This window comes from Streptomyces sp. PL-25, assembly GCF_058344915.1.
The window spans coordinates 2,222,913-2,278,888 of the sequence record NZ_CP136997.1 but is presented as its reverse complement, the minus strand read 5'-3'; the positions used below and the strand labels follow the sequence as shown (position 1 = coordinate 2,278,888).

At 71.8% G+C, this 55,976-nt stretch carries 54 protein-coding genes and 1 pseudogene (2 of these 55 cut by a window edge); 27 read left to right on the top strand and 28 right to left on the bottom strand.

Annotated features, from left to right (window positions below; all coding sequences use genetic code 11):
* Positions 1–350: pseudogene (locus tag R4Z62_RS10170) on the bottom strand (helix-turn-helix transcriptional regulator); it reaches 473 nt to the left of the window's first position.
* Positions 351–498: 148 nt separating this feature from the next.
* Between R4Z62_RS10170 and R4Z62_RS10165 the strand changes: the two are divergent.
* Complete coding sequence (locus tag R4Z62_RS10165) at positions 499–1,974, top strand: MFS transporter (RefSeq protein ID WP_491519624.1); 1,476 nt, start codon at positions 499–501, stop codon at positions 1,972–1,974.
* 15 nt (positions 1,975–1,989) lie between these two features.
* On the opposite strand, the gene R4Z62_RS10160 is transcribed toward R4Z62_RS10165, so the two are convergent.
* The 8 genes from R4Z62_RS10160 to R4Z62_RS10125 form a co-directional block, all read right to left on the bottom strand.
* Complete coding sequence (locus tag R4Z62_RS10160; RefSeq protein WP_064533089.1) at positions 1,990–2,349, bottom strand: MmcQ/YjbR family DNA-binding protein; 360 nt, start codon at positions 2,347–2,349, stop codon at positions 1,990–1,992.
* Positions 2,346–3,644 carry a hemolysin family protein gene (locus tag R4Z62_RS10155; RefSeq protein ID WP_355482610.1) on the bottom strand — a complete coding sequence of 433 codons (1,299 nt, stop codon included), beginning with the start codon at positions 3,642–3,644 and terminating at the stop codon, positions 2,346–2,348. Before R4Z62_RS10155 ends, R4Z62_RS10160 begins: the two co-directional genes overlap by 4 nt.
* Before the next feature lie 6 nt (positions 3,645–3,650).
* Positions 3,651–4,148: an rRNA maturation RNase YbeY gene (gene ybeY, locus R4Z62_RS10150; protein ID WP_064533087.1), complete on the bottom strand. Its 498-nt coding sequence runs from the start codon at positions 4,146–4,148 to the stop codon at positions 3,651–3,653.
* A gap of 12 nt (positions 4,149–4,160) precedes the next feature.
* Positions 4,161–6,332 (bottom strand): PhoH family protein, encoded by a 2,172-nt coding sequence (locus tag R4Z62_RS10145; protein ID WP_491519623.1) that lies wholly within the window; start codon positions 6,330–6,332, stop codon positions 4,161–4,163.
* Between the two features lie 191 nt (positions 6,333–6,523).
* Positions 6,524–7,834, bottom strand: coding sequence for an MFS transporter (locus R4Z62_RS10140; RefSeq protein ID WP_491519622.1), 1,311 nt, complete (start codon positions 7,832–7,834; stop codon positions 6,524–6,526).
* On the bottom strand, positions 7,831–9,162 hold the full coding sequence (locus R4Z62_RS10135; protein ID WP_491519621.1) for a GH1 family beta-glucosidase: 1,332 nt from the start codon (positions 9,160–9,162) through the stop codon (positions 7,831–7,833). Before R4Z62_RS10135 ends, R4Z62_RS10140 begins: the two co-directional genes overlap by 4 nt.
* A gap of 70 nt (positions 9,163–9,232) precedes the next feature.
* A complete protein-coding gene (locus R4Z62_RS10130; RefSeq protein WP_064533085.1) occupies positions 9,233–9,499 on the bottom strand; it encodes a protealysin inhibitor emfourin in 267 nt (88 codons plus the stop codon).
* Positions 9,500–9,520: 21 nt separating this feature from the next.
* Positions 9,521–10,591, bottom strand: coding sequence for a M4 family metallopeptidase (locus R4Z62_RS10125; RefSeq protein ID WP_064533084.1), 1,071 nt, complete (start codon positions 10,589–10,591; stop codon positions 9,521–9,523).
* A 367-nt stretch (positions 10,592–10,958) separates the two neighbouring features.
* On the opposite strand from R4Z62_RS10125, the gene leuA reads away from it, so the two are divergent.
* Both leuA and R4Z62_RS10115 read left to right on the top strand, forming a co-directional pair.
* Positions 10,959–12,689, top strand: a complete 1,731-nt coding sequence (leuA, locus tag R4Z62_RS10120) for a 2-isopropylmalate synthase (protein WP_064533083.1) — start codon at positions 10,959–10,961, stop codon at positions 12,687–12,689.
* 182 nt (positions 12,690–12,871) lie between these two features.
* Positions 12,872–13,573, top strand: coding sequence for a TerB family tellurite resistance protein (locus tag R4Z62_RS10115; RefSeq protein WP_064533082.1), 702 nt, complete (start codon positions 12,872–12,874; stop codon positions 13,571–13,573).
* 212 nt (positions 13,574–13,785) lie between these two features.
* Here R4Z62_RS10115 and R4Z62_RS10110 read toward each other — a convergent pair whose 3' ends face one another.
* Positions 13,786–14,706, bottom strand: coding sequence for a dihydrodipicolinate synthase family protein (locus R4Z62_RS10110; RefSeq protein WP_491519620.1), 921 nt, complete (start codon positions 14,704–14,706; stop codon positions 13,786–13,788).
* Between the two features lie 97 nt (positions 14,707–14,803).
* The gene (locus tag R4Z62_RS10105) at positions 14,804–15,346 is read right to left on the bottom strand and encodes a GNAT family N-acetyltransferase (protein WP_064533079.1); all 543 of its coding nucleotides are present in this window, start codon (positions 15,344–15,346) and stop codon (positions 14,804–14,806) included.
* Between the two features lie 325 nt (positions 15,347–15,671).
* On the opposite strand from R4Z62_RS10105, the gene R4Z62_RS10100 reads away from it, so the two are divergent.
* The 6 genes from R4Z62_RS10100 (at position 15,672) to R4Z62_RS10075 (ending at position 22,584) form a co-directional block, all read left to right on the top strand.
* Positions 15,672–16,421 carry an SCO2525 family SAM-dependent methyltransferase gene (locus tag R4Z62_RS10100; protein WP_237305334.1) on the top strand — a complete coding sequence of 250 codons (750 nt, stop codon included), beginning with the start codon at positions 15,672–15,674 and terminating at the stop codon, positions 16,419–16,421.
* Between the two features lie 82 nt (positions 16,422–16,503).
* Positions 16,504–18,348: an SCO2524 family protein gene (locus R4Z62_RS10095; protein ID WP_064533077.1), complete on the top strand. Its 1,845-nt coding sequence runs from the start codon at positions 16,504–16,506 to the stop codon at positions 18,346–18,348.
* A gap of 3 nt (positions 18,349–18,351) precedes the next feature.
* Positions 18,352–19,269 carry an SCO2523 family variant P-loop protein gene (locus R4Z62_RS10090; protein WP_064533076.1) on the top strand — a complete coding sequence of 306 codons (918 nt, stop codon included), beginning with the start codon at positions 18,352–18,354 and terminating at the stop codon, positions 19,267–19,269.
* Complete coding sequence (locus R4Z62_RS10085) at positions 19,266–20,231, top strand: SCO2522 family protein (RefSeq protein ID WP_491519619.1); 966 nt, start codon at positions 19,266–19,268, stop codon at positions 20,229–20,231. Before R4Z62_RS10090 ends, R4Z62_RS10085 begins: the two co-directional genes overlap by 4 nt.
* Before the next feature lies 1 nt (position 20,232).
* Positions 20,233–21,240, top strand: coding sequence for an SCO2521 family protein (locus tag R4Z62_RS10080; protein WP_491519618.1), 1,008 nt, complete (start codon positions 20,233–20,235; stop codon positions 21,238–21,240).
* A 78-nt stretch (positions 21,241–21,318) separates the two neighbouring features.
* Positions 21,319–22,584 (top strand): hypothetical protein, encoded by a 1,266-nt coding sequence (locus R4Z62_RS10075; protein ID WP_491519617.1) that lies wholly within the window; start codon positions 21,319–21,321, stop codon positions 22,582–22,584.
* A 16-nt stretch (positions 22,585–22,600) separates the two neighbouring features.
* On the opposite strand, the gene R4Z62_RS10070 is transcribed toward R4Z62_RS10075, so the two are convergent.
* The 4 genes from R4Z62_RS10070 to R4Z62_RS10055 form a co-directional block, all read right to left on the bottom strand.
* On the bottom strand, positions 22,601–24,136 hold the full coding sequence (locus tag R4Z62_RS10070) for an alpha/beta hydrolase (RefSeq protein WP_491519616.1): 1,536 nt from the start codon (positions 24,134–24,136) through the stop codon (positions 22,601–22,603).
* A 90-nt stretch (positions 24,137–24,226) separates the two neighbouring features.
* Positions 24,227–24,589: a DUF1304 domain-containing protein gene (locus tag R4Z62_RS10065; protein ID WP_381743255.1), complete on the bottom strand. Its 363-nt coding sequence runs from the start codon at positions 24,587–24,589 to the stop codon at positions 24,227–24,229.
* Positions 24,590–24,729: 140 nt separating this feature from the next.
* Positions 24,730–25,008 (bottom strand): DUF397 domain-containing protein, encoded by a 279-nt coding sequence (locus tag R4Z62_RS10060; protein WP_491519615.1) that lies wholly within the window; start codon positions 25,006–25,008, stop codon positions 24,730–24,732.
* Positions 24,990–25,823, bottom strand: a complete 834-nt coding sequence (locus R4Z62_RS10055; protein ID WP_355482585.1) for a helix-turn-helix domain-containing protein — start codon at positions 25,821–25,823, stop codon at positions 24,990–24,992. Before R4Z62_RS10055 ends, R4Z62_RS10060 begins: the two co-directional genes overlap by 19 nt.
* A gap of 140 nt (positions 25,824–25,963) precedes the next feature.
* Here R4Z62_RS10055 and R4Z62_RS10050 point away from each other — a divergent pair, with 140 nt between their 5' ends.
* The 6 genes from R4Z62_RS10050 (at position 25,964) to R4Z62_RS10025 (ending at position 30,109) form a co-directional block, all read left to right on the top strand.
* Positions 25,964–26,182: a hypothetical protein gene (locus tag R4Z62_RS10050; RefSeq protein ID WP_064533069.1), complete on the top strand. Its 219-nt coding sequence runs from the start codon at positions 25,964–25,966 to the stop codon at positions 26,180–26,182.
* Between the two features lie 17 nt (positions 26,183–26,199).
* Positions 26,200–26,403: a hypothetical protein gene (locus R4Z62_RS10045; RefSeq protein WP_491521967.1), complete on the top strand. Its 204-nt coding sequence runs from the start codon at positions 26,200–26,202 to the stop codon at positions 26,401–26,403.
* A gap of 88 nt (positions 26,404–26,491) precedes the next feature.
* The gene (locus tag R4Z62_RS10040) at positions 26,492–27,733 is read left to right on the top strand and encodes a sensor histidine kinase (protein ID WP_491519614.1); all 1,242 of its coding nucleotides are present in this window, start codon (positions 26,492–26,494) and stop codon (positions 27,731–27,733) included.
* On the top strand, positions 27,730–28,392 hold the full coding sequence (locus R4Z62_RS10035; RefSeq protein WP_491519613.1) for a response regulator: 663 nt from the start codon (positions 27,730–27,732) through the stop codon (positions 28,390–28,392). Before R4Z62_RS10040 ends, R4Z62_RS10035 begins: the two co-directional genes overlap by 4 nt.
* Before the next feature lie 84 nt (positions 28,393–28,476).
* A complete protein-coding gene (recO, locus tag R4Z62_RS10030; RefSeq protein WP_064537388.1) occupies positions 28,477–29,223 on the top strand; it encodes a DNA repair protein RecO in 747 nt (248 codons plus the stop codon).
* A 40-nt stretch (positions 29,224–29,263) separates the two neighbouring features.
* Positions 29,264–30,109 carry an isoprenyl transferase gene (locus R4Z62_RS10025; protein ID WP_382848783.1) on the top strand — a complete coding sequence of 282 codons (846 nt, stop codon included), beginning with the start codon at positions 29,264–29,266 and terminating at the stop codon, positions 30,107–30,109.
* A gap of 44 nt (positions 30,110–30,153) precedes the next feature.
* Here the strand turns inward: R4Z62_RS10025 and R4Z62_RS10020 are convergent, their stop codons facing one another.
* From R4Z62_RS10020 to R4Z62_RS10005, 4 genes are read right to left on the bottom strand one after another with little or no spacing between them, the layout of a single operon-like run.
* Positions 30,154–30,582 carry a Fur family transcriptional regulator gene (locus R4Z62_RS10020; RefSeq protein ID WP_382848784.1) on the bottom strand — a complete coding sequence of 143 codons (429 nt, stop codon included), beginning with the start codon at positions 30,580–30,582 and terminating at the stop codon, positions 30,154–30,156.
* Between the two features lie 60 nt (positions 30,583–30,642).
* Positions 30,643–31,545, bottom strand: coding sequence for a metal ABC transporter permease (locus tag R4Z62_RS10015; RefSeq protein ID WP_491519612.1), 903 nt, complete (start codon positions 31,543–31,545; stop codon positions 30,643–30,645).
* A complete protein-coding gene (locus R4Z62_RS10010) occupies positions 31,545–32,312 on the bottom strand; it encodes a metal ABC transporter ATP-binding protein (RefSeq protein WP_491519611.1) in 768 nt (255 codons plus the stop codon). The genes R4Z62_RS10015 and R4Z62_RS10010 overlap by 1 nt, the downstream gene beginning before the upstream one ends.
* Positions 32,313–32,341: 29 nt before the next feature.
* Complete coding sequence (locus R4Z62_RS10005; protein WP_491519610.1) at positions 32,342–33,325, bottom strand: metal ABC transporter substrate-binding protein; 984 nt, start codon at positions 33,323–33,325, stop codon at positions 32,342–32,344.
* Positions 33,326–33,509: 184 nt separating this feature from the next.
* On the opposite strand from R4Z62_RS10005, the gene R4Z62_RS10000 reads away from it, so the two are divergent.
* From R4Z62_RS10000 to R4Z62_RS09990, 3 genes are all read left to right on the top strand, one after another.
* On the top strand, positions 33,510–34,892 hold the full coding sequence (locus R4Z62_RS10000; protein ID WP_018570719.1) for a glycine--tRNA ligase: 1,383 nt from the start codon (positions 33,510–33,512) through the stop codon (positions 34,890–34,892).
* A 171-nt stretch (positions 34,893–35,063) separates the two neighbouring features.
* Positions 35,064–36,074: an aldo/keto reductase gene (locus R4Z62_RS09995; protein ID WP_491519609.1), complete on the top strand. Its 1,011-nt coding sequence runs from the start codon at positions 35,064–35,066 to the stop codon at positions 36,072–36,074.
* Between the two features lie 37 nt (positions 36,075–36,111).
* Positions 36,112–36,702 (top strand): TetR/AcrR family transcriptional regulator, encoded by a 591-nt coding sequence (locus R4Z62_RS09990; RefSeq protein WP_491519608.1) that lies wholly within the window; start codon positions 36,112–36,114, stop codon positions 36,700–36,702.
* A gap of 17 nt (positions 36,703–36,719) precedes the next feature.
* Here R4Z62_RS09990 and R4Z62_RS09985 read toward each other — a convergent pair whose 3' ends face one another.
* Complete coding sequence (locus R4Z62_RS09985; RefSeq protein WP_064533059.1) at positions 36,720–37,154, bottom strand: hypothetical protein; 435 nt, start codon at positions 37,152–37,154, stop codon at positions 36,720–36,722.
* 220 nt (positions 37,155–37,374) lie between these two features.
* Positions 37,375–38,853: an MFS transporter gene (locus R4Z62_RS09980; protein ID WP_491519607.1), complete on the bottom strand. Its 1,479-nt coding sequence runs from the start codon at positions 38,851–38,853 to the stop codon at positions 37,375–37,377.
* 107 nt (positions 38,854–38,960) lie between these two features.
* Here R4Z62_RS09980 and R4Z62_RS09975 point away from each other — a divergent pair, with 107 nt between their 5' ends.
* The gene (locus tag R4Z62_RS09975; protein ID WP_491521856.1) at positions 38,961–39,854 is read left to right on the top strand and encodes a helix-turn-helix transcriptional regulator; all 894 of its coding nucleotides are present in this window, start codon (positions 38,961–38,963) and stop codon (positions 39,852–39,854) included.
* 144 nt (positions 39,855–39,998) lie between these two features.
* Here the strand turns inward: R4Z62_RS09975 and R4Z62_RS09970 are convergent, their stop codons facing one another.
* The gene (locus tag R4Z62_RS09970; protein ID WP_491519606.1) at positions 39,999–40,604 is read right to left on the bottom strand and encodes a DinB family protein; all 606 of its coding nucleotides are present in this window, start codon (positions 40,602–40,604) and stop codon (positions 39,999–40,001) included.
* Positions 40,605–40,886: 282 nt separating this feature from the next.
* Positions 40,887–41,759: an aldo/keto reductase family oxidoreductase gene (locus tag R4Z62_RS09965; RefSeq protein ID WP_491519605.1), complete on the bottom strand. Its 873-nt coding sequence runs from the start codon at positions 41,757–41,759 to the stop codon at positions 40,887–40,889.
* Between the two features lie 130 nt (positions 41,760–41,889).
* Here R4Z62_RS09965 and R4Z62_RS09960 point away from each other — a divergent pair, with 130 nt between their 5' ends.
* Together R4Z62_RS09960 and R4Z62_RS09955 are read left to right on the top strand one after the other, a co-directional pair.
* The gene (locus R4Z62_RS09960; RefSeq protein WP_382851963.1) at positions 41,890–42,321 is read left to right on the top strand and encodes a winged helix-turn-helix transcriptional regulator; all 432 of its coding nucleotides are present in this window, start codon (positions 41,890–41,892) and stop codon (positions 42,319–42,321) included.
* A gap of 25 nt (positions 42,322–42,346) precedes the next feature.
* A complete protein-coding gene (locus R4Z62_RS09955; RefSeq protein ID WP_491519604.1) occupies positions 42,347–42,592 on the top strand; it encodes a hypothetical protein in 246 nt (81 codons plus the stop codon).
* A 40-nt stretch (positions 42,593–42,632) separates the two neighbouring features.
* Here the strand turns inward: R4Z62_RS09955 and R4Z62_RS09950 are convergent, their stop codons facing one another.
* The 3 genes from R4Z62_RS09950 to R4Z62_RS09940 are packed head-to-tail and all read right to left on the bottom strand — an operon-like array spanning position 42,633 to position 43,908.
* Positions 42,633–42,845: a DUF397 domain-containing protein gene (locus tag R4Z62_RS09950; protein WP_491519603.1), complete on the bottom strand. Its 213-nt coding sequence runs from the start codon at positions 42,843–42,845 to the stop codon at positions 42,633–42,635.
* Between the two features lie 23 nt (positions 42,846–42,868).
* Positions 42,869–43,081, bottom strand: a complete 213-nt coding sequence (locus R4Z62_RS09945; RefSeq protein ID WP_491519602.1) for a DUF397 domain-containing protein — start codon at positions 43,079–43,081, stop codon at positions 42,869–42,871.
* Positions 43,078–43,908: a helix-turn-helix domain-containing protein gene (locus tag R4Z62_RS09940; protein ID WP_389597903.1), complete on the bottom strand. Its 831-nt coding sequence runs from the start codon at positions 43,906–43,908 to the stop codon at positions 43,078–43,080. Before R4Z62_RS09940 ends, R4Z62_RS09945 begins: the two co-directional genes overlap by 4 nt.
* 103 nt (positions 43,909–44,011) lie before the next feature.
* Between R4Z62_RS09940 and R4Z62_RS09935 the strand changes: the two genes are divergently transcribed.
* The 3 genes from R4Z62_RS09935 (at position 44,012) to R4Z62_RS09925 (ending at position 47,154) form a co-directional block, all read left to right on the top strand.
* Positions 44,012–44,272, top strand: coding sequence for a hypothetical protein (locus tag R4Z62_RS09935; RefSeq protein WP_382851955.1), 261 nt, complete (start codon positions 44,012–44,014; stop codon positions 44,270–44,272).
* Between the two features lie 26 nt (positions 44,273–44,298).
* Positions 44,299–45,435: an NAD-binding protein gene (locus R4Z62_RS09930; protein ID WP_491519601.1), complete on the top strand. Its 1,137-nt coding sequence runs from the start codon at positions 44,299–44,301 to the stop codon at positions 45,433–45,435.
* Between the two features lie 456 nt (positions 45,436–45,891).
* Positions 45,892–47,154, top strand: coding sequence for a glycine cleavage T C-terminal barrel domain-containing protein (locus R4Z62_RS09925; protein WP_491519600.1), 1,263 nt, complete (start codon positions 45,892–45,894; stop codon positions 47,152–47,154).
* A gap of 101 nt (positions 47,155–47,255) precedes the next feature.
* On the opposite strand, the gene R4Z62_RS09920 is transcribed toward R4Z62_RS09925, so the two are convergent.
* Positions 47,256–48,704 carry an MFS transporter gene (locus R4Z62_RS09920; RefSeq protein ID WP_064533049.1) on the bottom strand — a complete coding sequence of 483 codons (1,449 nt, stop codon included), beginning with the start codon at positions 48,702–48,704 and terminating at the stop codon, positions 47,256–47,258.
* A gap of 81 nt (positions 48,705–48,785) precedes the next feature.
* On the opposite strand from R4Z62_RS09920, the gene dusB reads away from it, so the two are divergent.
* Together dusB and ppdK are read left to right on the top strand one after the other, a co-directional pair.
* The gene (gene dusB / locus R4Z62_RS09915) at positions 48,786–49,931 is read left to right on the top strand and encodes a tRNA dihydrouridine synthase DusB (RefSeq protein WP_355483883.1); all 1,146 of its coding nucleotides are present in this window, start codon (positions 48,786–48,788) and stop codon (positions 49,929–49,931) included.
* Between the two features lie 761 nt (positions 49,932–50,692).
* Complete coding sequence (gene ppdK / locus R4Z62_RS09910) at positions 50,693–53,440, top strand: pyruvate, phosphate dikinase (RefSeq protein WP_491519599.1); 2,748 nt, start codon at positions 50,693–50,695, stop codon at positions 53,438–53,440.
* A gap of 212 nt (positions 53,441–53,652) precedes the next feature.
* On the opposite strand, the gene R4Z62_RS09905 is transcribed toward ppdK, so the two are convergent.
* Complete coding sequence (locus tag R4Z62_RS09905; RefSeq protein WP_382851418.1) at positions 53,653–54,456, bottom strand: PepSY domain-containing protein; 804 nt, start codon at positions 54,454–54,456, stop codon at positions 53,653–53,655.
* A 299-nt stretch (positions 54,457–54,755) separates the two neighbouring features.
* On the opposite strand from R4Z62_RS09905, the gene R4Z62_RS09900 reads away from it, so the two are divergent.
* On the top strand, positions 54,756–55,976 hold the 5' portion of the coding sequence (locus R4Z62_RS09900; protein WP_491519598.1) for an ABC transporter substrate-binding protein. 36 nt of this gene lie beyond the right edge of the window; only the first 1,221 of its 1,257 coding nucleotides appear in the window; its start codon is at positions 54,756–54,758; its stop codon lies off the right edge, out of view.

Here is a 55,976-nt window from a genome sequence, read left to right as displayed (position 1 = left end):
AGAGGTCCATGATGTGCGCCGGATACGGCATCCAGGTGTCGATCAGCCGCCGCAGCCCCCTCGCACATGTCCCGCTTGTCCGGCGCCACCTCGGGCGCGGGCGGGTTCAGCCCGGCGAGCACGTACAGATGGCGCCGCTCGGTGCCGCCGAGCCGCAGCACCCGCGCCACCGCGTCCAGGACCTGCGCGGAGACGGAGATGTCCCGGCCCTGTTCCAGCCACTGGTACCAGGAGGCGCCCACCCCGGCGAGCACGGCGACCTCCTCCCGCCGCAGTCCGGGCGTACGCCGGCGCGCCCGGCCGTCCGGCAGCCCCGCCTCGGCCGGGGACACCCGGGCCCGCCTGCTCATCAGGAACTCGCGCAGCTCATGCCGCCGCTGACTCTTCGACACGTCCGTCTCCGGCACGTACGGATCCCCCTCGCGCTGTCTGGTGGTGCCACCACCACCATAAGTTCCGACTCCCCACATCTGTTCCGGCCGCAAGAAGCTCTGTGCCATGGCGATCGACACCACCCCGACGGCCACCCCGGCCACCGCGACGGCCACCCCGGCCACCCCGACAACCGTCCCCGACCCCCAGCCCACCTCCTCGGCATCGGCGGCCTCCCGGCTGTCGACGCGCGACAAGCTCGTCCTGTTCGTCCTGTGCGCGGCCCAGTTCATGGTCGCCCTGGACTTCTCCGTCCTGAACGTGGCCCTGCCGGAACTCGGCACCGACCTCGGCATGAGCCGCTCCGCGCTCCAGTGGGCCGTCACCGCGTTCGCCCTGCCCTCCGGCGGCTTCCTGCTGCTGTTCGGCCGGGTCGGCGACCTGTTCGGCCGCCGCAGGCTGTTCCTCGCCGGGCTCGCCCTGTTCGGCGCGGCCTCCCTGCTGGCCACCCTCGCCTGGGACCCGGCGTCCTTCCTGGCCGGACGGGTGCTCCAGGGCCTGGGCGCCGCGGCCATCGTGCCCACCGGCATGTCCCTGCTGACCACCACCTTCCCGGAGGGCCCGGCCCGCGACCGCGCCCTCGGCATCTCCGGCACCCTGCTCTCGCTGGGCTTCACCGTCGGCATGGTCGCCGGCGGCGTCCTCACCGACGCCCTCGGCTGGCGCTCCACGATGGCGCTGCTCACCGTCTTCGCGCTGATCGTGCTGCCCCTGGCCCCCGGCCTGCTCCCCGAGTCCCGTACCCCCCACCGCCCCCGCCTCGACGTGCCCGGCGCGGTCACCGTCACCACCGGTCTGCTCTCGCTGATCTACGCCCTGTCGACCGCCGCCGACCACGGCTTCGGCCGCGCCGACGTGATCGCCGCGCTGCTCGCCGGACTCGCCCTGCTGGCCGCGTTCGCGGCCGTGGAGTCCCGCTCCGCCGCCCCGCTGGTCTCGCTGCCCATGCTGCGCCGCCGCACGGTGGCCTTCGGCAACCTGGGCGGTCTGGTCACCTTCTCGATGATGTCGACGGTCGTCTTCGTCCTGACCCTCTACCTCCAGGAGACCCTGCGCCTGTCCGCCTTCGAGACCGGCCTCGTCTTCGGGGTGCAGGGCGTGCTGTCGGTCGTCGCCGGCTCGTACGCGGCGAAGGTCATCGGCCGCTTCGGCGCCCGCCGTACGCTGGCCGGCTCGCTGGCCGGGCAGGGCGCGCTGATCGCCGCGCTGCTCGGGCTGGGCACCGGCTCCTGGTCGGTGTGGCTGGCCACCGCCGCCGTCGCCCTGGCCAGCATGTTCCACCTGGGCGCGATCGTCTCCTACGGTCTGACCGTCACCTCGGGCGTGCCCGACGAGGAGCAGGGCCTGGCCACCGGCCTGGTCACCTCCACCCAGCAGGTGGGCATCACCGTCGGCATCCCGCTGCTGGGCGTGCTCGCCACCACCTCCGACGACCTGCTGGCCGGGGTGCACACCGTGCTCGCCCTGGACGCGCTGATCGTGCTGGCGGCGGCGCTGCTGGTGGGACTCGGCCTGCGTACCGGCCGGGGAGCCCGCCCCTGAGGGGCCTCAGGGGCCTCAGGGCCGGTCGAGGCGGAGCCGCTCGGCACGCGGCAGACCGGCCACCACCAGGTCGTAGGAGTCCTCGACCAGCTCCCGGACCAGCCGGTCCGGGAGCCGTCCGTCGGCCGTGACCGTGTTCCAGTGCCGCTTGTTCATGTGCCAGCCCGGGACGACCAGCCCCGGATGCTCGCCGCGCAGCCGCACCGCGTCCTCGGGGTCGCACTTGAGGTTGACGGTCAGGGGCCGCGCGTCCAGCGCCGTCAGCGCGAAGAGCTTGCCCCGCACCTTGAAGACCGAGGTCTCCGGGTTGAAGGGGAAGTCCTCGACGGTGGCGTTGAAGGACAGGCACAGGGCGCGCAGCTCCTGGGGCGTCATCCGCTCTCCGCTCCGTCCCCGGGCCCGTCCACCGGCTCCACCAGCACCGTCACGATCTTGTTCCGGCGGCCCGCCGCGGACTCCGCGGTCAGCCGCAGCGTCCGCCCGTCGGGCAGCTCGACCGGCGCCGAGGCGCCCGCGATGGGAACCCGGCCCAGCGCCTTGGCGAGCAGCCCGCCGACCGTCTCCACGTCCTCGTCGTCGTACTCCTCCAGGCCGTACAGCTCGCCCAGATCGGTGATGTCGAGGCGGGCGGTGACCCGGTGGCGGCCCTCGCCGAGGTCCTCCACCGGAGGCAGCTCCCGGTCGTACTCGTCGGTGATCTCGCCGACGATCTCCTCCAGGATGTCCTCGATGGTGACGATCCCGGCCGTGCCGCCGTACTCGTCGATGACGACCGCGACGTGGTTGCGCTCCTTCTGCATCTCGCGCAGCAGATCACCGGCGTTCTTGGTGTCCGGTACGAACACCGCCGGGCGCATCGCCGTGGACACCAGCTCGTTCTCCGCCTCCCGGGTGATGTGGGTGCGGCGGACCAGGTCCTTCAGATAGACGATGCCGACGACGTCGTCCTCGCTCTCCCCGGTGACCGGGATGCGCGAGAAACCGGAGCGCAGCGCCAGCGTGAGGGCCTGGCGGATGGTCTTGTACCGCTCGATGACGACGAGGTCGGTGCGCGGCACCATCACCTCCCGCACCAGCGTGTCCCCCAGCTCGAAGACGGAGTGCACCATGCGGCGCTCGTCGTCCTCGATCAGGGACTCCTGCTCGGCCAGGTCGACCAGCGCCCGCAGCTCCGCCTCCGAGGCGAACGGGCCGCGCCGGAAGCCCTTGCCCGGCGTGAGCGCGTTGCCGATGAGGATCAGCAGCGAGGGGATCGGGCCCATGATCCGGGCGAGCGGGACCAGGACGTACGCCGCCACGGTGGCCGTGTTCAGCGGATGCTGCCGGCCGATGGTGCGCGGGGAGACCCCGACGGCGACGTAGGAGACCAGGACCATGACGGCGATCGCGACCACCAGCGCCTCGCCGGTCCCGGAGAACGCGTCCAGGCAGACATAGGTGACCAGGGCCGCCGCCGCCATCTCGCAGGCGACGCGGACCAGCAGGGCCACGTTCAGATAGCGGGTCGGGTCGGCGGCGACCTGGGCGAGCTTGGCGCCGCCCCGGCGGCCCGACTTCACGGCCTCGTCGGCGCGGAAGCTGGAGACGCGCGCGAGGCCCGCCTCCGCGCAGGCGGCGAGCCAGGCGACGACGACCAGGGCGACGGCGCCGAGGACGATCTGCGGACTCATCGGCGGTTACGAGACGGTCGGCGCCGGAGAGGGACCCTCCAGGCCCCGCTCGGCACGCCAGCCGTCCACGATCGCCGCCTGGAGGCCGAACATCTCGGCCTTCTCGTCCGGCTCCTCGTGGTCGTAGCCCAGCAGGTGCAGCACCCCGTGGACGGTGAGCAGCTGCAGCTCCTCGTCCATGGAGTGCTTCGTCTCCGCCTCGGCGCCCTGCCGGGCGGCGACCTCGGGGCACAGCACGATGTCACCGAGGAGGCCCTGCGGGGGCTCCTCGTCGTCCTTGCCCGGCGGACGCAGCTCGTCCATCGGGAAGGACATGACATCCGTCGGCCCCGGCAGGTCCATCCACTGGATGTGCAGCTGCTCCATGGCGTCGGCGTCCACGACGATCACCGACAGTTCGGAGAGCGGGTGGATGCGCATCCGTGCGAGCGCGTAGCGGGCGATGTCGAGGATCGCCTGCTCGTCGACCTCGGTTCCGGACTCGTTGTTGACGTCGATCGACATGGTCGTGCTGGTCTACTTCCCCTTGTGCCCGTGGCCGTGCCCGGCGGCGGACCGGGAACGGCCGCCCTTGGACACGCCCCCGTTCTCGGTGCCGTGCGTGCTGTCGTACTTCTCGTACGCGTCGACGATACGGCCCACCAGCTTGTGCCGTACGACGTCCTGCGACGACAGCCGGGAGAAGTGGACGTCCTCGACGCCCTCCAGGATGTCCTGCACCTGCCGCAGACCCGACTTGGTCCCGCTCGGCAGGTCCACCTGGGTGACGTCACCGGTGATCACGATCTTCGAGTCGAAGCCGAGCCGGGTGAGGAACATCTTCATCTGCTCGGGGCTGGTGTTCTGCGCCTCGTCCAGGATGATGAAGGCGTCGTTCAGGGTGTTGTGCGTCAGCAGGTACTCCTGTGTGACGTACAGGGAGTCCTCGGCCGCCACTTGGATGCAGACGCATTCCTCGCGGCCTGCCGGCTCGATGCTGTCGACGAACCGCATGGGCCGCCCGCCGCCCCCGGCCGCGTGGTACCTGTCGCGCTTGCGGGCGAGGCGGAAGGGCTCGATGCCTTCGGGTAGACGGATGTCCAGGATGTGGGTGTCACGGCGGTGGTGGACGTCCTGGCCACGCGCGCGGCCGGGTTTGCGGCCCTCAGCGGCTCGGCGGCGGCTGTAGGCGACACCTCCCAGCGACTGTACGAGCTGGACGACATCGTCCCGGAGCCGGATCGAGGCGGTCGTGTACTGGATGCGGCACGTGCGGTCGGACTGCGTGACCGGGCCACCGTCGGAATCGAGCAGTCCTTGGAGTACCGCCAGGCGGATTTCGGCCGAATTTTGGAGGTAGTCGTCCGGCACGAACTTCGAGAACGACCGGGTCCCCAGAAGTGCCAGCTTCCGCAGGACACCCGTGACCGGGTTCTCCAAGGTGATCACGTCGCCCGGAGCCTTGATCCGGTTGAGGACGTAGTCCGGTCCGCCCCGAGGCCGTACCGACACTCCCGGAAGGGCCGACTCCAGCGCCGCCACCAGCTCCGGGTCCTCCGTGGCGAACGAGGGCGTGGTGGAGCCGGTCAGGCAGCCGTCACCGAGGAGCAGACCCAGCGCGTACGGGTCCATCGGCACCTCACGCCCCGGGAAGCACACCGGCGCCGTGAGCATCGGCAGCTCGTAGCGGCGGGCGTGCGCTGCACGCAGATTGCCGATCATCTCGTGGGTCTCCAGGACCCGCCACGGCTTGTCCCGGCGCTTGTCGGAGGCTGTACGGACGGTCCAGAGGTGCTCGCCGCAGCACAGGGTCCAGGCGCCGTCCTGGGCCGTGACGCGGTAGATGTCCTTCTCGCCCTGCGGGTAGACGCCCAGGACAGGGGTCGGCTCACCGTTGGAACCGATGACCAGGTCACCGACTTGGAGGTCGCCGATGGGGTGCCAGCCGTCCGGCGTCAGGACGTTCGTGAAGATCGGTTGCGCCCTGCCGCGCATGTACGCCAGCGGGGCCACCTCGATCGTGCCCGCGGCCATCAGGCGGGGGATCGAGTCCGGGTCGATCATGTCGTGCAGCGCGTCGTAGAGCGGGCGCAGATAGGGGTCGATCTTCTCGTAGAGCGTGCCCGGCAGGAAGCCGAGGCGCTCGCCGGCCTCGACCGCGGGGCGGGTCAGGATGATGCGGTTGACCTGCTTGGACTGCAGGGCCTGCACCGCCTTGGCCATCGCCAGATAGGTCTTGCCGGTACCGGCGGGGCCGATGCCGAAGACGATGGTGTGCTTGTCGATGGCGTCGACGTAGCGCTTCTGGTTGAGCGTCTTGGGGCGGATGGTGCGCCCGCGCGAGGACAGGATGTTCTGCGTCAGCACCTCGGCCGGGGTCTCCTGGCCGTCCCCCTCGCCGTTCCCGCTCGCCTTGAGCATGGCGATCGAGCGTTCCACTGCGTCCTCCGTCATCGGCTGCCCGGTGCGGAGCACGAGCATCATCTCGTCGAACACGCGCTGTATCAGGGCCACGTCCGCCGTGTCGCCCACCGCGCTGATCTCATTGCCCCGGACGTGGATGTCGGCCCCCGGGAAGGCCTTCTCGATCACGCGCAGGAGGGAGTCGCCGGAACCCAGCACGGTCACCATGGGGTGCTGGGCGGGGACGGTGAACTGTGCTCTCGCCTGCCCCTGCGCGGGGGTCTTGGCTGCGGGTGTCTGAGTCATGGGCCGGCGCTCGACGCCTGCTTTTCCTCCTCGTCACGGCCGCACAGCTGACGGCGGCCTCGCGCTTCCCAGGGTACGACGCGGGAGCGGCAAGCCCGTAGGGCTTTTCCCGGCATCCGCACCGCCCGGGACCCCGGTCCCCTTCTTCTGCGGTCTCCTGCGGTCTCCCGCGGCGGCCCACCCCCCGCGCCTCACTCCACGCCCCGGATCCGCCCCACCAGCACCGCACCGGCCAGTCCGATCGCGGCCGCGATCAGGTAGAGCACGCGGTAGCCGCCGAGGTACGTCACGATCGGCGCGGCCAGTGCCGGGGCCGCCACCTGGGGGAGGGCGTTGGCGACATTGATGACGCCGAGGTCCTTGCCGCGGTCCAGGGCGGTGGGCAGTACGTCGGTCATCAGGGCGAAGTCGACCGAGGTGAAGACGCCGAAGCCGACGCCGAGGACGGCCGCCGCCACGAGCGCGCCCGGCCAGGTCTGCCACGCCGCCAGCGCGGCCGTGGCCACCGCCATGAGCACGCCCGACCAGACCACGAACGGCTTGCGGCGGCCGGCCCGGTCCGACCACACCCCGCCCGCCACCACCGTGGCCAGCAGGGTGGCCCCGTTCACCGCGGTGAGGACCAGGACGCCCCGCTCGGGGTCCGGGTACCCGACGCGGTCGCGCAGGTAGTAGAGGAGGTAGAGCAGCACCAGGGAGTTGCTGAGGTTGATCAGGAAGCGGGTCAGCCAGGCCCAGCCGAGGTCCGGGTGGCGGCGCGGGCTGAGCAGGAAGCCGCCCCAGAAGCCCCGCCAGGACCAGGGCGGGCGGCGCGCCGCCGGGAGCCGCAGGTCCCGGAAGCCGAGGAGGTACGGCAGCACGCCCGCCGCCGTGAACACCGCGCAGGCCGCGTACCCGGCCCCGGTGCCGCCGGTCAGCGTCGCGAGTCCCGTCCCGCCGACCACCCCGAGGATCTGTGCCGCCCCCAGCCGGCCGCCCACCGATCCGCGCTGCGCGCGCGGCACCCGGTCCGGCACGGCCGCCGTCACCGCGGCGAAGGCCGCGTTCAGGGTGAGCTGGACCAGGCACCAGCCAGCCGCCATCGCGGCCACGCCGTGCGCGCCCGCCAGGAGCAGCAGCGACAGCGCGCCGCCTGCCGTCCCGGCCGCGATCCACGGCGAGCGGCGGCCCCAGCGGGCCGTCGTCCGGTCCGACAGCGCCCCGAACAGCGGATTGGCCACCAGCGACACCACCGCCCCGGCGCCCGTCACCCAGGCCAGCAGCGCTTCCTTGGACAGGCCGGTGCCGGGCGCGAAGTCCCGCGCCTGGGCGGCGAGCAGGATCTGCAGCGGTCCGTACCAGCCCACCCAGATCGCGCCGTTGGCCAGCGAGAGCGCGGCCGTCCAGCCCCGCCCGACCGGCCGGACGGGTTCGGCGAGCGGGTCGGGCCCGGGGCGCGCGGGGGCTTTGCCCGGGGACGAGGCCGGACCCGGCGGGCGCGGCGGCCGGCGGGGGCGGGTCATCTCTGGGCGCGGAGCTGGCTGCGGTACCAGTGGTAGGAGGACTTCGGGGTGCGTTCCAGGGTCGCGTAGTCGACGTGGACGAGGCCGAAGCGCCGGGCGTAGCCCTCCGCCCACTCCCAGTTGTCCAGCAGGGACCACACGAAGTAGCCGCGTACGTCCACGCCCGCCGCCATCGCCCGGTGCAGCGCCCGCAGATGGGCGTCGAGGTAGGCGATGCGGTCCTGGTCGTCCAGGCCCTCGTAGGAGCAGCCGTTCTCGGTGATGACGAGCGGCGGGAGGCGGTCGCGGTAGCGCTCGCGGAAGCCGGTCAGCAGCTCGGTCAGGCCCTCGGGGACCACCGGCCAGCCGAAGTCGGTGACCGGGCGGTCCTCGATCTGTCGGACGGTGAACGGCAGTCCGGCGGGCAGCCTGATCCCGCCGACCTCCGCGTCGGTGCCCTGCGGGGCGCCCACCCGGGCCGGGGCGTAGTAGTTGACGCCGTACCAGTCCAGCGGCTCCGCGATCACCTTGAGGTCGGCCTCGACGTCGCCGGGCATCAGCTCGCCGACGCCCTCCGGGTAGCGGCCCAGCAGCAGCGGCTCGGCGAACAGGCGGTTGAGCAGCATGTCGTAGAAGTCCGCCGCCTCCACGTCCGCGGCCTCGCGCGAGGCGGGCCAGGTCGGGGCGTGCGAGTTGGCGATGCCGATGTCCGAGGCCCCGGCCGCGCGCAGCGCCCGTACGGCCAGGCCGTGGGCGAGGAGCTGGTGGTGGGCGGCGGGCAGCGCGTCGAACAGCAGGCGCCTGCCCGGCGCGTGGACGCCCAGCGCGTGGCCGAGGAGGGTGTGTTCGGCGGGTTCGTTGAGGGTGATCCACTTGCCGACGCGGTCGCCGAGGCGCCCGACGACCACCGACGCGTACTCCGCGAAGCGCTCCGCCGTGTCGCGCTCCAGCCAGTCGAGACCGGCCGGCAGGTCCCAGTGGAAGAGCGTCGGGACGGGGCGCACCCCGGCCGCGCACAGCTCGTCGACGAGCCGGTCGTAGAAGTCGAGGCCGCCGGGGGAGTTCACCCGGGGCCAGGACACGGAGAAGCGGTAGGCGCCGACGCCGAGCCCGGCCAGCAGGGCGACGTCCTCGGTGTGCCGGTGGTAGTGGTCGCAGGCCACCGCCGCCGTGGAGCCGTCCTTGATCCGGCCCGCCTCGGCGGAGAACGCGTCCCACACGGACGGCTCCCGGGTGTCCGCCGCTCCCTCGATCTGGTGCGCCGAGGTGGACACCCCCCACAGGAAACCGTCCGGGAACCGGGGGAGCGGTTCGGCCGAGGTGCCTGAGGTGCCTGCGTCAGTCGCCATGCGCGGATCATCCGTACCGGCGGTAACGGAAGTCAACGCCCGTGCACGGAAAGGGCTTGCGGGCCCCTGGCTACGCGCCTTCCTTCAGCACTCTGGTGATCAGCTCGCGCTGGTCGTCGGTGAGCCGGGGGTCGGCGGCGTGGACCGTGTGTCCGTCGACCGTGATCTCGTAGTGGAAGCCGTCCGGGACCCCGGCGGGCGGGGTGCCCTGGCCCGCGGCGAGGGCCTTCTCGGCCAGGGACCGCCACTCGGGGGCATCGGGCCGCTGCGAGGTGTCCACCTCGGCGTGCCGCTCGATGCCCGCGAAGCCGCCCGTGCGCCGTACCTGAATACGCATGGGTCAGTGTCTAGTACGGATTCAGAGCGTCCGCACCCCCACCTGCTCCCAGCCCTTCTGCACGGCCTGGAGCACGTCCCCCGCGCCGTACCGCTCGCGGGCGGCCTGCACGGTGAGGGTGGCGAAGGCCGCGAAGTCCGCGTCCTCCTTGAGCTTGCCGCCGGTCAGCGCGTCGTACCAGACCTGTCCGGCCTTCTCCCAGGCGTGCCCGCCGAGCGCGGTGGCGACCAGGTAGAAGGCGTGGTTGGGGATGCCGGAGTTGATGTGCACGCCGCCGTTGTCGCTGCCGGTGTGGACGTAGTCGTCCATGGTGGCGGGCTGCGGGTCCTTGCCGAGCACGTCGTCGTCGTAGGCGGTGCCGGGCGCCTTCATGGAGCGCAGCGCGGTGCCGGTGACGCGCGGGGCGAGCAGCCCGGCGCCGATCAGCCAGTCGGCCTCGCTCGCGCTCTGCCCGAGCGTGTACTGCTTGATCAGCGAGCCGAAGACGTCGGAGACCGACTCGTTGAGCGCGCCGGACTGGCCGAAGTAGGCCAGGTTGGCGGTGTGCTGGGTGACGCCGTGGGTCAGCTCGTGGCCGATGACGTCGACCGGGATGGTGAAGTCGAGGAAGACCTCGCCGTCGCCGTCGCCGAAGACCATCTGCTCGCCGTTCCAGAAGGCGTTGTTGTACTTCTCGTCGTAGTGCACGGTCGCGTCCAGCGGCAGGCCGCTGCCGTCGATGGAGTCGCGGCCGTACGCCTTCAGGTACAGCTCGAAGGTGGCGCCGAGGCCGGAGTAGGCGCGGTTGACGGTGGCGTCCTTGCCGGGCTGCTGGCCCTCGCTGCGGACCTTGGTGCCGGGCAGGTCGGTGCGGTGGTGGGCGTCGTAGATCGTGCGGTGCGGCTGCTCGGCCTGCTTGCCGGCGGGCGGGGCGACGGCGGTGGCGCCGACGACGGTGGTCAGGCGCCTGCGGGTGCGTTCCATGGCGTCGCGCTGGAGGCTGCGGCGGGCCGGGCCGGACAGCGCGGGGTCCTCGTTCCGGGCGAGCCGGTCGAGGACGTGGGGCGGGACGATGGTGCAGAAGACGGGCTCTTGGCCCCCGTGGCTGGTCATACGTCGACCATCGCACTGCGTGATGTCAAAGTCACTACCTGCAACCTTGATTGGTGAAAAATCGGGGCAAGGCGTTCCTTCGGCGGTCGCGAAGGGTAGGGGTGGCTGCGCGGTGTGACGACGCGCACTCTTTGTACCTTTTGCTCCCTTTCGCGGGTCTCGTTTCGCATACTGGACGGGTCCACGCGTCCGACGCGGCTCGGCTAGGCTGCACAGCACCATGCGTTTCGGGCTGCTTCTCCTTAGCTGCCGCGGCGAGGGCCTGTAGTCGAGGCCGACCCCCTCCCCGCGGAGTCTGGCGTTGCGCCGTCGGCCGCCCCACCGGCCTCCGCGTCACCCGCGGACCTCCCGAGGAGCCCACGCCACCATGGTCAACCGTCAGCAGCCCAGTTCCATGCCGGTCCGCAAGTACGGCCAGTACGAGCAGGTCGACATCCCCGACCGCACCTGGCCCGAGCAGCGCATCACCGCCGCCCCCCGCTGGCTCTCCACCGATCTGCGCGACGGCAACCAGGCCCTGATCGACCCGATGTCGCCCGCCCGCAAGCGCGCCATGTTCGACCTGCTGGTCAAGCTGGGCTACAAGGAGATCGAGGTCGGCTTCCCGGCCTCCGGCCAGACCGACTTCGACTTCGTGCGCTCCATCATCGAGGAGGAGGGCGCGATCCCGGACGACGTCACGATCTCCGTACTGACCCAGGCCCGCGAGGACCTGATCGAGCGGACCGTGGAGTCCCTGAAGGGCGCCAGGCGCGCCACCGTCCACCTGTACAACGCCACCGCGCCGGTCTTCCGCCGGGTCGTCTTCCGCGGTTCCAGGGACGACATCAAGCAGATCGCCGTCGACGGCACCCGCCTGGTGATGGAGTACGCCGAGAAGCTGCTGGGCCCGGAGGCTGATGGCACGACGTTCGGGTACCAGTACAGCCCCGAGATCTTCACCGACACCGAGCTGGACTTCGCGCTGGAGGTCTGCGAAGCGGTGATGGACGTCTACCAGCCGGGACCGGGCCGCGAGATCATCCTCAACCTGCCGGCCACCGTGGAGCGTTCGGCACCCTCCACGCACGCGGACCGCTTCGAGTGGATGCACCGCAACCTCTCCCGGCGCGAGTACGTCTGCCTGTCCGTCCACCCGCACAACGACCGCGGCACGGCGGTGGCCGCGGCCGAGCTGGCGGTCATGGCCGGCGCCGACCGCGTCGAGGGCTGCCTGTTCGGCCAGGGCGAGCGCACCGGCAACGTCGACCTGGTCACCCTGGGCATGAACCTGTTCTCGCAGGGCGTCGACCCGCAGATCGACTTCTCCGACATCGACGAGATCCGCCGTACGTGGGAGTACTGCAACCAGATGGAGGTCCACCCGCGCCACCCGTACGTGGGCGACCTGGTCTACACGTCCTTCTCCGGCTCCCACCAGGACGCCATCAAGAAGGGCTTCGACGCCATGGAGGCCGACGCGCGGGCCAAGGGCGTCACGGTCGACGACATCGAGTGGGCGGTGCCCTATCTGCCGATCGACCCGAAGGACGTCGGCCGCTCCTACGAGGCGGTCATCCGCGTCAACTCGCAGTCCGGCAAGGGCGGCATCGCGTACGTCCTGAAGAACGACCACAAGCTGGACCTGCCCCGCCGGATGCAGATCGAGTTCTCGAAGATCATCCAGGCGAAGACCGACGCGGAGGGCGGCGAGGTCACGCCGAAGGAGATCTGGTCCGTCTTCCAGGACGAGTACCTGCCCAACCCGGACAACCCCTGGGGCCGCATCCAGGTCAAGACGGGCCAGTCGACCACCGACACCGACGGCGTGGACAGCCTGACGGTGGAGGCCCAGGTGGACGGCGAGGACACCGTGCTGACCGGCTCCGGCAACGGCCCGATCTCCGCGTTCTTCGACGCCCTCCAGTCCATCGGCATCGACGTGCGCCTGCTGGACTACCAGGAGCACACGATGAGCGAGGGCGCCTCCGCGCAGGCCGCCTCCTACATCGAGTGCGCGATCGAGGACAAGGTCCTGTGGGGGATCGGCATCGACGCGAACACGACACGTGCGTCGCTGAAGGCGGTCGTCTCCGCCGTCAACCGGGCCGCCCGCTGACCACCCTGACCGGCGTTTTCCCGGCCCCGGCCGCCCATCGAGGCAGCCGGGGCCGGGAATTTTGCCGTCGTTTACCGGCCAGGTCACGGAAAGGTCTCGTCCCGGGTACTGACTCAGCCTCACCGATGTGGCTAACATCACGCCCACGTGGCGATGTTGCCGCGTGGTTACGGAGGTGCGACGTGCTGCCAGTACGGGGACGAAACGGCCGTGCCGTCAGGCTTGCCCGCATACTGGGCACCCGTACCGCCTGGACACCCGTGGGCGACGGCGAGTTCTTCTGCCCCGGCTGCGGCGGTGACCGCAACTACCAGCGGCTCACCGGCCGGCGCCGGTTCACCGTCCTCGGGGTGCCGCTGCTGCCGCGCGGCGCGGCGGGTCCGGTCGTGGAGTGCGCCGCCTGCACCGGCCGCTTCGGCACCGACGCCCTGGACCACCCGACCACCATCCGCTTCTCGGCGATGCTGCGCGACGCCGTGCACACCGTCGCCCTCGCGGTGCTCTCCGCGGGCGGCACCTCCTCGCGCACGGTCCTGGAGACGGCCGCCGCCGCCGTGCGCGCCGCCGGTTTCGCCGAGTGCACCGAGGAGCAGCTCGCCGCCCTGGTCGACGCGCTGGCCGCGGACACCGGGCGGGTCTACGAGGACCAGCCGTGCGCCCCCGGGCTGACCATAGAGCTGCACGAGGCCCTGGACCCGCTGGCCCCCCACCTCGCCCCGGCGGGCCGCGAGGCGGTCCTGCTCCAGGCCGCCCGCATCGCCCTGGCCGACGGCCCCTACACCCCCGCCGAGCGCGACGTCCTTGCCACGGTCGGCGCGGCCCTCACCATCTGCGCGGACGACATCGACCGCCTGCTGGCAGCGGCGGCCCGCACCCCGTCCTGACCACCGGCCCCCGGCGGCGCCCGAATGCCACCCCGACCGGCTCCCGGCACGACCTGGACACCGCCCGGCCACCGGCTCCCGGCAGGATCCGGACGCTGTCCCGCCCACCGGCCGCCGGCCCCCGGCAGCATCCGGACGCCTCCCCAGCCACCAGCCCTCACCAGCCCCCGCCAGCCCCTGCCGCCGCCCGCCCGGCCCCGCCGACCCGGGCCCTACAGCAGCCCCGCCGTCGCGAGGTGGTCGCGTACGTGTGCCACCTCCTGTTCCGTCAGCGGGAGCTGCGGTCCGGCGGTGGCCGGGCAGTCGATGATTCCGCGCAGATGCAGGGCCGCCTTCAACGGGCCGGGCGCCGCGGGTCCCGGGCCGCCGGTCCGGGTGAGTGCGAACAGCGCGCACAGCCGCTCCTGCTCGGCCCGCGCCCCCTGCGCGTCACCGGCGCGCGCGAGGCGGTAGAGGCGTACGAAGCCGTGCGGGTCGACATTGGCGAGCCCCGGCACCGCGCCGTCGGCGCCCAGCGCCAGCGCCACGTCGACCAGCCGCTCGGAGCCGGTCAGCACGCTGAACCCGGCCGTACGCGAGTCCGCGCGCACCCCGGCGGCGACCTCCCGGAAGCCGTCCAGCTCGCCGCTGGAGTCCTTCAGTCCGGCCAGGACGCCCTCCCCGGCCAGCTCCAGCACGAGAGCGGCGGGCAGCTTGGTGTGCACCGCGGCGGGGATGTCGTAGGCGAGCACCGGGACCGGGCTCGCGGCGGCGACGCGGCGGTAGTGGCGGGCGATCTCCGCCGGGCGGGCGACCGCGTAGAAGGGCGCGGTCACCACCACGGCCCGCGCGCCCGCCGCCGCGACCGCGGCCACCTGGTCGAGCACCCGCGCCGTCGTCATGTCGACCGCGCCCGCCAGCACCGGCAGCCCCGCCCCCACGTGCCCGGCGACCGCCTCCACCACCTGTGCGCGCTGCCGGTCCGTCAGGAACGCCGCCTCCGACGCCGTCCCGAGCACGAACAGCCCGTGCACCCCGCCCGCCACCAGATGGTCGACCAGCCGCAGCAGCGAGCCCACGTCCACCTCGCCCTCCGGCGTCAGCGGTGTGCACACGGGCGGGACGACACCGGTCAGCGGCGCGGGGAAGGTCATACGGGCTCCCGGGAGCGGTGGCGGTCGACGACAACTGCCTCGTATGGTCGCCGCGCCGTCAGGCGTGGGACGGGAGCGCCGCGCCCGGCCGGGCCGCTCAGCGGCCCCGGGTGAGGTCGAGGCGCAGTATCCGCCGGTGCATCCCGGGGCCGAAGTAGTCCGGGCGCAGGCCCCCGTCGGGTTCCTCGGGACCGAAGCCCAGGGAGCGGTAGAGGAGTATCGCGGCCCGGTTGGTGGGCTCGACGGTGAGCCGGACCTGCTCGATCCCGGCGCGGCGCAGCCGGTCCAGGACCGCCGTCATCAGCTCCCGGCCCAGCCCGTTGCGGCGCCGGTCGTGGGTCACGCCCAGGCCGAGGATCCAGCTGTCGCGGCCGAGCGCCGTCGTCCCCGCCAGCACATAGCCGCGCAGCCGGCCCGTCCCGTCGTCCAGGACGAGGAAGTGCTCCGCGTACATGTCGTAGAGCTGGCGCAGCAGAAAACCGGGGTACGCGACCTCTTGGAAGACCTCCGCGTCCAGCCGTTGCAGTTCGGGCAGGTCGGACTCGTGCACCCGGCGCAGGACGAGCGGCAGCGAGGCCGGGAACGGTGCGGTGAGCTGCTCGTGGCGGTCGAGGAAATGCTCCAGCGGTTCGGCGGTCATGCCACCCCCAGTCAGGACATGCGGACGTCAATCCGGCGGAAGCCGGCGCGCTCACCCGAAGGACTGAGGCCCGGATGTGGCGGCCGGCTGCTCGTTCTGCCACAGTGGAGCCTCCAAGTTCCGTACTGCAAGGGCCAGTTGGGGTGTGCGCCCGGATGTGCTGACGTGCGCCGGGGTGCACCGGACGCGTCCCGCGGTGAGGGACCGGCGTGTTTGCGGCGGGTCTACGGTGCGGGGGACGAGGTCCGCCACTCGGGGCTGCCGGCGTCCAGGGGCCCGCGCACACGGACCGGCTCGCAAAGAAATGGAACGCGGCAGGGTGACTATGGATCGCAACGCTGACGCCCCGTGGTCGAAGTTCGATCCTGAGGTGTACGTCGACAACAACTACCGCACGCCGCTGGAGGCCGACCTCCACATCGTGCGCCTGCTGCGCGACTACTTCAGCCGCTGCTTCGCCGGCTCCGGCCCCGCCCTCGCGCGGGGCGTCGACGTCGGCGCGGGCGCCAACCTGTATCCCGCGCTGTCCATGCTGCCGTGGTGCGAGAAGGTCCTCCTGCTGGAGTACGCGCCGCCGAACATCGAGTACCTGAAGCGGCAGACCGCGCCCGGGGGCCTGGGCACGGAGTGGGACGCCTTCTGGGACGTGCTCACCGAGGCCCCCGCCTACCGCGGCGTCGACCCGCACAGCCGGGTCGGCGAGATCGTCCGGGTGGAACGGGCCAACCTGTTCGACCTTGACGGACGGCGCCGCTGGGACATCGGGACGATGTTCTTCGTCGCCGACTCGATGTCCGAGTGCCCCGAGGAGTTCCAGCGGGGCGTGCGCTGCTTCATGGAGGCGCTCGCGGGCGGGGCGCCGTTCGCCGTGGCGTTCATGAAGGAGTCGGTCGGCTACCGCGTGGGCGAGCACCGCTACCCGGCCTACCGGGTCAACGAGGAGCGGGCCAGGCGGGCCCTGGAGCCGTTCACCGCCGAGCTGGAGCTGCACGATCTGCACCACGTGGTACGGCCCGGACACGAGGGCATGATCCTCGCCCTGGGACGGCGCAAAGAGGAGATTGCCGCTCCGTAGGAACGGGGACCATGTCTGGGCGTGAGGGGCGCCGGCACGGGCGACGGCACAGGACAACGGGATCTGTACGAGGGGTACGGGGATGCAGATCAAGCCACGGCAGCATCTGCTGGACATCTGGCGGGCCACGGCCCGGCACTCGTTCGAGGACGGCAAGCTCCTCACGGGCGACACCGACGGGATGAGCAGCGTCGCGGACGCCGAGCGCCTGCTGTGCCTGCTGTATCCCGCCACCGAGGTCCCCGCGTTCCGCGTCGACCAGCCCGACACCACCGAGCGGGACGTCCTGCGCGCCGTGGAGCGGGTCGGCAGCCGCCTGGAGATCCCGCTCAACCTGATCACCGCGCTGACCCAGTTCATGCGCACCCACACCGGAGCCGACGACAGCCCCACCTTCGCCGGCGGGCACTACTTCAAACCGGCCGAGGCGGGCGGCGAACTCACCCACGACCAGGCGCAGCTGGGGGTGGTGGACTCCTACTCCATGTCCGTCACGCTCTGCCTGGCCACCCTCGGCTTCCTCAAGGTCTACGAGACCACCACGACCCGCCCCGAGGTCCGCCGGGCCGTCGGGGAGCTGCGCGAGGCCACCAACGCCCGGCTGACCTCCGCGATGATCAGCCTGCTGCGCTCCTTCACGGTCAACGTCTTCGACGCCGAGTCCGAGCAGGGCAAGCGGCTGATCCGGGTCATCGGGCAGAACCGCCAGTCCGACCGGGCCGTCCTCCAGCAGTTCGCCCGCCGCTTCCGGCCGCTGCGCGCCACCATCATCGAGAGCCTCACCCGCGGCATCCAGGTCGACGAGAGCATCCGCGACGAGAGCCAGCTCTTCGAGTGCGGCTGGGCCTGGGGCGTGGTGCGGGACGCGCCGCGCGTCACCGACCTGGACGTCCAGGTCCCCGGCCAGCCCGACGGCATCGCCGACCGGCTGCCGTACGTGTACTTCACCGTGGTCGCGCTCGACGGCATCCAGGACCTGTTCTCCGAGCGCACCCTCACCCTCGGACTGCTCGACGCCGACCAGCAGAAGCTCTCCGAGGCGCTGCGCCTGCGCTGGGAGCTGAGCCAGCAGTACTGGTCCGCCGTCGCCCGCTTCGGCAGCGAGCGCTGGCCCCTGGAGGACCTGCCCTGGCAGACCACCGGCCTGCGGCTGGAGTCCGAGTACTTCTCCCTGACCGTCGCCGCCATCCTCGTCCACGACCTGGTCCGCCGGAAGGCCACCGACGACGACCTGACCCGCACGGTCGCCATCATGGAACGCCTGGCCGACCGCGGCCGGGTCACCAGCCGGATGACCCGCAACGACCCCGCCATCGGCCTGCACCACCCCGGCGTCACCATGCCGCTCGCCGGTTCCGACCGCTCCGGCGGACTGCTCCTGTGGCGGATGACCGACTTCTCCGCCCAGCTCCTCAAACGGATCGTGCAGCTCGCCGAGCTGTCCCGGAACATCGACGCGCAGGACCGCCTGCTGCGGCTGGCCGAGCAGACCTTCGAGCACCTGTGGAACCGGCGGATCCAGGACGGCGCGGGCATCGACCTCTGGGACGACGTACGGACCGTCTACCCGGACGCGCGCGGGACGCCCCCGCGCATGTCCTGGAGCATCACCGAGCGCATCGTCGAGTGCCTGGTGGCCGCCCGCAACCTGTACGAGCAGCAGCCCATCCGCAGTCCCGAACTCGCCCAGCTCGCCCGGGAACTGCTCAGCGAGGCCACCCACCTGTTCGGCCAGGAGCAGCTGGAGGCGGCCACCGGCACCGACAGCGGCCGGGGCCGGACCATGCGGAGCATCGAGAGCCGTCTCGAACACGCCCGCAGCCTGCTCGACGACCGGCCCGCCACCGCCTTCGCGCTCGCCCTGCCCGTCCTCCAGGAACTCGACACCCTGGCCCAGGCCAGGGGCGCCGCCACGCAGGAGGTGTGAGCCGTGCTCGTCTTCGCCGCCTCCGACAAAGGAGGCACGGGCCGCTCGGTGACCAGCGCCAACCTGGCCTACCAGCGCGCCCTCAGCGGCGACCACGTGGCCTACGTGGACTTCGACTTCGGCTCGCCGACCGCCGCCGCCGTCTTCGACGTGCCGGGCGCCATGCGCGGCATCACGGAGCGCGGCCTGCACTCCTACCTGGAGGGCGAGGCCGCCGAGCCCGCCAGGATCGACGTCTGGCGGCAGACCGAGCACCCGCTGCTGCGGGCCCGCCCCAACCAGTCCGGCCGGCTGGTCCTGCTGCCCGGCGACGCGGGCGGCGGCGAGTTCGCCACCGGCGAGGAGGCCCTGGAGCGGTGCGTGGACCTGCTGCTGCGGCTGAACACCGAGTTCGACGTGATCGTCGTCGACCTCAGCGCGGGCCGCAGCTACGCCGTCGACATGGCCCTCGCGGCCACCGCCCACCCCAGGATGCGCAACGTCCCCTTCCGCTGGCTGGTCTTCCACCGCTGGACCCGGCAGCACGTGATCGCCGCCTCCGGGCTGGTCCACAAGGAGAACGGCATCATCAAGGGCGGCGTGGCCCGCGGCCACGACGAGCAGGCGCTGCGGGCCGCGATCCGCTTCGTACGGGCCGCCGTACCGGATCCGGAGTCGCCGCTGTGGTCGCACGGCTCGTCCGCCCAGGCCGCCTGGATGCAGGCATGCGACGAGACACTGCGCAGGCTCGCCGCCGAGCACCGCATCGGGGACAGCGTCGTCGTCGGCATCGTCCCGCTGGAACCGATCCTCCAGTGGCGCGAACAGCTCATCACCGAGGAGGACGTGCTCTCCACCCAGATCGCCAACAAGGAGACCCTGGAGGCGCTGGAGGAACTGGCCCGGCGGCTGACGGACGACACGTACTGGGGGCAGCTGTGACGGAGGCCGTGTTCCGCGAGACCGCGGCCGAGCCGCGCACCCAGGCGGTGCCGCTGTCCCACCTGTCCCTCGAACTGGGCCACCTCTACATGGAGGACTTCGAGGCCGGTCCGCAGCGGCTGCGGGACCACTTCGAGCAGGTGCGGCCCTGGGCGGAGGCGGCCCGCGCCGCCGCCGCGGCCCGCACCGGCGGCCGGCGCCCCCGGATCAGCACCTGCTTCCTCATCGACGACTACTTCACCCGCTTCTCCAGCCCCGCCGAACTCGTCCCGCTGCTGCTCGCCGAGGCCGAACGGGCCGGGCTGGGCGTCGACTACCTGGCCCGCGAGTCCGGCTGCGCCGTCACCGGCGAGGTGCCCGTCGCCCAGGCCGTGGCCGCCCGGCTGGTGGAGGAGCCCCCGCCGGGCAGCCACGGCGCCCGGCCGCCCGCCGCGCAGACCGGCTGGCTTGCCAACGGCGAGCGCAGCCCCGCCGCCCGCGCCCCGCAGGCGATGAAGACCGCCGCCGCCTGGCAGCCGCCCCGGGAGACCGCGGCCCGCCGCCACTCCGTCTTCCTCGACGCCGAGCTGTGGAGCGACGACGCCGACGGACGGCGCACCTGGTCCTGTCCGTTCCTGGCCGCCGTCTGGCAGCTCGGCCGCCTCGGACTGCTGCGCCACGAGGGCGCGCCCGTCTTCGACCCGCACCGGCCGTCCGGCGCGGGCTTCCCCGACGACTGGGACGACCTGCCGCCGCTGCTGCGCCTGAACGAGCGCGCCGACCCGTTCGCCGCCTACCGGACCTGCTCGGTGCTGCCCAGCCGGTTCCTGCCCGTCGAGCACGCCGTGCGGGTGGTCCTCGACCAGACCGACGTGGACCGGGGGGCGCTGGACCAGGTGGCCGAGCGCTCCGCCCGCGAGCGCGTGACCGTCCCGGACTCGGTGGCCGACCGGGTCTCCTACGTCTTCTACGCGGGGCCCTGACATGGCGGACACGCCCCCGGGCGGGACCGGGAACACCGTGCTCGCCTGCGGCGAGGTCCGCACCTGCCTGCTGCCCGCCGGACAGGCCCTCGACATCCGGGCCGCCGACCGGCTCCTCGCGCTGCGCGCCGGTGAACGCGTCCTGCTCTCCGAACGCCCCAACCTCTACGCGCGCTCTCCCGAGACCCTCACCGGCGTCGACTGCCCGCTGCCCAGCGCGGGCGGCGCCGTCCGGGCGGTCGGCACGGTCGCCGCGCGGGCCGCGCTCACCGAGGGCCGCGTCCTGCAGACCTCCGCGTACTTCCGGCTGGCCGCCACCGGCCCCGACCAGCGGCGCCCCTGGGGTCAGTACCTGGTACGGCCCGGTCTGCTGGAGCCGTTCGGGAAGGCGCCGCACGAGGCGGTCGCCCGGGGCGTGCTCGGCGGCGGACGTCCCGGCGACCTCGACGTCGGCCTGATAGCCGACGCGCTGCTCACCCGGCTGCTGCGCCACCCCCTGCTCGACCAGCGCCCGCCCCTGCGCTCCCGGCCCACCCGGCTGCGCTGGGCGGCCCTGCCCGCCGAGGGGGAGGCCCGGCCTGCCGTCGAGCGGTTCACCCTCGCCGAGGACGAGCTGCGCACCGTACGGCTGCGGGTGCCCGAGGGCACGCCCGCCGCCGACATCGCCGGACTCTGCGACGACCTGGCCCTGCACGACTGGCTGCTGACCACCCTGGTCCGGCTGCTGGACGGCATCACCCTGGGCGCCCCGGCGGAGCCGGTCCGCGCGAGAGCGGCGGTGCGGGACCGCCCCTGTGTCGTCACCGTGCTGCGGCCCGCCGTCGACCACCTGCTGCACCTGTGGATGCCGCGGGCCCGGGTGGCGGCGGAACTGGCCCCGCTCTGGGACGTCCTGGAGGAGCGGCCCGGCTTCACCCGGCAGTGGCGGGCGCAGGTGCAGCGCATCCGCGACCAGCTCACCCTGCACGCGATCCCCGCGCCGCACCGGGAGGTGGAGCCGGTCCCCTGACCGGACGCCCGCCCGGGTCCCCCACGGCACCTCACCGCATCCCGATCCGACGCGTATCCCAACGGGGGGAGAAGCGAGATGAGCACGGCACAGACACCCCAGCCCGAGGACACGGCCGCCACGGACGCCCCGGATGTCCCGGGCGCCCCGGCCGCCCCGGCCGCCCCGGACGGCCCGGCCGCCCCGGACGGCCCGGCCGCCGGGGCCGGTGCGGCGGCGCCGTCCGGCATCGCGAACCGGCTCCGAGCGGCCCTCGCCCCTCACCCGGCGCGGGCGGCCCGCCCCGGCCCGTCCCGGTGGGCGCGCCGGATCGCGGCCGGTGTGGTCACCGGCGCGCTCGCCTGGTCCGTCACGGCGGTACTGGCCCCGCACACCGCGCTGTCCCGGCAGGCCGGGGCCGCCGTCCTGTGCGCCACCGCCGCGGTCCTCGTGCAGCACGTCCTCGGTCTGGACCGGCGGCTCGACGAGCACGCCGGGGCGCTGGCCGCGCACACCCGGGACACCGAGGCCCTGCTGAGCGGGGCCGCCGACGCCGTACGCGACGGTCTGCGCCGCCACGACGACCGGCTGGACACCGGACTGACCCGGCACACCGCCGACATGCGCCAGCTCGTGGAGAGCCGGATCGCCGAGGCGGACCGGTCCGCCGGGCCCTACCTCCCGCCCGCCCAGATCCGCGTCGACGGCGTGCCCGAACTGGCCAAGGGCTTCGCCGAGGTGCTGGCCCCCGGCACACCGCTCCTCTACACGTTCGTCCGCCTGGAGATGGGCCGGGTCGTCGGCCACATGGCGGACCTGGCCAGTCTGAGCGCCGAGTGCCCCGGCGAGAACCACGACTGGCTGCTGTCCCTCACCCGGGCCGCCGAGCACTCCATCTGCGCCACCAGCACCTCCGTGGACCGCGAGTTCTGGAACAGCGAGCCCGCCAGCCGCTATCTCCAGGCGCAGCGGGAGGCGGTGGAGCGGGGCGTGAGTGTGCGCCGCGTGTTCCTGCTGGAGAGCGCCCGCGAACTCGGCGACCCGCTGTTACGGCTGTGCGAGGAACAGGAGCTGCTGCACATCGAGGTGCGCGTCTCGATCCTGCCCGAGCTGCCGCCGCTGCTCCAGCGCGGCACCACCGACGACTTCATCGTCTACGACGAGGAGGCGTCCTTCGAGATCGACCAGGACCTGCGGGACGTCAACGTCCGCACCCGGCTCATCGCCCGCCACGACCACGTCGAGGACCGCATGAAGCGGTTCCGGGAACTGTGGGAGGCGGGCATGAGCGTGCGGGAACTGGAGGTCCGGGTCGACGACGAGGAGGACGGCACCTGGATGGTCGACGCGGTCGAGCCGGGCTGAGCGCGGCCCGCGCGGCTCAGCGGCAGTACACGTCCCCCGCCGGGCGCTGCCCCGTCGCCAGGAAGCGCGAGACGGTGCGGTCGCCGCAGGGGTTGCCGTTGGCCAGGTAGGCGTCGTGGCCGATGGAGTCCACGGTGACCATGACGGCGCGCCGGCCGAGGGCCGCACGGAGTTTCAGCGCGCCGCCGAGCGGGGTGGCGACGTCGCGCCGGTTCTGGACGAGCAGCACACGGGACGGGCCGCGGTCGGTGACGCGGACGGGGGCCTCGCGGGGCGCGGTGGGCCAGGCGGCGCACAGCATGGCGTTACGGGGCATGCCCGCCGTCAGCGGGTACGCGGCGCGGCTGTCCGCCACGTCCTTCTCGTACGCCGCCGCCGAGTGCGGCCAGGCCACGTCGTTGCAGAGGGTGCCGGCGCCCACGGCCGCCACGTTCTGGAGCGCCTCCTCCGGGGGCGCCTGCGGCGCGGGCGGGACGGTACCCTGCCGCGCGGCCTGGATCAGCTTCGCCAGGGCCGGGTAGTTCTTCGGCGCGTAGAGGCTGTCCAGCAGGGTCTGGCGCAGCACGTTCCCGTTCAGCTCCTCGGGGTTCGCGCCGGGCCAGGGGGTCGGGGCGTGGTCCAGGCGGGCGGCGAGGTCCAGGAACAACGGCCGTACGTCGGAGGCCCGTTCGGCCAGGCGGTCCGGGTTGCCGGGCCGTGACGCCCAGGCCGCGAAGTCCGGGAAGGTGTCCTCCACGCCCTGCTCGTGCGCGCCCAGCCAGGCGCGGTTGACCTGCTGCGGGTCCGGGTTGTCGTTGCTGTCCAGCACCATGCGGTCGACGCGGCGCGGGAAGAGCTGGTTGTAGACGGCGCCGACGTACGTCCCGTACGACACGCCCCACGCGGACACCGTGTCCTCGCCGAGCGCGGCGCGCAGGCGGTCGAGGTCGCGGGCCTCGTTCGCGGTGCTCAGGTGCTGGAGCAGCGGCCCGGCGTTCTTGGCGCAGGCGTCCGCCATGCGCCGGGCGTCGGCCAGGTTCCCGTCGATCGAGCCGTCGGCGGCCGGCCACGGGCGCAGCCGGGACGTCGCCAGGTCGGCGTGGTCGAGCCCGCAGTCCACGGCGGTGGAGGGCGCGAGGCCGCGCGGTGCGAAGCCGACCAGGTCGTACTGGTCGCGGACCGCCTGCGGCAGCTTCTGCCCCTTGCCGGACGGGTCGTTCAGGCTGGATCCGCCGGGGCCGCCCGGGATCAGCAGCAGCACCCCGTGCCGCGTGGACGGCTTCTCGCTCGCGATGCGCGAGACGGCGATCTCGATGTGCGGGCCGCGCGGATCGGCGTAGTCCATCGGGACGTCGAGGGTCGCACACCGCTGGCGCGGATCGAGGCCGTCGCCCGCGCACTTCGTCCAGGTGAGGGTGGGGGCCGGGGACGGCCGGGCGGCGGCCGACGCGGTCACGGGCGCGGTGATGCCGAGCAGGACGGCGGTGGCGCCGACGAGTGCGGCGTTGCGACGAGTGAGGACGGTACGGCCGGTACGGACACGGATGCGCTTGCGCTGGGTCAGCTGGGTCATAGGAGGAGCCTCCCGGACCGCCCCGGCCCGCTCCATCCGGCCAACTGGCATGCCGTGCCGGGGGTTTACCCCCTCAGGCCCCCTACGGGTTCAGTGCGCCAGGAGCACCAGCGCGAGGCCGGCGGCGGCCGGGACGGTCTGGACGAAGAGGATCTTCCGGCTGGAGGTGGCGGCCCCGTACAGGCCCGCGAGCGCGACGCAGGCCAGGAAGAACACCCGCGCCTGGAAGCCCACCGGATCGGAGGCGAGCGCGCCCCAGATCAGCCCGGCGGCCAGGAACCCGTTGTAGAGGCCCTGGTTGGCGGCGAGCGTCTTCGTCCGCTCGGCGAACTCCGCGGTGGTGCCGAAGGACCCCCGCACCCTCGGCACCGTCCACAGGAACATCTCCACACCCATGATCAGAAGGTGCACACAGGCGTTGAGCCAGACCAGGACGGCCGCTGCGATCGACATGCCGACCATGATCGCCCGTCGCGGGCCGCTTGCCCAGGGGCGGCGGCCCGCGAGGCGGCCGGGGCTCAGTACCGGCTCGGGCTGGTCACCCGGGGCTCCGCGTGGTTCGGGGGACGGCGGCGGACCCGCTGCTCTGACGCCTACGCGGCCCCGGCCACACCCGCGACGAAGCACGCCCAGGCACCGGCCCGCACGACCAGCACGGGACCGTCCGTGACCTTGCTGTCCCGGACGGGGACGATACCGGGGAAGCCGTCGGCGACCTCGACGCAGCTCCCGCCGTTGCCGTCGCTGTAGGTGCTTTTGCGCCAGCGGGCGGCGCCGGGGAAGTCGCGGGCGACCTCGACGCAGTTGCCGCCGCTCCCGTTGCTGTAACTGCTCTTGTGCCAGGAGGCTTTGGTCAGGTCGTACTCGCGCATCGTCTGAAGTCCTCCGCCGCCGATTCGATCAGGGCCTGGGACGCCCCCGGCGACAGCGCGGCGACCCTGAGCAGATCGTACGTGCGCAAGGCGTGCTTCACTACGGCCGGATCGTCGATGAGTGTCCCCGAATACTCCGTCTCTGTATAGGCGACCGGCGGGGCGTCCTCGAACTCCATGAGCCTCAGATCTCCGGTCATGGTGGCGTGAGCCCCCGCCGCGTACGGCAGCACCGCTACCACCGCCGAGCGCTCGCGCACCAGCCCTGCGATGTGGTTCAGTTGCGCGGCCATGGCCTGCGGGCCGCCGACCGGGATGCGCAGTACGTTCTCGTGCAGGGTCACCCAGTACTCGGGGCGGGTCGCGTCGCCGAGGATCTGCGACCGCTCCAGCCGGGCGGCGACGATCTCGTCGACGTAGGTGTCGGTCCTGAAGGGATTCGCGGCGATGGTCACCGCGCGGGCGTATGCCTGTGTCTGGAGCAGCCCCGGGACGACTGCCGGGGCGAACTCACAGATCTTCGTCGCCAGCCGCTCCAGCTCCACCGCATGCGCGAAGTAATCCGCGTACCGTGGATCGTCGATCAGCTTTCTGCACAGCCGCTCGAAAATACCGTCGGTTTGCAGGACGTCGTCGATCCGCTGGGCCACATCCAACTGCGGCTTCCTGATCGCCTGTTCGAACTGACCGATGTAGCCGCCCGAGACGAAGACCCGCCCGCCCAGCTCCACCTGCGTCAATCCGGCGTTCTCCCGGCGCCGCTTCAGTTCGGTGCCGAAGAACTCCCAGACGACCTGGCGTGAAGCATTGGCCATTACCAACCCCCTTGTGCAGCCGCTCCCTTGCAGTGCCCGAAACCCTTCCGAGTGTAGACGTGAAACACCATTGTGGAGACGCGAAGAGTAAAACCCCGGGATGACGGAAATCCCGGAAAGGGAAAGGGAGGAAGAACACCGTGGCAGCACAGCAGCACTCGGCTCACTCGGCGGTCTGTGTCCAGGAAGCGGAGGAAACACTTGTTGAATTGCGTACCGCGCTGGAAAAGGCCGGAATCACCCTGCCCTCACTGGGACTCGACCCGGGCGGGCTGGCCCGCGAGGCACCCTGCCCGCTGGTGGAACTGGGCCGCTGCTCCGTGGAGACGGCGGCCCGGCTCGTCGCGGCACTGCGGTGAGCGGCCCGTGTCCGCCGGTGGGGGCTTACGCGCTCGACACCGGCACCGGGTGCGTCGGCGTGGTCATGGGCCACGAGGGGCCGTACGTCCAGTTGCGGCCCCTCGGCGGGGGACGCGAGTGGGACTGCGTACCGGAGCTGGTCCGGGCGGCGACCCTGGCGGAGCGCCTGAGCGCGGCGACGGCGTACGCGAACGCCCGCAGCCGGGGCGAGGCACCGTGAGCCGCGCGGGCCCGGTCCGGGATGTCGACCCGGGGCGTACGTCCCCGGGCCGATGACCGGCGGCCGTGGCCGGTCCTACGATCACGGCATGTCCGCCACCGTGCCGCCGCCGCTGCTCCGCCGTGTCCCGCCCGCGGGCTGGACGGCGCTCGTGTGGTGCGCGAGCACGCTGTTCACCCTGCTGACCACTGTCCGGCTGCCCGGCGAGACCGAGCCCGGACAGTGGCCGGCGGCCCAGCTGTACCGCTGGGACGGCCTGACGGTCACCGTGCTGTCCACCGCCCTGGTGCTGTACGGCGGCCTGCTGCTGGGGCGCCGTCCGCTCGCCGCGCTGGCCGTGCTGATCGCGGCGGCCATCGGGGAGACGACCACGCTCGGGGTGGGCGAACTGCCCATGGCGCAGTACCTCGCGGTGGCGGTGGCGCTGTACTTCGTCGCCGCGGGCAGGCCGCGCCGCACCGCCGCGGCCGGTCTCGCCCTGGCGGTCGGCACACTCGTCGGCTTCGTCGCCTTCCGGGTGCTGAGCGGCTGGTCGGCGGGTGTCTCGGCGGAACTGGCCGTGGCCCTGGTCACGGTGATCGCCTGGCTGCTCGGCAGCTCGGCGCACCAGTCGCGCGAGCACGCGCGGCGGATGAACGAGCGGGCCGCCGCGCAGGCGGTCACGGCGGAACGGCTGCGCATCGCCCGGGAGATGCACGACACCGTCGCGCACAGCATCGGCATCATCGCCCTCCAGGCGGGCGCGGCGGCCCGGGTGGCGGCCACCCAGCCGGACGCGGCCCGCGAGGCGATGCGGGCGGTGGAGACCACCGGCCGCGAGACCCTGGCCGGGCTGCGCCGGATGCTGGTCGCCCTGCGTGAGACCGACACGGGTCCCACTGATCCCACCGGCCCCACTGACCCTGCTGGCCCCACTGATCCCGCCGGTCCCCTCGGTCCCGCCGGGCTCGGTGGCCTCGACCGGCTGGCCGCCGCGACCACCGCGGCGGGGGTCCGGGTGGAGGTGCGGCGGCTGGGGGAGGAGCGGCGGCTGCCGCCGGACGTCGACCTGTCGGCGTTCCGCATCGTCCAGGAGTCCGTCACCAACGTCGTACGGCACTCCGGGGCGCCCGCCTGCCGGGTGACCGTGGACTACGGGGACGACGCGCTCGCCCTGGAGGTCACCGACGACGGCCGCGGTCACGGCACCGCGACCGACACCGGGTTCGGTCTCGCCGGGATGCGCGAGCGTGTCGCCCTTCTGCACGGCGAGTTCAGCGCGGCGCCCCGGCCGGAGGGCGGCTTCCGGGTGGCGGCGCGGCTGCCCCTGCCCGTGGCGGCCCCGCGATGACGGTCCGGGTGGTCCTCGCCGACGACCAGCAGCTGATCCGGGCCGCGCTGCGCATGGTCATGGCGGACCTGGCCGACATGGAGGTGGTGGGCGAGGCCGCCACCGGCGCCGAGGCGGTGGCGCTCACCGAGGAACTCGACCCGGACGTGGTCGTCATGGACCTCCGGATGCCGGGGACGGACGGCATCGAGGCGACCCGCGCGATCACGGCGGGTCCGGCCGGGGCGCGGATCGTCGTCCTGACGACCTTCGACGACGACGCGTACGTGTACGGGGCGCTGCGCGCGGGCGCCTCCGGCTTCCTGGTCAAGGACATGGGACTGGACGACATCATCGGCGCGGTGCGGGTGGTCGCCGCCGGGGACGGGCTGATCGCGCCGAGCGTCACCCGCCGCCTGATCGAGGACTTCGCGCGCCGGGCCGCGCCGTCCGCCGGGCCCGCCCGCCGCGAGCTGACCGGCATCACCGAGCGGGAGCGGGAGGTGCTGACCCTCGTCGGCACGGGGCTGTCCAACACGGAGATCGCCGCCGAACTGTGCATCAGCGTGGCCACCGCCAAGACCTACCTCAGCCGCCTGCTGGCCAAGCTGGGCGCCCGTGACCGCGTCCAGCTGGTGATCATGGCGTTCGAGGCGGGGCTGGTGTCGGTGCCGGGCTGACCGCGCCCAGGTCAGGGCCCGCGCCGCCGCCGGGGCCCACCCGGACGGACCGGGACGCGTCCGCGGTGGGCGAGAATGGACCGCATGAGTCTGTTCCGCGACGACGGCATCGTGCTGCGCACCCAGAAGCTGGGTGAGGCGGACCGGATCATCACGCTGCTCACGCGCGGTCACGGCCGGGTGCGGGCGGTGGCGCGGGGCGTACGGCGCACGAAGTCCAAGTTCGGCGCCCGGCTGGAGCCCTTCTCGCACGTGGACGTGCAGTTCTTCGCCCGGGGCAGCGAGCTGATCGGGCGCGGGCTGCCGCTGTGCACGCAGAGCGAGACCATCGCGCCGTACGGCGGCGGGATCGTGACCGACTACGCCCGGTACACCGCCGGGACGGCCATGCTGGAGACGGCCGAGCGGTTCACGGACCACGAGGGCGAACCGGCCGTCCAGCAGTATCTGCTGCTCGTCGGCGCCCTGCGCACACTGGCCCGCGGCGAGCACGCCCCGCACCTGGTGCTGGACGCGTTCCTGCTGCGCTCGCTGGCCGTCAACGGCTACGCGCCCAGCTTCGGCGACTGCGCGAAGTGCGGCATGCCGGGGCCCAACCGGTTCTTCTCGGTGGCCTCCGGCGGCTCCGTCTGCGTCGACTGCCGGGTGGCCGGCAGTGTCGTACCCTCGCCGCAGACGCTCGTGCTGCTGGGCGCGCTGCTCACGGGGGACTGGGCGACGGCGGACGCCTGCGAGCCGCGGCACGTGCGGGAGGGCAGCGGGCTGGTCTCCGCCTACCTGCACTGGCACCTGGAACGCGGACTGCGCTCGCTGCGGTACGTGGAAAAGTAGAGAGCAGCACGGGCAACACAGCAGAGGGAGACGAGAGCACATGGCCGTACGCGGGTTCCTGGGCAGCCGGCGACGCGAGTACCTGGCGCCCGAGCCGCATCCGTCCGGCGCGCGCCCCCCGAAGCTCCCGGGTGAGCTGGTGCCCGAGCACGTGGCGATCGTCATGGACGGCAACGGCCGCTGGGCCAAGCAGCGCGGCCTGCCCCGCACCGAGGGGCACAAGGTCGGCGCCGAACGCGTCCTCGACGTGCTCCAGGGCGGCATCGAGATCGGTGTGCGCAACATCTCGCTGTACGCCTTCTCCACCGAGAACTGGAAGCGCTCGCCCGACGAGGTGCGCTTCCTGATGAACTTCAACCGGGACTTCATCCGCAAGTCCCGCGACCAGCTCGACGGGCTCGGCGTCCGGGTGCGCTGGGTGGGCCGGATGCCCCGGCTGTGGAAGTCGGTCGCCAAGGAGTTGCAGGTCGCCCAGGAGCAGACCAAGGACAACGACCTGATCACGCTGTACTTCTGCATGAACTACGGCGGCCGGGCCGAGCTGGCGGACGCGGCCAAGGCGATGGCCGAGGACGTGGCCGCGGGCCGCCTCGACCCGTCCAAGGTCAGCGAGAAGACCATCCAGAAGTACCTGTACTACCCGGACATGCCGGACGTGGACCTGTTCCTGCGCCCGAGCGGCGAGCAGCGCACCTCCAACTACCTGCTCTGGCAGAGCGCGTACGCGGAGATGGTCTTCCAGGACGTCCTGTGGCCCGACTTCGACCGCCGCGACCTGTGGCGCGCGTGCCTGGAGTTCGCCTCCCGCGACCGCCGCTTCGGCGGCGCCATCCCCAACGAGCAACTGCTCGCCATGGAGGGCCGCCAGGAGGACCCCTCCGCGTAGGGCCCCGGCAGATACCGGCCCAGGCTCACCGCCTGGGCCGTACCTCACCGTTCGCCGTGGCTCTCCAGGGCCGCGCAGTCCGCGCAGGTGCCGAAGATCTCGACCGTGTGGGCGACGTTGACGTAGCCGTGTTCCGTGGCGATGGCCTCGGCCCATTTCTCCACGGCCGGGCCCTCCACCTCGACGGCCTTGCCGCAGACGCGGCAGACGAGGTGGTGGTGGTGCTCGCCGCTGGAGCAGCGGCGGTAGACGGACTCGCCGTCGGAGGTGCGCAGCACGTCGACCTCACCGGCGTCGGCGAGGGACTGGAGGGTGCGGTAGACGGTGGTGAGGCCCACCGAGTCGCCCTTGTGCTTGAGCATGTCGTGCAGTTCCTGCGCGCTGCGGAACTCGTCGACCTCGTCGAGGGCTGCCGCGACGGCGGCGCGCTGCCGGGTGGCCCGGCCCTTCACGGGCGGTCCTGCGGTCGTCACCGGATGCCTCCTCACGTCTGCGCCTGCCGGGGCCATTGTGCCAGCCCCGGCAGGCCGCGGTCAGACGCCGATCCCGTCCGCGGCGCCCCGGCTGGCCGGAATCGCGCACTCCGCGGGGTCGCCGACGGGCCGTGCGGCGGCGAGCGTCCGGGCGCGGCGCCGGGCCAGTGGTGTGGCCAGGACGGTGAGGACCCCGAACGCGGCGATGGTCAGCAGCACGATCGTCGCGCCGGGCGGCACGTCCTGGTAGTACGAGGTGACCGTGCCGCCGATGGTCACGCTCACACCGATGGCCACGGCCACGGCGAAGGTCGCCGCGAAACTGCGGGTGAGCTGCTGGGCGGCGGCGACGGGCACCACCATGAGCGCGGACACCAGCAGCAGCCCGACCACGCGCATGGCGACCGTCACCGTCACCGCCGCCGTGACGGCCGTGAGCAGGTTCAGGGCGCGCACCGGCAGTCCGGTCACCCGCGCGAACTCCTCGTCCTGGCTGACCGCGAACAACTGGCGGCGCAGGCCCAGGGTGACCAGGACGACGAAGGCGGCCAGCAGGCAGATCGCCACCACGTCGGACTGGGAGACGGTGGAGAGCGAGCCGAAGAGGTACGACGTCAGGTTCGCGGTGGAGCCGCCGGGGGCGAGGCTGATGAACATGACACCGCCCGCCATGCCGCCGTAGAAGAGCATCGCGAGGGCGATGTCGCCGCGGGTGCGGCCGTACCAGCGGATCAGCTCCATCAGGACGGCGCCGAGCACGGAGACCGCCGACGCCATCCACACCGGGGAGGCGGAGAGCAGGAAGCCGAGGCCGACGCCGGTCATCGCCACATGGCCGATGCCGTCGCCCATCAGCGCCTGGCGGCGCTGGACCAGGTAGATGCCGACGGCGGGCGCGGTGATGCCGACCAGGACGGCGGCCAGCAGCGCCCGCTGCATGAAGGCGTAGTTGAGGAAGTCCATCAGCTCAGCAGTCCCGTGCGGATCGGATCGGCGCCGACGGCGTCGTGGGGGTGGACGTGGTCGTGGCCGGGCAGGGCGTGCTGGCCCACGGCCTTCGGGGGCGGGCCGTCGTGCAGGACGCAGCCGTCGCGCAGCACGACCGCCCGGTCGATCAGCGGTTCCAGCGGGCCCAGCTCGTGCAGCACCAGCAGTACCGTCGTCCCGGCGGCGACCTGCCTCTCCAGCGTCGCGGCCAGTACCTCCTGGCTGGCCAGGTCGACGCCCGCCATCGGCTCGTCCATGATCAGCAGCTCGGGCGCGGCGGCCAGCGCGCGGGCGATCAGCACCCGCTGGTGCTGGCCGCCGGAGAGCGCGTCGACCGAGTCCTTGGCGCGGTCCGCCATGCCGACCAGCTCCAGGGCGCGGCGGACGGCCTCCCGGTCGCCCCGGCGGAAGAGCCCGAAGCGGGTGCGGGAGAGCCGGCCGGAGGAGACGACCTCGGTGACGGTGGCCGGGACGCCGCCCGCCGCGGTGGTGCGCTGCGGTACGTAGCCGACGCGCGCCCAGTCGCGGAAGCGGCGCCGCGGGACGCCGAACAGCTCGATCTCGCCGCTCGTCACCGGCACCTGGCCGATGACGCTGCGCACCGCCGTCGACTTTCCGGAGCCGTTGGCGCCGAGCAGCGCGACGACCTCGCCGCGGCGCACGGTGAGGTCGATGCCGCGCAGCACGGTGCGGGCGCCGAGATCGGCGGTGACCTTGCGCAGGGCTATGACGGGCTCACCCATGGGAGGCTCCTCGGGCCGCTGGGAGTGGGTCATTTGGCGCCCAGGGCCTGCTGGAGAGCCTTGAGGTTGGCCTCCTGCACCGCGAGGTAGTCGCGGCCCCGGGACTTGTCGGTGATGCCCTCGATCGGGTCCAGGACGTCGGTCCTGAGCCCGGCGTCCCGCGCGACGGTCTTCGCGGTCTTGTCGCTGACGAGGGTCTCGTAGAAGACGGTGGTGACGCCGTCGGCCTTCGCCATCTTCTCCAGGTCCTTGATCCGGGCGGCGCTGGGCTCGGACTCCGGGTCGAGGCCGCTGATGGCCTCCTCGGTCAGGCCGTAGCGCTCGGCGAGGTAGCCGAAGGCGGCGTGCGTGGTGATGAAGACCTTGGACTTCGTGTGCGCGAGGCCGTCCTTGAACCGGGTGTTCAGCTCGTCGAGCTGCTTGACCAGGGCGGCGGTGTTCTTGCGGTAGTCGGCCGCGTGGTCCGGGTCGCCCTTCTCGAAGGCCTTGCCGACGCCCTCGGCGATCTGGGCGTAGCGCACCGGGTCGAGCCAGACGTGCGGGTCCTTGCCGCCGCTCTCGTCCTCGTCCTCGCCCTCGTGGGTGTCGTGCGCGGCGGCGTGCCCGCCGACCTCGCTGCCGTGCTCCTCCAGGGTGGTCAGGGAAGCCGCGTCGACCTTGGTCCTGATCCCGGACTGGTCGATGGCCTTGTCCACGGAGGGCTGGAGGCCCTTGAGGTAGAGGGCCGCGTCGGAGTCCTGGAGCCGCGCGGTCTGCTGGGCGCTGATCTCCAGGTCGTGTGGTTCCTGGCCGGGCTGGGTGAGGTTGGTGACGTGGACGTGGTCACCGCCGATCCGCTCGGCGAGGTAGGCCATCGGGTAGAACGACGCGACGACGTCGTACTTGTCCGTCTTGCCGGAGGCGTCCGCGGACGAGCAGGCGGTCAGGGCGCCGAGTCCGACGGCGGTGACCGCGGTGAGGGCGGCGGCCGTGCGTATGCGGGACGGGGCGAGGAGGTGTCGTCGAGCGTTCATGACACTCATTTTCATCAAAAATGGAAACCGTTGTCAACAAGCCCCCCTGAACAGGTCCGGAGGTGCCCGGACCGTGCCGTTTCCGGGCACCGATTTGATTGAGGGGGAGCCCCCGCCGGTACCCTGAGGCATTCGCTCTGAAGCGTCTCGCTTCGTCGCCCGTCGTCGTAATGAAGAGAGCACCGTGGCCGCCGACAAGATCGACACCATCGTCAGCCTGAGCAAGCGCCGTGGCTTCGTATTCCCGTGCAGTGAGATCTACGGCGGTCAGCGCGCCGCCTGGGACTACGGTCCGCTCGGTGTCGAGCTGAAGGAGAACCTCAAGCGCCAGTGGTGGCGCTACATGGTGACGTCGCGCGAGGACGTGGTCGGCATCGACTCGTCCGTCATCCTGGCCACCGAGGTCTGGGTGGCCTCCGGCCACGTCGCCACCTTCACGGACCCGCTGACCGAGTGCACTGCCTGTCACAAGCGGTTCCGCGCGGACCACCTGGAGGAGGCCTACGAGGCCAAGCACCACCGCCTCCCGGAGAACGGCCTCGCGGACGTCAACTGCCCCAACTGCGGCAACAAGGGCCAGTTCACCGAGCCCAAGCAGTTCTCGGGTCTGCTCTCCACGCACCTCGGCCCCACCCAGGACACCGGCTCCGTCGCCTACCTGCGTCCGGAGACCGCCCAGGGCATCTTCACCAACTTCGCCCAGGTGCAGACCACTTCGCGCCGCAAGCCGCCGTTCGGCATCGCCCAGATGGGCAAGTCCTTCCGCAACGAGATCACGCCCGGCAACTTCATCTTCCGCACCCGCGAGTTCGAGCAGATGGAGATGGAGTTCTTCGTCAAGCCGGGCGAGGACGAGAAGTGGCAGGAGTACTGGATGGAGCAGCGCTGGAACTGGTACACCGGCCTGGGCCTGCGCGAGGAGAACATGCGGTGGTACGAGCACCCGAAGGAGAAGCTCTCCCACTACTCCAAGCGCACCGCCGACATCGAGTACCGCTTCCAGTTCGGCGGCAGCGAGTGGGGTGAGCTGGAGGGCGTCGCCAACCGCACCGACTACGACCTCGGCGCCCACGCCAAGGCCTCCGGCCAGGACCTCGCGTACTACGACCAGGAGGCCCAGGAGCGCTGGACGCCGTACGTCATCGAGCCCGCGGCCGGTGTCGGCCGCGCGATGCTGGCGTTCCTGCTCGACGCCTATGTCGAGGACGAGGCGCCCAACGCCAAGGGCAAGATGGAGAAGCGCACCGTGCTGCGCCTCGACCACCGCCTGGCCCCGGTGAAGGCCGCGGTGCTGCCGCTGTCGCGCAACCCGGAGCTGTCCCCGAAGGCCAAGGGCCTGGCCCAGGCGCTGCGCCAGCACTGGAACATCGAGTTCGACGACGCGGGCGCCATCGGCCGCCGCTACCGCCGCCAGGACGAGATCGGCACGCCGTTCTGCGTGACCGTCGACTTCGACACCCTGGACGACAACGCGGTCACCGTCCGCGAGCGCGACTCGATGAAGCAGGAGCGCGTCTCCCTCGACCAGATCGAGGGCTACCTGGCCGCCCGCCTGATCGGCTGCTGAGCCCGCGCCACCCCCGCTCGAACGAACGCCGTACGGCCGCCGGATCACCTCCGGCGGCCGTACGGCTTTTCTGTGCGGGTCGGCGTCCGGGCTGGCCGGTGCTTCATGGAAGCTGACAAGTATGGAATGACAGATATTGAAATCTGTCATTCCATGTGGGAGTGTGGAGCCATGACGACGCACACCCGCTCCCTCGGAACCACCGGCCCCCAGGTCTTCTCCCTCGGTCTCGGCTGCATGGGCATGTCCGCGCTGTACGGCGAGGCGGACCGGGCCGAGTCGATCGCCACCGTGCACGCCGCCCTGGAGGCCGGCGTGACCCTGCTCGACACCGGCGACTTCTACGCCATGGGCCACAACGAGATGCTGGTCGGCGAGGCCCTGCGCACCGCCCCCGCCGCGCTCCGCGAGAAGGCCCTCACCAGCGTCAAGTTCGGCGCCCTGCGCGACCCCGACGGCAACTGGAGCGGCTACGACGGCCGCCCCGCCGCGGTGAAGAACTTCGCCGCCTACTCCCTCCAGCGCCTCGGCGTCGACCACATCGACGTCTACCGCCTGGCCCGCCTCGACCCGGACGTCCCCGTCGAGGAGACCGTCGGCGCCATCGCCGAGCTGGTCGAGAAGGGGTACGTGCGCCACATCGGCCTCAGCGAGGTCGGCGCCGACACCATCCGCCGGGCCGCCGCCACCGCCCCGATCTCCGACCTCCAGATCGAGTACTCGCTGATCTCGCGCGGCGTAGAGGACCGCATCCTGCCCGTCACCCGGGAACTGGGCATCGCGATCACCGCGTACGGCGTCCTGTCGCGCGGGCTGATCTCCGGGCGCCTCACCCCCGGCCACCGCTTCGCCCCCGGCGACTTCCGCTCCTTCTCGCCCCGCTTCCAGGGCGAGAACCTGCGGCGCAACCTGGACCTCGTCGAGGCGCTGCGCGCGGTGGCCGAGGGCAAGGGCGCCACGGTCGCGCAGACCGCCATCGCCTGGGTGCTCTCCCGGGGCGAGGACATCGTGCCGCTCGTCGGCGCCCGCACCCGCGAGCGGCTGGCCGAGGCCCTGGGCGCGCTGGACGTCACCCTGGACGCGGCCGACCTCGCGGCGATCGAGGAGGCCGTACCGGCGGACGCGGCGGCCGGCACCCGCTACCCGGAGGCGCTGATGGCCGACCTGGACAGCGAGCACTGACCGCCGTGCCGGACAGCCGCTTGGGTACGGTCTAGGCATGTCACCCGCTGCTGAGACCCTGACCGCCGAGCGCATCATCGAGGCGACCGAGGAAGTGCTGCGCCGCCACGGCCCGGCCAAGGCGACCGTGGTGGACGTGGCCCGCGCGCTCGGCGTCAGCCACGGCAGCGTCTACCGGCACTTCCGCACCAAGGCAGCGCTGCGCGAGGCGGTCACCAAGCGGTGGCTCGACCGGACCCACGACGCCCTGTCCGGCCTCGCCGCCGACCCGGGGCGCGCCCCTCAGGAGCGGCTGCGGGCCTGGCTGCGGGCGTTGTTCGAGGCCAAGCTGCGCAAGGCGGGCGACGATCCGGAGATGTTCGCGACGTACTCGGTCCTCGCCGCGGAGAACGGCGCGGCGGTGGAGCAGCACATCGCCGAGCTGACCGAGCAGTTGACCGCGATCGTCGCGGCGGGCGTGGCCGCCGGGGACTTCGCCGCCGCCGATCCGGCGGCGACGGCCCGCGCCCTCTTCCACGCCACCGGCCGCTTCCACGACCCGTGTTACGCGGGGGAGTGGAAGCGGCCGGGGATCCAGGACGAGTTCGACGCGGTCCTGGACCTGCTGGTACGCGGCCTGCGGCCCTGACGGCCGTCAGGCGGGCGTCAGTGCACCTTGACGGCCACCGGCGAGGAGTGCGTCTTGCCGTCCGTGGTCGCCACCCGCAGGTGCTCGGTGCCCTTGGTGCCGAGCTTGTTCGAGGTCAGCGAGAAGACGCCGCCCTTCTTGACGGTGGTGCTCGCGTGCAGCGTGGTCCACTTGCCGTTGTGCAGGTGCTGGAGGACCAGCTTGGTGCCGGGCTTGACGTCCTTGGCGTGACCGGCGAGCTTGACGGTCTCACCGGCCTTGACCGTGCTGTGGTTGGCCTTTGCCATGATCGAGCCCTTGGTCTTCGTCATGGTGCTGTGCGACGGGCTCGGCTTCGCCACCGGCGCGTTGTCCGAGGCGAGGGCGGCGGCCGATCCGGCCGACACCAGGGCTGCGGACAGGGCACCGGCGGCGAGCGCGCGGGCCCAGCGGCGGCTGGTGGTGACAGGCATGGTGGTCTCCCGTTGGTCGACGGATTCCCCCCTGCGGCGCGGGGCCCCAGGGGCCGTCCGCGCTCCTCCAGAGTTGCCGGGGTTCGGCCGCGCGGCGAGTCGAGAACGTTCGGAACACGTGCCGGAAATCCCAGGTTTGGGATAAACCCGCAGGTCGGCGGGGGTGCTCCGGTTCACCTTTTTCTTACCTTCGGCCCGCAGCGGCGATCACGCGCGCCCGTCAGCCGACGGTGCGCGGCAGCCGCAGACTGAGCAGCCCCGTCAGGACGATCCCGCCGAGCTGCACCAGCAGGGTGGTCACCAGGGCGCCGCCCATGCCCAGACCGGGCACCAGGGACAGGAACAGCGTGCCCAGGGTGGCCACGCCCAGCGCCAGCGCCGACTGCTGGGCGGTGACCATCACACCGCTGCCCACCCCGGCGCGCGCCGTCGGCACCTCGGACAGGATGATCCGGAAGATCACGGGCAGTTGCAGCGCCTGCCCCGCCCCGGCGACCGCCGCGCCCGGCAGCAGCTCCACGAAGCCCACGTGCGGCCAGGACCCGTGGACGGCCAGCGCCAGCAGGCCCACGCCCGCGAACTGCACCACCGCGCCCGCCGTCACCACCCGGGTCCCGAACCGGGCGACCAGCCGGGGCCCGGCCAGCGAGACCAGGAAGAAGACGACGGCCATCGGCGCGAGCGCCAGTCCGGCCGGGACCGGACCGAGCCGCGCGCCCTGCTGCAACGCCACCGCGATGACGAACATGAAGCCGCTGAACCCGATGGAGAACGGCACGATCAGCGCGAGCCCGCGGCGCAGCGAGACGAGCCGGAACAGGCTCGGCGGCACCAGCGGCGTACGGCCCGCGCGGTCCGCGCGCCGCTCCACGGCGTAGAACCAGGCCGCCACCGCCGGGAAGGCGGCCAGCGACAGCCAGGTCCACAGCGGCCAGTGGGCGGCCCGGCCCTCGGTGAGCGGCACGAGCAGCGTCAGCAGGGAGGCGGCGAGCAGGACCGTGCCGGGGCCGTCGACCGGCTCCGGGCGCTGCGAGCGCGTCTCCGGTACGGCCCTGGCCGCCAGCACCAGCCCGACGACGGCGACCGGCACGTTCACCAGGAACACCGAGCGCCAGCCCGTGCCCCACAGGTCCGCGGCGACCAGGACGCCGCCGAGGATCTGCCCGGCCACCATGGACAGACCCGCCGTCGCGCCGTACAGGCCCATCGCGCGGGCCCGGCGCGGTCCCGCGGTGGCCGCCTGGATGGTGGCGAGCACCTGCGGCAGCATCGCGGCGGCCGCCGCGCCCTGCGCCACCCGCGCCCCGACCAGGGACCAGGCGTCCGGCGCCAGACCGCAGGCCAGCGAGGTCAGGCCGAAGGCCGCCATGCCGCCCAGGAAGAGCCGCCGCCGGCCGAACAGGTCGCCCAGCCGCCCGCCGAGGACCAGCAGCACGGCGTAGGCCACGCCGTAGCCCGCGACGACGAGTTCGAGGACGGCCTCGCCCGCGTGCAGGTCCCGGCCCATGGTGGGCAGGGCCACGTTGACGATGAAGAAGTCGATGAGGGGGAGCGCCGCGCCCAGCAGCACCGTGAACAGTCCGAGGCCGCTGAGCGCCGGGAGCGCGGTGGCGGCGGTGCGGACGGCGGGCGAGGACGGCGAGGACGCTGAGGACGGCGAGGACGGCGAGGACGCTGAGGAGACGGTTCGGGTGGTCACGTCATCGAGCCTGCGCCGCCGCCGACCCAGGTACCAGAGTGTCCTTATCCTGGTAGCAGGAGTACCTGGCAACAGGTTCGGCGGAGCGGCAGGCTGGAGGCATGAGCATGAGCACGATGGCCTCGCACACGGCGGTCGCCCCCCGGGCCCGGGAGGCCACCGCCTCGGCGGTGCGGCGCCACGAACTCGCCGCCTTCCTGCGCCACCGCCGCGAGCACATCACCCCCGAGCAGGTCGGCCTGGTGCGCGGCGCCCGCCGCCGTACGCCGGGCCTGCGCCGCGAGGAGGTCGCGCACCTCTCGGCGGTCGGGGTCACCTGGTACACCTGGCTCGAACAGGCCCGTGACATCCAGGTCTCCGTGCAGGTCCTGGACGCGCTCGCCCGCACCCTGCTGCTCGACCCCACCGAGCGGGCCCACCTCTTCCAGCTCGCCGGCACCGCCGACCCGGCCCCGACGACCACGTGCCCCTCGGTCACCCCGGCCCTGCGCGCCCTCCTGGAGCAGATCGAGCCCTTCCCGGCCTGCCTCCAGAACAGCAGGTACGACATCCTCGCCCACAACCGCACCTACGGCCTGCTCCTGTGCGACCTGGAGTCGGTGCCGCCCGAGGACCGCAACTGCATGATCCTGTCGTACACCCACGAGCAGTGGCGCTCCTCGATCGTCCACCTGGAGTCCGCGACCCGGCTCATGGCCGCCCGCTTCCGCGCCGCGATGGCCGGCCACCTCGCCGACCCGGCCTGGAAGGCGCTGCTCAAGCGCCTGCGCGAGTCCTCGCCCGACTTCCGCGAGATCTGGGACCGCCACGAGGTGGTCGCCCCGGTCGGCAAGCGCAAGGAGTTCCGCAACGCCTACGTCGGCCGCCTCACCGTCGACCACACCGACCTCTGGCTCAGCCCCGACACCGGCCCCCGCATGGTCACCTACGTCCCCGCCGACGAGGAGTCCCGGCAGCGCCTGGAGAAGCTGCACGCGATCGCGCTGGAGCGGTGTCCCTAGAGGCCGTGTCGGCCTGGCACGAGCGCAGACGCTCCAGGAAGTCCCGCACTCGTCGACGGTGTCTTCGCGCTTCGCGCTGCCAGAGGCCGCCTTCGACTGCGACGTCGACCCGATCCCGTGATCGTCGCGTCCCCGCGCGGCCCTTCACTCGCGCGGCACAGCCCTCTGTGCCTTGATCGATGCGGCCGATCTGGCGGCCTGCTCGATCTTCGCGTAGTGGGCGCCGCGGGCTTCCTCATCGATCTGCGTCTCGTGTTCGGGCCGCATCCCGGTTCGGCCATCGACGCTTTCGCGCAGGATGTCGGCGTGCCCGGCATGCCGGTTGGTCTCGCCGAGAACATGGACCATGACGGCGAACAGATTCGTGGTGGAATGAGGCTCCGGCCACCACGGCACGTGGCCGGGGGCGTCGAGGGGAAGCTCGTTGATCGTCGCGTCCGAGTGTTCCCACGTGCGCCGGTAGGACTCGGCGATCTGATCGCGGGTCTCGTCCTCAGCCGCCCACAGATCGCTGCCGTCGTGGTCCTGCCACCGGGGCAGCGGTTCCGGGGAAGGACGGTCGAAGACCTCACCGAAGTACCTGGCCTCGACGCCGGCCACGTGTTTGACCAGGCCGAGGAGGTTGGTCCCGGTCACCGTCAACGGTCGGCGGGCATCGTATTCGGACAGGCCCTCGAGCTTCCAGAGCAGCGCCTTGCGGTCCCGCCGCAGTCTCTCGTGCAGGTTGTTCTTCGCGAACTCATCGATCATGCGGCATCAGCCTGCCATGAGCCGCTCGTGGATCAAGAGGGCCCAGGCGAATCGTGGGGAACTCAAGGTTCTGCTGCTGTCATATCGCCCCGTACTGGATGCCGGAACAGACGACGTAAGAAGGCGGAAGTCTCTGCAGCGTTGAAGGGCCCCGTGCCCGCCGAACACTACCCGGCGGGCACGGGGACGCTGCTCCGGGTGAGTAGCGCGGATGGCGCGGAACATGACGCTGGAGGAGACCGCCGACGCGTTCGCGGTCCCGGTTGGTGACCTGTGTGTTGTTCAGTGGCCGATGCTGTCCAGTTCGGCCACATCCTCGTTCGAGAGGGAGAGACCGGCGCCTGCGATGTTCTCGCGCAGGTGGGCGGTGGACGAAGTACCGGGGATGAGCAGGATGTTCGGCGAGCGCTGGATCAGCCAGGCCAGCGCGACCGACATGGGCGTCGCCCCCAGTCGGTCCGCGACCTGTGTGAGGGCCTCGGACTGCAGCGGCGTGAAGCCTCCCAGGGGGAAGAACGGCACGTAGGCGATGCCATCGGCGGCGAGATGATCTACGAGGTCGTCGTCGTGGCGGTGGGCGAGGTTGTACATGTTCTGCACGCACACGATCGGGGCGATGCCGCGCGCCTCAGCGACCTGCTCTCCGGTGACATTGCTGACGCCGAGGTGGCGGATCAGTCCCTCTTGCTGGAGGTCGACGAGCGTCTCGAATGCTTCGGCGATCGAGCCGGCCTGCGGGCCCTGAGCGTCACCCATGCGCATGTTGACCAGGTCGAGGGTGTCGACGCCGAGGGATTCGAGGTTTTCATGGACCTGCTTGCGCAGGTCTTCGGGGCGCCGGGCCGTGGGCCAGCCGCCCTGTGCGTCGCGGGTCGCCCCCACCTTGGTGGCGATGAACAGCGGCTCCGGGTAGGGGTGCAGCGCTTCACGGATCAGCTCATTCGTGAAGCGCGGTCCGTAGGCGTCGCTGGTGTCGATGTGGGTGATCCCGAGGCTGACTGCCTCGCGCAGCACGGCCAGAGCGCCGTCGTGATCGGCGGGCGGCCCCATGACCCACGGGCCGGCGAGCTGCATCGCGCCGTAGCCGAACCGGGTGACGGACGAGTCACCCAGCGTCCAGGTTCCGCCGGGAAGAGGTGCGGAGGGCGTGTTCATCGTGGCGCCTTTCACTTCATGCAAGGGATGGTGTCTCCAGCCCCCTTGCACCAGTGTTGGAGAGGAACTTCCTGCCGGGAAGTAGGCACTCTGAAGTGCGTAACACCCCATAAGGTGAGAGGCGAAATCAGTGACGACGAAGGCCGACAGGAAAGCGCAGGCCAAGGCGGAGTACAACGCGTTCCTGGCGGTGTGCCCCAGCCGTCAGCTCCTCGACCGGATCTCAGACAAGTGGGTCGTCCTGATCCTGTGTGCACTGGGCGGTGACACACCCGAACAGTCCGGCGCATCGCACGCCCCGAAGGCGATGCGCTACTCCGAGCTGGCCCGGCTACTGGCCGGCGTCAGCCAGAAGATGTTGACCCAGACCCTACGGGCTCTCGAACGCGACGGCTTGCTCATCCGCACCGTGACACCCACGGTCCCTGTCACCGTCACCTACGAGCTGACCGACCTCGGCCTCTCGCTCCACCACCTGACACGCGGGCTCAGGCAATGGGCCCAGACCCACATGGAACAAGTCCTCGCCAACCGCGAGAGCCACGACGCACGAGCTTCCTAGGACGTGCGAGGCCGCCGGCGGCGACGTGGCGCGGATCGTGGACATCCTCGGCATCGACCCGCGCATCGGCAGCGGCGGGATGAGGCCCGGCATCGGTTACGGCGGTGGCTGCCTTCCCAAGGACGTCCGCGCTTTCACCGCCTCCGCCCGGCAGCTCGGTGCCGACCGGGTCGCCGACCTCCTGCTCGTCGACTGTCGAACCGCCCTCGACCCCGAGCCTTGGCGCACCGCCGACTGGACGGTCCACCAACTCGGCCGTCCCGGGAAGTAGCCCCTCGCGGCAGCCGCTTCCCGGGATCCGCACCGGGCGCTCAGAAGGTGCCGAACCGGCCGGACTTGACGCCTGCGACGAACGTCGAGAACGCGCCGGTGGGCAGGTTGAGGACCGGGCCGGTGGTGTTCTTGGAGTCGCGGACGGGGATCACGCCGTGGGTGGCGGTGAGGTTGACGGCGACCTCGACGCAGGCGCCGCCGTTGTCGCTGTAGGAGGACGTGAACCAGCGGGGGGTGTCGGTCGTCGTCATGGGGTGCCCTTTCGTGTGCGGACTCAGAAGGTGCCGAACTGGCCGGACTTGACGCCCGCGACGAACGTCGAGAACGCCCCGGTGGGCAGGTTGAGGACCGGGCCGGTGGTGTTCTTGGAGTCGCGGACGGGGATCACGCCGTGGGTGGCGGTGAGGTTGACGGCGACCTCGACGCAGGCGCCGCCGTTGTTGCTGTAGGAGGACGTGAACCAGCGGGGGGTGTCGGTCGTCGTCACGGGATGCCCTTTCGGAGCTCTTTGATCAGATCCACGGATGCCGTTTGGTGGAGCGCTTCCGCCTGTAGCTGATGGTAGGACGTCAAGACCGGTAGTACGGACGTGGTTTCGCGATCAAGGTGTCCCTGCGTCTGAGACTCGGCGTAGCACATCATGGACCGATCCGCCATAGTCAGTAGATAGACAGGCAGGTCGAAGGGGCGACGTTCCCCCAGCTCGTATGGCGCCACCTGCAACACCGTGTTGGGGCGTTCGGCGAACTCAAGCAGCCGGTCGAACTGGGCGCGCATGACTGCGGAGCCTCCGATGGGGCGACGGAGGCAACTCTCGTCCATCACTGCGAAGATCATCGGGGGGCGGCGCCGCTCCAGCGCCTTCTGGCGCTCGGCGACAACCGAGACGCGTTCGGCGGCATAGTCGGCGGTGATGGTCCCTCGCCCCACCGCACTGTCCGCCAGCACCCGTGCGTACTCCGGCGTCTGGAGCAGGCCAGGAATGATCCCGATCTCGTACAGCCGGATCTCCACCGCGCGGCCCTCGTGTCCGACATACTCCGGGAAGCCCTCCAGCAGCACCCCGTGCTTGATCTCGCGGTACTTGCGTTCGAACAGGTCGCCCGTACCCAGCGCCCGGTCGGCACTGCGCGAGAAGCGCAAGGTTGCCATTTTCCGACCAGTTTCAACAGCTGAGACATGGGTGCTGGAGTAGCCCATCTCCGCGCCCAGATCCTCCTGCTTCCACCCTCTGTTCTCGCGGCAACTGCGCAGCTGTGCTCCGTAGCCGGCCTGCGGGCTGCTCTCGGGTCGAAGCTCCTTGCGATTGACCAACGCGACACCAACTCTCCTGCCAGCACTGACACGTTGAGTGAGCACCGACTCTACGCCACGCTGAATCCGCTTGGTAGCGAAATGGCTACGGAGAGGAACGGCCATGCCTGGCGAACACAGTCCTGCCGGCCGACAGGAGTCCCGCACCCATCCGGCCGTCGGCACGCTGGTGGTGGACACCGGAAGCGGTGACGTCGTGGGGGAGTTCCGCGGGGTCGCCGGCTCCCGCTGGTCGCTGCGGCCGGTGTGCGGCGGGGCCGAGTGGGAGGCGGAACCCGGCCGCGTACGGCCGGCGAGCGACGCGGAGCGCCTGCGTGCGCGGACCGCCCGCGCGAACGCCCGGAGCCGGGGCGAGTTCCTGTGAAGCGCGAGATCAAGGGAAGGTGTCCGATGAAGACTGGAGAACGTGCGCGGCTGGAGGCGTACTTCGCCCGCACCGCATGGGAGTTCGCCCCCTCGCTGGTGCCTTCCTCGCTGCTGGTGACGCGGCTTGTGCCCGAACGGGTCCCGTTCGTACGGGTGGTGGGCACGGTCTCGCGCCTGCGCGGCGTGCTCCCGGAGCCGGAGCCGGGGGCCGCGCGCGGGGACGGTGCGGCGAAGCGCGAGGTGGAGCGGCTGTTCGCGGTGGACGAGCTGTCCCGCGAGCGGCTCGCCGATCCGGGGACGGTGCTGACGTATCTGGAGACCCGGGCGGCCGGTGAACCGGTGGTGCTGCTGGACGCGGGCGGCTGCTTCGCGCCGTCCCTCGACGTGCTGTGCGAGCGGTTCAGCGGAACCGTGCTCGGCGTGGTGGAGGACAGCGACAGCGGGCACCGGCGGTACGCGGAGCGGGAGAAGCTGCCCTGCCCCGTGGTCTCCGTCGCGCGGTCCCCGCTGCGGGAACCGGAGGAGTTCCTGCTCGGGCAGTCCGTCGTCTCCGCGGCGGAGGCACTGCTGCGCGGGTGGCGGGAGACACCGGACGCCCGGCCCGCGCTGGTGCTCGGCTTCGGGCGGCTCGGCGGCGCGGTCGCCTCCGCGCTGAGCGCCAGGGGAGCGCGGGTCACGGTGTACGACACCGATCCGGAGCGGCGGGCGCAGGCGCTGGCGCGGGGCTACGGCGTAGTGGCGGACCGGCAGGCCGCGCTGGCGGCGGCGGCGCTCGTCGTCTGCGCGTCGGGCGCGCTCGCACTGCGCGGCGAGGACTTCCCCGTGCTGCCGGACGGGGCCTTCGTCACCACGGTGACCGGCCCGGCAGAGGCGCCGGACCTCTCCGGGCTGCCCGAGGAGTACGGCAGGTACACGGCGACCCGGCACGTCACCCGCTACGAATCGGCGGAGCACTACTTCTACCTGCACGACGCGGGCGCGGCCGTCGGCGTCCCGCGCGGCGCGGGCGCGGACCCGTACCCCTGCCTGGCGCAGGCCGAGATCCTCGCGGCCCTGCGCACCCTCGCGGACGGCCGCCCCACCCGCACCCTGCACGAGGTGCCTCCGGCGGACCGCCGCAAGATCGCCGCCCTGTGGCTCCATTACTACAGCGAGCGGTGACCGGGCCCGTCCGTCCGCGTCCGGGCCGACCGAGCCCTCGTGGTCCTCGCCGCCGTCCTGAGTGCCGGACACGGGACAGGCGGCGGCGAGGTTTTTTCGGCCGGAAAGTGTCTTCGGGTTCGTCGGGGACAAGGGCTCGGGAAAACCCTGTTCTCGCTGGTGGCGCCGCGAGGCTGTTGATCCGGTGTCTTTCCGGTTTCCTTTCGATGTCTTTCGGGCTCCACGGCATGTGTGCATTCGGCGCGTTTGCGCCGGTCACCCTGCGCGGAGCGTGGTCGCGCGGTACGGGTTTTGAACCGGTGGAAGGCCTTGAGACGGTCCTTGGTCACAGGTTCGCGCCGTGTTACATTCGGGAATGCACCATGTCCGATTCGCTGGTTCGCAGCGAATATCGCTGCCATCGCCGCGTACCTCAATGAACCGGCACCGAGTAAGGTAGCCACGGTAGGGGATAGTGTGACGAACGAGTCTGGCAAATGGGCGGACCCCAACTACTCATCGGTCGATCAGTCGGACAGAACAGTCCCTGTCAATCTGCGGCAGACAGGCCGACCGGACATCAAGCTTCTGATATCGACGCGCGCCCGTAAGTCGCCGTACTGGCATCTCGCGGTCGAAGCGGGATGCTGGCGCGCGGAGGTCTACAACCGCATGTATCTGCCCAGGGGCTACGGCTCCGACGAGGGCGGCGGGTCCGGAGCCGAGTACGAGGCGCTGACGCAGCGGGTGACGTTGTGGGACATCGCGGCCGCCCGGCAGATCCGCGTGCGGGGGCCCGAGGCCACCGAGTTCGTCGATTACGTCGTGACGAGGGACGTCACGCGGCTGGCGTCCATGCGGGCGGCGTACACCGTGCTCTGCGACGCCGGCGGCCGGATGATCAACGACCCGCTGCTGCTGAAGATCTCCCCCGAGGAGTACTGGTTCAGCATCTCCGACTCGGATCTGTCGCTGTGGCTCAAGGGGGTGAATGTCGGCAAGGGGTTCGATGTCCAGATCCAGGAGATGGACGTGTCGCCCGTCCAGATCCAGGGGGCGCAGGCGAACAGCCTGATGGCCGACCTCATCGGCGATATGGCCGCCGAGATGCCCGTTTTCGGTCTGGCGGAGACCGAGATCGCCGGACTTCCGGTACTCGTTTCACGCACCGGTTTCTCCGGAGAGGCCGGATATGAAGTCTACCTCAAGAATTCAAGCATTCACGCGGAGCAGATGTGGGATGCGATTCTCCGGGCGGGCGATAAGTACGGACTGACGGTGACCGGCCCCATACAGCCCCACCGGGTCACGTCAGGAATTCTCGCGTGGGGGCAGGACGTCGACAGCGAGATGGTTCCTTTCCAGGTCGGACTGGCGTCCCACATTCCCCGCAACAAGGCGTCGGACTACATCGGCCGTGCCGCCCTCGAAAAGATGCGGGACGAGATCGCCGCCGGAAACCACCCTTACCGGCTCACCATGGTGGGCCTGAAGATGGAGGGTGAGCCGCTCGTGGACTACCTGTCCGACTTCTGGCTGGTCGCACCGGCGCCGGACGCGGAACCCGTGGGCTACCTGACGTCCGCCTCGTACGCCCCGAAGATCCGGTCGAACGTCGCCCTGGCCCGCCTGCCGGTCGACCTCGCGGTCCCGGGGACACAGGTGTACGTGTTCAAGCCGTCCGGCGACTCGACGGGCACGGGCATCCCGGCCGTGGTCTCGGAGTTCCCGATCGAGTGAGGCCGCCCGGCCACGGCCCCGGGCAGCCGGAACGGCCCGCCGGCTCCCCCCCGGCGGGCCGTTCCGGCCGCCCGGCCGCGGGCGCGGGGGCGGTTCCTGCCTCAGGCCGAGCCGACCCCCGCCGTCTGCCGCACCTCGTCCTCCTGGAGGCGGTCGGCGGTGCGCTCGGCGGTGCGGCGGGCCCAGGGGCCGCTGGTGAGGGCGCCCAGGACGAGGACGAGGACGCCGCAGGCGACCAGGACCCACCAGCCGGGGCGGGCGGCGGAGACGAAGGTGTCGCGGTAGGACGAGGAGCCGATGCCGGAGACCAGGAGGGCGCCGACCACGGCGACGCCGAGGGTCGAGCCGAGCTGCCTGCTGGTGGAGGCGACGGCCGCGGCGACCCCGGCCTGGGCGCGGGGCATGCCGGAGACGGCGGTGTTGGTGATGGGCGCGTTCACGAAGCCGAAGCCGATGCCGAACAGCACGTAGCCGAGGACCAGGGTGAGGTCGGACGTCTCCGCCTCGAAGGCGGCGAACAGCACCGCGCTCACCGTCATCGCGGTCCCGGCGATCAGCAGCGGCAGCCGGGGCCCGCGGGTGCCGACCAGCCGCCCGGACAGCGGCGCGCACAGGAACGTGGGCGCCGCCATCGGCAGCATCCACAGACCGGCGTGCAGGGCGTCGAGGCCGCGCACGTTCTGGAGATAGAGCGTGGAAAGGAACAGGAAGCCGCCGAGCGCCGCGAAGCCGCTGACCGCGATGACCGTGGCCCCGCTGAACGGCGCGGAGCGGAAGAAGCGCAGGTCGATCAGGGGTTCGGCGCGGCGCGGCTCGTACCACAGCAGCCCGAGCAGTGCGGCGAGCGCGACGGCGGCGAACGGCACCACGACGGCGGCGCTGGCGTCCGGCGCCTCGATGATCGCGTACGTCAGCGCGCCGAACAGGGCGATGACGAGCACCTGGCCGACCGGGTCGGGGCGGCGGGCCCGGGGGGCGCGGGACTCGGGGACGTAGCGGAGGGTGAGCAGGATCGCGGCGAGGGCGACGGGCAGATTGAGCCAGAAGATCGAGCGCCAGCCGACCGACTCCACCAGCAGCCCGCCGACCAGCGGCCCGGCCGCCATGGATATGCCGACCACCGCGCCCCACACACCGATGGCACGGGCGCGTTCGCGCGGGTCGGTGAAGGTGTTGGTGATGATCGACATGGCGACCGGGTTGAGCATCGAGCCCCCGACCGCCTGCACCATCCGGAAGACGACGAGCAGCTCCAGATCGGGCGCGAGCGAGCACAGCAGCGAGCCGAGGGCGAAGACGACAAGACCGGTCATGAAGACGCGCTTGCGGCCGACGCGGTCGGCGGTGGAACCGGCGAGCATCAGCAGCGACGCCAGGACCAGCGTGTAGGCGTCGATGGTCCATTGCAGGCCGGACGTGCTCGCGTGCAGCTCGCGCTGCATGGAGGGCAGGGCGACGTTCAGGACGGTGTTGTCGAGACTCACGATCAGCAGGCTCATGCAGCAGATCGCGAGCACCAGCAGCCGCCGGCGGTGACTCAGCTCGGGCATGGGTTCCAGCGTAGTCCACTTCGATAGTGCGGTTAACTAATGACCGTTACAAGTGCCTCGTGCATGCGAGACAATGAGGGAATGCCCATGCCCGAGTCCCCCCTCCAGATCGGTCCGCACATCGCGGCGCCGCCGGTCGTCCTCGCCCCGATGGCCGGGATCACCAACGCCCCCTTCCGCACCCTGTGCAGGGAGTTCAGCGGCGGCAAGGGCCTGTTCGTCAGCGAGATGATCACGACCCGGGCCCTGGTCGAGCGCAACGAGAAGACGATGCAGCTGATCCGGTTCGACGCGAGCGAGCAGCCGCGTTCGATCCAGCTGTACGGCGTCGATCCGGCGACCGTCGGCAAGGCGGTCCGCATGATCGCGGAGGAGGGCCTCGCCGACCACATCGACCTGAACTTCGGCTGCCCGGTCCCCAAGGTGACCCGCAAGGGCGGCGGCTCGGCCCTGCCCTTCAAGCGCAACCTGCTGCGCGCGATCCTGCGCGAGGCGGTCAGCGGCGCGGGGGACCTGCCGGTCACCATGAAGATGCGCAAGGGCATCGACGACGACCACCTCACCTACCTCGACGCCGGCCGTATCGCCGCCGAGGAGGGCGTCACCGCCATCGCGCTGCACGGCCGCACCGCCGCCCAGCACTACGGCGGCACCGCCGACTGGGACGCCATCGCGCGTCTCAAGGAGCACGTCCCGGAGATCCCCGTCCTCGGCAACGGCGACATCTGGTCCGCCGAGGACGCGCTGCGCATGGTCCGCGCCACCGGCTGCGACGGCGTGGTCGTCGGCCGCGGCTGCCTGGGGCGGCCCTGGCTCTTCGCCGACCTGGTCGCGGCCTTCGAGGGCCGCCCGGACGCGTTCGTGCGGCCCACGCTGCGCGAGGTCGCCGACGTGATGGTGCGGCACGCGACCCTGCTCGGGGAGTGGATCGGCGACGAGGCACGCGGTGTCATCGACTTCCGCAAGCATGTCGCCTGGTACCTGAAGGGCTTCGCGGTCGGTTCCGAGATGCGCAAGCGCCTGGCGATCACCTCCTCCCTGGCCGAGCTGCGCACCGGCCTGGACGAGCTGGACCTCGACCAGCCCTGGCCCACCGGCGCCGACGGCCCCCGCGGCCGCACCTCCGGCAACAACCGCGTCGTCCTCCCGGACGGCTGGCTCAAGGACCCCTACGACTGCGCCGGCGGCATCAGCGAGGACGCGGAACTGGACACATCGGGCGGCTGAGGCCCCGTTCCCGGCCGCCGGGCGTCTGGCTCCCGGTTCTCGGCCGTCAGGCCCCTGGCTCCCGGCCGCCGGGCGCCCGGTCTCTCCGGTTCCGGCCTCGGGCCCCTGGCTCCCGGTTCCCCGCTCCCGGCCGCCGGGCGCCCGGCAGCCGGAGACCGGCCGCCGGGCGCCCGGTCTCCGGCTCCCGGCCTCGGGCCCCCGGATTCCAGCCCTCGTCCCCGGCCTCCGGCCCGCTCCCGCCCCTGGCCGCACGGACTCCCTGGGGCCAGTCCCCGCCCCCGCCCCACCCCGAGCCGCGCCCGACCGCCGCTCCGCCCCCTCCCGAGCGCGCGCAACGCGCGTCCACGCGTCCCCAGCGCGGCCGGACATGCGGTCCGGGCGTCCGCATGGTGAAATCCGAGCGTGTGCGGCAGCGTGATTCTCGCCACCCTTGAGAGGGGTTTTGCTCAGATGAGCGGATCTTTGCCCGTCTGCACTTCTCCAAGGGGTGGCACTCGGTGCCACCCGGTGATCGTTCATCGATCGAAATCACACGTGCCCAGAGCCGCTCACATGAGCGATCGAGCGGGTTCGCGAGCCAGAATCCGTTCAAGAAGTGAAAACATCCGGCCCTGACGACTTGCCAAGCCTTGACTTTCGATCCGCTGGCGGACCGCTGGTTACAGGCGCATGACGCACGAGTGGACGTACCCACAAGCCTTTGATCTGGGTATGTTCCTCGCCGTCAGGGCAGCCACCGCGTCCTCGAGGAGTCGAGACCCGTGTCGGAAAACAAAGATCTCCAGGTACCCGCGCCGGGCGGGAGCGTTGAGGGCGTGAAGTTCGTCTACGACTTCACCGAGGGCAACAAGGACCTCAAGGACCTGCTCGGCGGCAAGGGCGCGAACCTCGCCGAGATGACCAACCTGGGGCTCCCCGTCCCGCCGGGCTTCACCATCACCACCGACGCCTGCAAGGTCTACCTGGACAGCGGCGAGGAACCGGCGGCCCTGCGCGACGAGGTGAGTGCGCACCTCGACGCGCTGGAGCAGCGCATGGGCAAGAAGCTCGGCCAGGCCGACGACCCGCTGCTGGTCTCCGTGCGCTCCGGGGCGAAGTTCTCCATGCCCGGCATGATGGACACCGTCCTGAACATCGGGCTCTCCGACAAGTCCGTCCAGGGCCTGGCCAAGCAGGCCGGCGACGAGCGGTTCGCGTGGGACTCCTACCGCCGCCTCATCCAGATGTTCGGCAAGACCGTCCTCGGCGTCGACGGCGACCTCTTCGAGGACGTGCTGGAGAAGGCCAAGGAGGCCAAGAAGGTCGCCGTCGACACCGAACTGGACGCGGCCGACCTGAAGAAGCTGGTCACCAAGTTCAAGAAGATCGTCAAGACCGAGGCCGGCCGCGACTTCCCGCAGGACCCGCGCACGCAGATGGACCTCGCGATCAAGGCCGTCTTCGAGTCCTGGAACGGCGACCGCGCCAAGCTCTACCGCCGCCAGGAGCGCATCCCGCACGACCTCGGCACCGCCGTCAACGTCTGCTCGATGGTCTTCGGCAACCTCGGCCCCGACTCCGGCACCGGCGTCGCCTTCACCCGCGACCCCGCCTCCGGCCACCAGGGCGTCTACGGCGACTACCTCCAGAACGCCCAGGGCGAGGACGTCGTCGCCGGCATCCGCAACACCGTGGCGCTCGCCGAGCTGGAGCAGATCGACAAGAAGTCGTACGACCAGCTCATGCAGATCATGGAGACCCTGGAGAACCACTACAAGGATCTCTGCGACATCGAGTTCACCATCGAGCGCGGCCAGCTCTGGATGCTCCAGACCCGCGTCGGCAAGCGCACCGCGGGCGCCGCCTTCCGCATCGCCACCCAGCTCGTCGACCAGGGCCTGATCGACGAGGCCGAGGCGCTCCAGCGCGTCACCGGCGCCCAGCTCGCCCAGCTGATGTTCCCGCGCTTCGACGACGGCGCCAAGGTCGAGCAGGTCGGCCGGGGCATCGCCGCCTCGCCGGGCGCCGCCGTCGGCAAGGCCGTCTTCGACTCGTACACCGCCGTCAAGTGGTCCCGCTCGGGCGAGAAGGTCATCCTGGTCCGCCGCGAGACCAACCCCGACGACCTGGACGGCATGATCGCCGCCGAGGGCATCCTGACCTCCCGCGGCGGCAAGACCTCCCACGCGGCCGTCGTCGCCCGCGGCATGGGCAAGACCTGTGTCTGCGGCGCCGAGGACCTGGAGGTCGACACCAAGCGCCGCCGGATGACCGTCCCCGGCGGGCACGTCGTCGAGGAGGGCGACGTCATCTCCATCGACGGCTCCTCCGGCAAGGTCTACCTGGGCGAGGTCCCGGTGGTGCCCTCCCCGGTCGTGGAGTACTTCGAGGGCCGGATGCACGCGGGCGCCGACGACGCCGACGAACTCGTCCAGGCGGTCCACCGCATCATGGCCTTCGCCGACCGCAAGCGCCGCCTGCGGGTGCGCGCCAACGCCGACAACGCCGAGGACGCGCTGCGCGCCCGCCGCTTCGGCGCCCAGGGCATCGGCCTGTGCCGCACCGAGCACATGTTCCTCGGCGACCGGCGCGAACTGGTCGAGCGGCTGATCCTCGCCGACACCGAGGCCGAGCGCGAGGAGTCCCTCAAGCAGCTCCTGCCGCTCCAGAAGAAGGACTTCGTCGAGCTGTTCGAGGCGATGGACGGCCTGCCGGTCACCGTGCGCCTGCTCGACCCGCCGCTGCACGAGTTCCTGCCCGACATCACCGAGCTGTCGGTCCGCGTGGCCCTGGCCGAGTCCCGCCAAGAGCCGCACGAGAACGAGCTGCGCCTGCTCCAGGCCGTGCACCGGCTGCACGAGCAGAACCCGATGCTGGGCCTGCGCGGCGTCCGCCTCGGCCTGGTCATCCCCGGCCTGTTCACCATGCAGGTGCGGGCCATCGCGGAGGCCGCCGCCGAGCGCAAGGCCGCCAAGGGCGACCCGCGCGCCGAGATCATGATCCCGCTGGTCGGCACCGTCCAGGAGCTGGAGATCGTCCGCGAGGAGGCCGACCAGGTCGTCGCGGAGGTGGAGGCGGCCACCGGGACCAGGCTCAAGCTGGCGATCGGCACCATGATCGAGCTGCCGCGCGCCGCGCTCACCGCCGGGCAGATCGCCGAGGCCGCCGAGTTCTTCTCCTTCGGCACCAACGACCTGACCCAGACCGTGTGGGGCTTCAGCCGCGACGACGTGGAGGCCAGCTTCTTCACCGCGTACCTGGAGAAGGGCATCTTCGGGGTGTCGCCGTTCGAGACGATCGACAAGGACGGCGTCGGCTCCCTGGTGAAGTCCGCCGCCAAGGCCGGCCGCGCCACCCGCCCCGACCTCAAGCTCGGCGTCTGCGGCGAGCACGGCGGCGACCCGGAGTCCGTCCACTTCTTCCACGAGGTGGGTCTGGACTACGTCTCCTGCTCCCCGTTCCGCATCCCGGTCGCCCGCCTGGAGGCGGGCCGCGCGGCCTCCGGCTCGGAGGGCAGCGACCACCGGTAGAGCCGGTGACCGCCGGCCACGCGCCGGCGCCGCAGATCCCGGAGTCCTCGTCGTGGTCCCCGACCCTCACTACCGATTGCGACGAGGACTCCGGTCCCCACAGCGAAACAGCGAAACGGTCCCCACAGCGAAACAGCGAAACAGCGAAGGGGCGGCGTCCTGTGCGGGGACGCCGCCCTTCCCGTGTCCGGCTCCGCACGGCCGGCGGGTGCTCAGTCCTGGTCGGTGTGCTCGCGCGCGATCTTGCCGCTGGCCGCGTCGACGTCGTACGTCGTCTTCTTCCAGTCCTTCGTGTCGACGACGTCGACGGCCCAGACGAGCTTGCCGTCGTTCTCGTCGAGCATGGCGCCGGTGACGGTGCCCTTCTTCTTGCCGGTGGCGGTCTTCACGGCCTGGGCGGGGCTCTGCGTGGCCTTGCGCAGCCGGTCGGCCACTTTGCGGCGGTCGTCGGCGCTCTGGCCGGACTGGGTCTGGTTGCGGAAGACCTTCCCGTTCGCCGCGTCGACGTCGACCATGTGGACCGTGCCGTCGGCGGCGGCGACCTTCGCCTGCCACTCGGGGGAGCCGGGGGAGGGGGCCGGGGCGGGCGAGGACGGGCTCGCGGTGCCGGGGCTCGCGGTACCCGGGCTCGCCGTGCCGGGACTGGCCGTGCCGGGGCTCGCCGTCCCGGGGCTAGCCGTGCCCGGCGACGCGGAGTTCTCCTGCGAGACGGCCTTCAGCTCGATCCCCATGAGTTTGCCCCCGGACACCTCCTTCACGGCGGTGCCGGCGGCCTTGTCCCAGCTCACCTTCGTCTTGGAGACCAGGTCCCGGCGCTGCATCTGGTCCTTGGTCAGCGAGGCGGTGGGCGAGGGCGAGGCGGTGTCGGTAGGCGAGGCGGTCGTGGGAGCGGCCTCGGCCGCCTCGGCCTGCGACCCGGTCGTGGTCGAACAGGCGGTCATCAGCAGGGCGGAACCGCCCAGGGCGCAGATCGCGACGATCGTGCGGAGGGGCGGGATACGAAGCGCAGTGGTCATAGCACTGTCAGTAACCCCCGCACCGGAACATGACACCGACCCGCCGCCGAATCCACCCCAATGGCCCCGCCCGTCACCGGCCCGGCCGTGTACGCCGTGCGGGCGCGCCGGGCGGGTGCGCGCCGTGCGGCCGGGGCTGGCCGAAACGGTGCTCTTGACGCGTACACACCGCTGCGACGCTCCTGTCGTAATCGCGGCGCATGGTTGATCGTTGGGCCGTGCGCGGCGGGTGTGCGGCCGCGTGGCAGGGCATACGGCACCGGGCACAGGTGCGGGGACACGAACGCCAGGGGGCGCAGATGACCATCAGCCGCAGAGCACTGCTCGCCGCCGGGGCCGTCGCGGGCGGCGGACTGCTGACCGCCTGCGGCGGCAACACCGGGCGCGGGGGCGGCGGCTCGGGGCCCGCGCTGTCGCAGTGGTACCACCAGTACGGCGAGCCGGGCACCGAGCAGGCGGTCAAGCGGTACGCCGCCGCGTACGAGAAGGCGCGCGTCACCGTGCAGTGGCGGCCGGGCGACTACGACCGGCAGACCGCCGCCGCCCTGCTGACCGACTCCGGTCCCGACGTCTTCGAGGTCGACGGGCCCACCCTGGACCAGATCCAGGGCGGCCAGGTCGCCGACCTCACCGCCCTGCTCGCCGGGGTGGAGGACGACTTCAACCCGGCGGTGCTCGCCCCGAAGAAGTACGACGGGAAGATCTGGGGCGTCCCGCAGGTCGTCGACATGCAGATGCTCTACTACCGCAAGAGCCTGCTGAAGGACGCCGGTCTCGAACCGCCCGGCACCCTCGACGCGCTCGTCGACGCCGCGAAGAAGCTCACCACCAGGAAGACCAAGGGCCTCTTCCTCGGCAACGACGGCGGCGCGGGCGTCCTCGGCGGAACTCCCCTGTACGCGGCCGGACTCCAGCTCGTCACCGACGACGGCAGGCCCGGCTTCGACGACCCGGCCGCCGCCCGCGCCCTCGCCAAGATCCGCAGGCTCTACGCCGACAGGTCGCTGCTGCTCGGCGCCCCCGCGGACTGGTCCGACCCGTCCGCCTTCCTCCAGGGCCTGACCGCCATGCAGTGGTCCGGGCTGTGGGCGCTGCCCCAGGTGCAGAAGGAACTCGGCGACGACTTCGGGGTGCTGCCGTTCCCGAAGGACGGCCCGGCCGGACGGCCCGCCGTGCCGGTCGGGGCGTACGCCGCCGCCGTCAGCGCCCGCAGCCGCGACCGGGAGGCCGCCGAGGCGTACGTGAAGTGGCTATGGGTCGAACGCACCGACGACCAGGAGGACTTCGCGCTCTCCTACGGCTTCCACATCCCGGCCCGGATCTCGCTGGCGAAGAAGGCCGCCAAGCTGCGCACGGGCGCCGCCGCCGAGGCGGTCCGCCTCACCACCGACCACGGCCACGCCGAGCCCCTGCTGTGGACCCCGGCCGCTCGCACCGCCTACCAGGACGCGCTGAGCCGGATCATCAAGGACGGCGCCGACCCGGACGCCGAACTGCGGTCGGTGCTGCGGAAGGTGACG

Coding starts and splice junctions, on each gene's coding strand:
- R4Z62_RS09950 (WP_491519603.1), bottom strand. CDS start 42,845: ATGACGACGACCGACACCCCCCGCTGGTTCACGTCCTCCTACAGCGAC.
- R4Z62_RS10070 (WP_491519616.1), bottom strand. CDS start 24,136: ATGACCCAGCTGACCCAGCGCAAGCGCATCCGTGTCCGTACCGGCCGT.
- R4Z62_RS10065 (WP_381743255.1), bottom strand. CDS start 24,589: ATGTCGATCGCAGCGGCCGTCCTGGTCTGGCTCAACGCCTGTGTGCAC.
- R4Z62_RS09975 (WP_491521856.1), top strand. CDS start 38,961: ATGAGCACGATGGCCTCGCACACGGCGGTCGCCCCCCGGGCCCGGGAG.
- R4Z62_RS10060 (WP_491519615.1), bottom strand. CDS start 25,008: ATGCGCGAGTACGACCTGACCAAAGCCTCCTGGCACAAGAGCAGTTAC.
- R4Z62_RS10140 (WP_491519622.1), bottom strand. CDS start 7,834: ATGACCCGCCCCCGCCGGCCGCCGCGCCCGCCGGGTCCGGCCTCGTCC.
- R4Z62_RS10015 (WP_491519612.1), bottom strand. CDS start 31,545: ATGGACTTCCTCAACTACGCCTTCATGCAGCGGGCGCTGCTGGCCGCC.
- R4Z62_RS10100 (WP_237305334.1), top strand. CDS start 15,672: ATGGATCGCAACGCTGACGCCCCGTGGTCGAAGTTCGATCCTGAGGTG.
- R4Z62_RS10110 (WP_491519620.1), bottom strand. CDS start 14,706: ATGACCTTCCCCGCGCCGCTGACCGGTGTCGTCCCGCCCGTGTGCACA.
- R4Z62_RS10075 (WP_491519617.1), top strand. CDS start 21,319: ATGAGCACGGCACAGACACCCCAGCCCGAGGACACGGCCGCCACGGAC.
- R4Z62_RS10105 (WP_064533079.1), bottom strand. CDS start 15,346: ATGACCGCCGAACCGCTGGAGCATTTCCTCGACCGCCACGAGCAGCTC.
- R4Z62_RS10145 (WP_491519623.1), bottom strand. CDS start 6,332: ATGACTCAGACACCCGCAGCCAAGACCCCCGCGCAGGGGCAGGCGAGA.
- R4Z62_RS09905 (WP_382851418.1), bottom strand. CDS start 54,456: ATGACCACTGCGCTTCGTATCCCGCCCCTCCGCACGATCGTCGCGATC.
- R4Z62_RS10135 (WP_491519621.1), bottom strand. CDS start 9,162: ATGGCGACTGACGCAGGCACCTCAGGCACCTCGGCCGAACCGCTCCCC.
- recO (WP_064537388.1), top strand. CDS start 28,477: ATGAGTCTGTTCCGCGACGACGGCATCGTGCTGCGCACCCAGAAGCTG.
- R4Z62_RS09920 (WP_064533049.1), bottom strand. CDS start 48,704: ATGCCCGAGCTGAGTCACCGCCGGCGGCTGCTGGTGCTCGCGATCTGC.
- R4Z62_RS09970 (WP_491519606.1), bottom strand. CDS start 40,604: ATGATCGATGAGTTCGCGAAGAACAACCTGCACGAGAGACTGCGGCGG.
- R4Z62_RS10125 (WP_064533084.1), bottom strand. CDS start 10,591: ATGACCAGCCACGGGGGCCAAGAGCCCGTCTTCTGCACCATCGTCCCG.
- R4Z62_RS09965 (WP_491519605.1), bottom strand. CDS start 41,759: ATGAACACGCCCTCCGCACCTCTTCCCGGCGGAACCTGGACGCTGGGT.
- R4Z62_RS10055 (WP_355482585.1), bottom strand. CDS start 25,823: ATGGCCAATGCTTCACGCCAGGTCGTCTGGGAGTTCTTCGGCACCGAA.
- R4Z62_RS09995 (WP_491519609.1), top strand. CDS start 35,064: ATGACGACGCACACCCGCTCCCTCGGAACCACCGGCCCCCAGGTCTTC.
- R4Z62_RS09985 (WP_064533059.1), bottom strand. CDS start 37,154: ATGCCTGTCACCACCAGCCGCCGCTGGGCCCGCGCGCTCGCCGCCGGT.
- R4Z62_RS09990 (WP_491519608.1), top strand. CDS start 36,112: ATGTCACCCGCTGCTGAGACCCTGACCGCCGAGCGCATCATCGAGGCG.
- R4Z62_RS09930 (WP_491519601.1), top strand. CDS start 44,299: ATGAAGACTGGAGAACGTGCGCGGCTGGAGGCGTACTTCGCCCGCACC.
- R4Z62_RS10040 (WP_491519614.1), top strand. CDS start 26,492: ATGTCCGCCACCGTGCCGCCGCCGCTGCTCCGCCGTGTCCCGCCCGCG.
- R4Z62_RS10035 (WP_491519613.1), top strand. CDS start 27,730: ATGACGGTCCGGGTGGTCCTCGCCGACGACCAGCAGCTGATCCGGGCC.
- R4Z62_RS10025 (WP_382848783.1), top strand. CDS start 29,264: ATGGCCGTACGCGGGTTCCTGGGCAGCCGGCGACGCGAGTACCTGGCG.
- R4Z62_RS10005 (WP_491519610.1), bottom strand. CDS start 33,325: ATGAACGCTCGACGACACCTCCTCGCCCCGTCCCGCATACGCACGGCC.
- R4Z62_RS10160 (WP_064533089.1), bottom strand. CDS start 2,349: ATGACGCCCCAGGAGCTGCGCGCCCTGTGCCTGTCCTTCAACGCCACC.
- leuA (WP_064533083.1), top strand. CDS start 10,959: ATGGTCAACCGTCAGCAGCCCAGTTCCATGCCGGTCCGCAAGTACGGC.
- R4Z62_RS10130 (WP_064533085.1), bottom strand. CDS start 9,499: ATGCGTATTCAGGTACGGCGCACGGGCGGCTTCGCGGGCATCGAGCGG.
- R4Z62_RS10095 (WP_064533077.1), top strand. CDS start 16,504: ATGCAGATCAAGCCACGGCAGCATCTGCTGGACATCTGGCGGGCCACG.
- R4Z62_RS10155 (WP_355482610.1), bottom strand. CDS start 3,644: ATGAGTCCGCAGATCGTCCTCGGCGCCGTCGCCCTGGTCGTCGTCGCC.
- R4Z62_RS09935 (WP_382851955.1), top strand. CDS start 44,012: ATGCCTGGCGAACACAGTCCTGCCGGCCGACAGGAGTCCCGCACCCAT.
- R4Z62_RS10080 (WP_491519618.1), top strand. CDS start 20,233: ATGGCGGACACGCCCCCGGGCGGGACCGGGAACACCGTGCTCGCCTGC.
- dusB (WP_355483883.1), top strand. CDS start 48,786: ATGCCCATGCCCGAGTCCCCCCTCCAGATCGGTCCGCACATCGCGGCG.
- R4Z62_RS10010 (WP_491519611.1), bottom strand. CDS start 32,312: ATGGGTGAGCCCGTCATAGCCCTGCGCAAGGTCACCGCCGATCTCGGC.
- ybeY (WP_064533087.1), bottom strand. CDS start 4,148: ATGTCGATCGACGTCAACAACGAGTCCGGAACCGAGGTCGACGAGCAG.
- R4Z62_RS10165 (WP_491519624.1), top strand. CDS start 499: ATGGCGATCGACACCACCCCGACGGCCACCCCGGCCACCGCGACGGCC.